This window comes from Bifidobacterium sp. LH_417 (assembly GCF_056357035.1).
Genome location: NZ_JBKEVI010000003.1, coordinates 56,667 through 112,603, shown reverse-complemented (window position 1 = coordinate 112,603; position 55,937 = coordinate 56,667). Strand labels below are relative to the sequence as shown.

Genomic DNA, 55,937 nt, shown 5'->3' with positions numbered 1-55,937 from the left:
AAAGCCTTGCTAACAGGGGAGTGAAGTTATGTCGCTGGCGGTTCGAGTCATCCCGTGCCTGGACGTCGATGACGGGCGAGTGGTCAAAGGCGTGCATTTCGAGAATCTGAAGGACGCCGGTGATCCGGTGGAACTGGCCGCCGAATACTACCGGCAAGGCGCCGATGAGCTTACCTTCCTCGACGTGACCGCCTCCAGTTCGCATCGCAACACGATGATCGACGTCGTGTCCCGCACCGCCGAGCAGGTGTTCATCCCCATGACCGTGGGCGGCGGCGTGCGCACCCCGGAGGACGTGGATTCGCTGCTGCGCTGCGGCGCCGACAAGGTCGGCGTCAACACGGCCGCCATCAACGATCCGACGCTCATCAGCCGTGTCGCCGAACGTTTCGGCAACCAGGTGCTGGTCCTGTCCGTCGACGCGCGGCGTGAGAAGGGCGAGCAGCATACGCAGTCCGGCTTCGAGGTCACCACGATGGGCGGCCGCAAGTCCACCGGCATCGACGCGATCTGGTGGGTGAAGCGCGCCGAGGAGCTGGGCGCCGGCGAGATCCTCCTCAACTCGATGGATGCCGACGGCACGAAGGAGGGCTTCGACCTGGAGATGATCCGCGCCGTGCGCAAGGAGGTCAAAATCCCGATCATCGCCTCCGGCGGTGCCGGCAAGGTCGAGGATTTCCCACCAGCCATCGAGGCTGGTGCGAACGCGGTGCTCGCCGCATCGGTCTTCCACTTCGGCCTCATGACCATCGCCGACGTGAAGGCCGAGCTCAAGCGCCACGGCTACACGGTGCGTTAGGCGCGTGACCCATATTCAACGGGATTTCGGTTCCTTGCTCCTTCCGTGCCCGGGAGTCCTTCGACACGGATCGGAGGAGGACGTTCATCAAAGGCGGACAACACAGATATGACGGACATCATCTACGACAACACGACCGGACTCGACCCCCGCATCGCCGCGCGTCTCAAGCGCGACGCGAAAGGTCTCGTGGCGGCGGTCGTCCAGCAGTACGACACGCGCGACGTGCTCATGGTCGGCTACATGAACGACGAAGCGCTCCGGCGCACCCTCACCACCGGCCGCGTGACCTTCTGGTCACGCTCCCGTCAGGAATACTGGCGCAAGGGCGACACGTCCGGCCACGTGCAGTACGTGAAGGGCGTGTCCCTCGACTGCGACGGCGACGCGCTGCTCGTCGAGGTCGACCAGGTGGGAGCCGCCTGCCACACCGGCAAACGCAGCTGCTTCCTCGAGGGCGGACCGCTGCCGGTGGTCGTCGGCCATCGCACCCCGGAACAGGGCGGCGCCGACGGCGAAGGGAACGCGGACGATACGGAAACGGAGGCACGGGCATGACCGAATGCAGCGTCGAACATCTCAACTGGGGCGGCACCTGGCCGAACCGCGAACAGTTCCTCGAACTGGCGGGCGAAGGCTACCGCGTGATCCCGATCGTACGCCGTCTGCTCGCCGACTCGCTCACCCCGGTCGGCTTCTACGAGCGTCTCGCCGGCGGGCGCACCGGCACATTCATCCTCGAATCCGCGGAATACGGCGGATCGTGGAGCCGATACAGCTTCATCGGCGTGAATTCGATGGCGCAGCTGCGCGCCGACAAGGACGGCAACGCCGACTGGCTGGGCACCGTGCCTGCCGGGGTGCCCACGCACGGCGACGTGGTCGAGGTCGCGCACGCCACGTTGAAGACGCTCAAGGCGCCGCGCGTCGAAGGCCTGCCGAACCTCACCTCCGGTCTGGTCGGCACCGTCGGTTGGGACGCCATCCGCCACTGGGAGCCGACGCTGCGCGCCCAGGCGCCGAACGAGACCGGACAGCCGGAGATGGTGCTGGCCCTCGCCACCGACATCGCCGTGGTCGACCACGTGTCCGGTTCGGTGTGGCTCATCGCCAACGCGGTGAACGTGGACGACAAGCCCACCCGTGCCGACATCGCCTACGATCAGGCCATCAAACGCCTCGACCGTATGCAGGAGAACGCGGCCACGCCTACGCCGGGGGAAGCCCGCGTCAGCGCCCTCGACACCACCGTCAAGCAGCCCGAACTGCGGTTCCGCACCCCCAAGGAGGTGTACGAGAAGGCGGTCGAGGCCACGCGGAAGCACATCATCGACGGCGACGTGTTCCAGACGGTCATCTCCCAGCGTCTCGACATCGATTCGCCCGCCGACCCGTTCGACGTGTACCGTGTGCTACGCACGCTCAACCCGAGCCCGTACATGTACTTCATGGCGCTGACCGACGCCGAGGGACGTGATTTCAACGTGATCGGCTCCAGCCCGGAGACGCTCATCAAGGTGGATGACGGCCATGCGATGACTTTCCCGATCGCCGGCTCCCGCCCGCGCGGCAAGACCCCGGAGGAGGATGCGAAACTCGCCAAGGAGCTGCTCGCCGATCCGAAGGAACGCAGCGAGCACATCATGCTCGTCGACCTGTCGCGCAACGACCTGAGCAAGGTGTGCCGTCCGGAGACCGTCGAAGTGGTGTCCCTCATGGACATCAAACGCTTCAGCCACATCATGCACATCTGCTCGACCGTCACCGGCGAGGTCAACCCGGACATGACCGCGTTCGACGTGTTCATGTCCGCGTTCCCCGCGGGCACGCTGTCCGGCGCCCCCAAGCCGCGCGCCATCGAGATCATCGACGAATTGGAGCCCGCCGACCGCGGCATCTACGGCGGCACCGTCGGCTACTTCGACTTCTCCGGCAACATGGATATGGCCATCGCCATCCGCACCGCGTTCCTGCGCGACCATGAGGCGAGCGTGCAGGCCGGCGCCGGCCTGGTGCTCGACTCCGTGCCGGCCAATGAATGGCAGGAGACCCGCAACAAGGCCGAAGCCAGCGTCGAGGCCATCCAGATCGCAGCCCAATTGCGCGAGCTGTGACGTTCCGGATGCTTCGATTCCCGTTCCGGGTTCCCCTGCCGATGAATCGGCGGGTGGTGCGGTGACGGTCACGCGAAAGTGACGGTCACCACGCCACCCGCCGTCTCAGTTCCCGTCCATGCGGTCGCCGCGCGCGTCCACGTCATGCCGTTCGCGGTGATGCCGGTGACGCCGTAATGCCGTGCGTTGACGACGACCCATGTCGCCGTCTGCCATACCGCGCGCCGTTGGTTCTCTTCGGACAGTCCATCCGGCAGGGTCAACACGACGGTCGTCATATTCGTCGAGTTCTTCGTATTCTTCGCATCGTCGGCGCGCGAACCCGTGACGGACGGGTAGGCTGCGGTGACGGCGGCGAGCAGGCCATCGGCATCTGACGAATCGGCGTCCGGCAGCTTGCAGCCGACGCCGGCGGCGACCTCGCCGGTCAGCGACTGCGCCCACGCGCGCGCCAGACCGTCCCACTGCGCGTAGGCGTCCGGATAGCCGGACAATTGCACCGCCTGCGCCGCGTCCTCCACGGGAATCGACTCCCAGTCGGACACCTTCACCAGCCCGTCGTAGAACGCGTTCGTCGCATAGGATTCGTCCATGAGTTGCTCGACCGTGCCCCACCCCTGACTGGGGCGTTGCTGGAAGAGTCCAAGCGAGTCGCGGTCGCCGTATTCCAGATTCGTGAGCTTCGACTCCTGCATGGCGGTGGCGAGCGCCACCGTGGCCGCATGATCGGGCAGTCCTCGCGTCACACCAATCGCCGTGATGAGCGCCGCGTTGCGCGCCTGTTCCGTGGACAGCGCGTAGCTCATTACGCCGTCCGTCTGCTTCGCCATACAGTAGGCGCTTGTGTCCTTCGCCGCGACGGCTGCATTCCCCAAGCCGGCGAGCCATTGCGCGGAGAACCTCACGACGCCCACAATCACGGCGGTGACGATGCAGATGGTGGCGACGACGACGATCAGGGCGTGGCACAGAGATGCGGACCCGCGTGTCGAGCCCGGTGCACCCGATGTCGTGCGCTTCGTCAATGGAATCGCCTCCTTCCGCGTCGCCTGTCTGATTCGTGATGCCGCGTCTCACGATACCAGCCGGATTGTGGTTGTTCGGCAAGAGAACCCTGGGAATGCCCCTGACGGTTTCCCTGAATACTATCGGGGAGGATAATGGGCGTATGGACGGCGGTCGGGGTGACGTGCGGCGTCTGAGGGAAAGGAATCGGTGATGACGGGAAACGTTGGGGAATCCGCACGGAGGAAGCGGTCGCGTCACATGGTCGTCTGGATTGTGGCGGTTCTGTTGGTGGTCGCTCTGTGCGTCGCCGGCACATTCGCCATACGTACGCTGACGGGGATGCTCCGGCGTCCCGGCGGCGCGGCGGGGGAGACGACATCGGGTGCGACGGCGCCGAACCCGAGCGTCGAGGCGACGTACCCGAAGGCCGTGAGTCCGGTCGACTACAACGGCAACGGCGTCGACGACTATGCGGACATCGTCGTCGGAGCCCGCAAGGACGCGGAGAACAGACCCGCTTATGACAACGGCTACTATGAGGGCGGCTATCCGCCGGACGACCGCGGCGCATGCACCGATCTGGTGTGGCGCGCGTTCAGAACGGCCGGATACGACCTCAAGGCCATGGTGGATGCGGACGTGGCCGCCGATCCGGCCAGCTACTCGACGGTCGCGCCGAACCCGGATCCGAACATCGACTTCCGCCGCACCGGCGTACTCGACGTGTTCTTCTCGAAATACGGCGAGACGCTCACGCTCGACCCGTCCGACCACGCGCAATGGCAGGGCGGCGACATCGTCGTGTTCCAGAACGTCAAGCATATCGGCATCGTCTCCGACAAGCGCGACTCGTCCGGAACCGCGTTCATTCTGCACAACATGGGACAGAGACAACGGGAGAACGACTATCTCGCGTTCAGGACGCACATGACCGTCACAGGCCACTACCGCTTCGACGCGTCGAAGGTCCCGCAGAGCGTGCTCCGCGCGTGGCGGTGACGGCATCGGACATGACGTTGTCCGCGATGACGGTCACGGCGCTCGCAGTATGTGACGCTGTTCCCGTCGCCGTTATTCGTCCGTGTGGGAGCTCTTCCCGGCGCGTAGCTCGGGAAGCAACACGACGAACAGGACGACCGCCATCAGCGCGGTGATGAGGTCGGCGAGCGCCTGTGCGGCGATGACGCCGTCGTAGCCGGCGACGCGCGAACCGATCGCCAGCGTGACCGCCAGGACGACACCCTGACGGCTGATGGACAGGACGAACGCGCCCAACGCCTTGCCTGTCGACTGGAACGTGCAGGTGGTGACCATCACGATGGCCACGCAGACGAGGCTGAGCAGCTGGACGCGCAGCATGCCGGCGCCGAGCGCGACGATCGTCTCGTCGGCGATGAAGAAGCGCATGAGTCGGCGGTCGAAGACGCTCAGTACAACGGTCATGACGAGGGCGAACGAGCAGAGGAACAGGTAGGCGAACCGCATGATGCCGTGCAGACGGCGCATGTTGCGCGCCCCGTAGTTGTAGCCGATGAGCGGTTGCGCGCCGAACGCGAATCCGACGAATACGAGCACGGCGATCATGACGACCTTCAAGGCGATGCCCAGGGCGGCGACCGCATCGGTGCCGTAGGGAAGCAGGGCCAGATTGACCATGACCATGCCCACGCTTTGCGTGAGGTTCGTGATGGCGGAGGGGATGCCGATGGCGAGGATGTTGCGCACTTCGAGCGCGGTGATGTCGAGCCGGCGTTTCGCCGTGACGGCCGCGGCGGTCGCGTTTCCGAACATGAGCCGCGGATCGATGGACAGGTTGCGGCTGCGCTTGAGCAGGAACCAGACGAAGTACGCATCGGTGCAGATGTTCGCGATGACGGTCGCGCCTGCCGATCCGGCCGCGCCCCAGCCGAATCCTTGGATGAACAGGGGGTTGAGGATCATGTTGGCCACGGTGCCGATCATCGAGCCGATCATGGAGGGCACGGCGTGGCCTTCGGTGCGCAGCAGGTTCATGGGCGTCATGGAGACGATGATGAACGGCGAGCCGATGATGATGAGCGTGTAGAACGCGGAGGCATGCACCCACGTGTCGTCGGTCGCGCCAAGCAGGGTGAGCATCGGCGTGCGGAACACGAGGCCGAGCACGACGATGACGAGACCCGTGAGGATGGCCCCGTAGAAGCAGAACACGCTCAGGCGGCGTCCGTCGTCGAACCGTTTCCGGCCGAACAGGCGGGAGACGACGGAGGCGCCGCCGAGCCCGAAGATGTCGCCGAGGGCGATCATCACCGTGAACATGGGCGCGGTCAGGGAGACGCCGGCCACCATGTTCGTGTCGCCGGTATGCGCCACGAAGTACGTATCCATCATGTTGTAGACCAGTGTGACGAGCATGCTCAGCACCACCGGCATCGTCAACGCGAAATACGCCTTCGGGATCGGTGCCTTCTCGAACAGTTCGCTATCCATCGGTTTCTTCCCTCTCCGGCATCATTTCGCCCGCCCGTATCGTCCGTCTATGGGATGACGGCGTTACGGGCGGGCGAATCTTGTTTCGTGGGCATTGTACCTGTCACAGTGCGGACAACAACACGCCGCACATGCCGACGGGGAAGGGGAGGGGATATCAGCGCGAGTCGCGCAGGGTGATTCCGGCGTCCGCCATCTCTTTGCGCGCGGCGACTCCCAACTCCTCGCTGACCGGCACGGTCAGGTCCTCGAACACGGTGACCGGGTAGCCGAGCTTGCGGGCGTCGAGCGCGGTCTCCTTCACGCAATGTGATTCGGCGATGCCGACCACATCCACCTGATCGACGCCCGCCGCTTCGAGCGCGTTGGTGAGCGTCAGTCCTTGGTTCTGCGCGGCCTGGACCTCCTCGCGCGACTGGATACGGTCCGTATCGTCCTCGACGCCCTCGAACCCCGAGTAGGCGGCCGCGTACTGGCCCTTCTTGAAATGGTGTCCGATGCCGAGCGCCTCGACCGCCGGGTGCAGCCGCGCGTTCGCGGTGCCCGCTTTGCCGTGCACCGGCCATGTGTCCACGAAATCGGGATGCTCGGACCAGTGGTCGCCGGGCTCGATGTGCCAGTCCTGCGTGGTCGCGATATACGCATAGTCGCTGCGGTGCGCCTCCACATATGCGGCGATGCGTTCCGCGACCGCGTTGCCTCCTTCGACGCCGAGCTCGCCTCCCTCGCAGAACGTCGGCTGCACATCGACCACGATCAACGCCTTCCTTGTCATGATTGCCTCCTTTATTGTCCGCCTCCACCGTCGACGCCGGTGCCATCCATCCTCACTGTACCGGCATGGGGCCGTTCACACGGAGCATTGGTCACGTGCGTGGATTGCGGTCCATATCGGCCAGCTGGTCGCGGATCTCGGCGAGCAACTCGATGGTGCGTTCCTCGGGCGTGATCTCGGGCTGCTTCGCCTTCTCGTCCTCCTCCTGCTTGAGCTTCGCCTTGACGAGCATCGCGTCGGTCATGTCGCGGAACTTGTTGATCGGCACGAGGATGAAGAAGTACACGGCCGTGGCGATGACGAGGAAGTTGAGCAGCGCGCCCAGGATCGCGCCGAGCGAGACGGTCGCCCCGTTGAACGTGAACGCGAGCAGGCCGCTCATGTCGGGCTTGCCGAACACCATCGCGATGAGCGGGTTGATAAGGCTGTCCACGATCGCGTTCACCACGGCGGTGACCGCGCTGCCCATGACCACGCCGACCGCCATATCGATCATGTTGCCTCGTGAGATGAATTTCTTGAAACCGTCGATCATGCCGTTCTCCTTCATACGAGTAGAACCGTTTCCCCGTGATTATCCCGGTTTCACCGGACTTCGGACGGTTCGGGCTGTCAATGTGGTCAACATGGTGATTATTGACGGATACCCAGTAATATCGACGACGTGTTGATTTATATCGTGCATGTCCGTCGCGAAGGGAACGAAAACATGACCTACCCTTCATTCCCTCCCTGACGCGCATGGCGTTCATGTCCGTCACCGTCCGTCGCCCCTATAGTGGAGACGATACGATGGATGATGACGGGAACGCTCCCACGGACGAAAGGAAGGCTCCATGGCGGAGACGAACGACGGCAAGCGCGACGAGGCGACCGGACGGACGGTGCAGGAGCAAACGACGACGGCAAAACTGCCGGACCCTTACGAGAAGACCACGCGCCACACCATCGACATCGACGGTCGTACGTTCCACTACGCGGCGACCGTGGGCACGCTGCTCATCGACACGCCCAAGGTGAAGCCGGCCGCGAGCGTCTTCTTCACCGCATTCGACCTTCTTGACGACGACGGCAAGGCGGACCACACCCGACCGGTCACCTACATCTTCAACGGCGGACCGGGGTCGTCCACCACGTTCCTGCTCATGGGCTCGGTCGCGCCGAAGCGCATCGACGTACCGGACGCAGCCCCGGTTCCCGCCGCGCCCTACCGGCTCGAAGACAACCCGCACACGCTGTTGCCGGTCTCCGATCTGGTGTTCATCGACGCACCGGGCGCCGGATTCTCCGAAATCCTCGACAAGGCGAAGCCGGAACTATGGTCGGTGGACGGCGATGTGGCCGGGTTCAGCGCGTTCATCCGCGCCTATTCAAGCAAATGCCACCGTTGGAACTCGCCGAAGTACGTGCTCGGCGAATCCTACGGCACCACGCGCGGCGCGGCCCTCGCATACCGTCTCCAGCAGGACGGGATTGCGTTGAACGGGCTCACGCTCATCTCCAACATCCTCGACTACGCGTACACGCTCGACACATCCGACCAGTTCTACGTCGGCTACTTCCCGACCTACGCATCCGTCGCCAGATATCATGGCCTCGCCGCGACGGACAGGGAGCCCGCCGACCACCTGCAGGCGGCCCGCGCATTCGCGAACGGCCCGCTGCGCCTCGCATTGGCCGCAGGCGCCTCGTTGGACGACGAGACCAAGCGCCGCGTCGCCGGACGCTACGCCGAACTGACCGGCCTGAGCGCGAAGTACGTCTACGATTCCGACCTGCGCGTCGTCGACATGCGGTTCCGCAAAGAGCTGCTGCGCGACGAGGAGAAGATCGTAGGCCGTTACGACGGCCGCGTGGCCGGCTACGATCTCGACCGGATGAGCGACGAGGAGACGTTCGTCGTGGACGACGCGTACCTCGACCCCGCGTATTCGAGTCTCGCTAACGCGTATCTCAGGGACGAACTCGGCTGGGACCGCACGCCCGAACGCGTCGGTTTCGCCGACTTCGACTGGAACGCCACCGAACCGGGCAAGGGCTGGACCTGGTGGCACAGGCAGCCGGACACGACCAAGTCCTCATGGGGACAGAACATCCCGTTCCCGAACGTCGTGCCCGATCTTGCGGCCGCCATCGCGCACCAGCCTACATTGAAGGTACTCATCGGCAACGGCGTCTACGACCTGTGCACGCCGTTCGGCCAGACCGAATACGACATCGACCATCTCGGCCTGCCCAAGCCGTTGCGCGGCAACGTGGCATTCACCTACTATCCGGCCGGCCACATGCTCTACTCGTCCAAGCCGAGCCTCGCGAAGTTCTCCGACGATCTGAAGCGCTTCTACGCCGCGGACGTCGCCGGACTGGGGGCGATCGACGAACGCCCCGCCGCGCCCGCGCCGGACATCCGGCTGTAGGAGTCCGCATGAAGGAAGCCGACGCATTACCGAAGGCGGAATTCGGTTTCCCCGGGCCGGAGCATTTCAAAGTCATGGAAAGACGAGGAGACACTTCATGGATGTGATCGAGACCGAACGTCTGGTACTGCGGCCCTGGAAGGTCGATGATGCGGCCGAAGCCGCCTCGTTGTTCAGGTACGCCTCCGACCCGGAAATCGGATTGCGTTGCGGATGGCCGCCGCACACCAGCGTCGAAGGCAGCATGAGCGACATCAGGACCATACTCGCCGTCGAGAACAACTGGGCCATCACCATCAAGGATGCGAATTGCGCAGACGGTGAAGACGCCACCGATGTGCCGGTGGGCAGCATCGCGCTCAAGCCGGTCAGCCATTACACCGCCGACGTCGTCAACGGGGATCAGGAACTCGAAACCCGCTACGGCAGGTATCTGGGCGACAACGCGCTGGAACTCGGCTATTGGATCGGCCGCCCGTTCTGGGGGAGAGGCTACATGCCCGAAGCACTACGGGCGGTGCTCGGCTACGCGTTCGGCGCACTGCGCAAGGACGCGGTGTGGGGCGGGCATTACGCGGAGAACCCGCAGTCGGGCCGTGTGATGGCCAAGTGCGGGCTCCACGTCGTCGGCAAGTCGAAGCAGGACTACTATCCGCTCATCGACCGCCGTTACGATGGCGTCTACCGCATCATCACCGTCGATGAATGGAACGGTTCGACGGGCGGCAGGTAGAATGAAACGCGGGAGAGGCCGATGCGACGACCGTCATTCCCGTTCCGAGGAATCAACGACAGGGGAGCATGATATGTCTTTGACCACTACACAACGTGAGGCGACCATCCGCGAATTCCGGGAGAACATGGCCCTGCTCGGCCTTACCGTCGACCGGATCGGCGCCGATTTCGGGGTCAGCGGAGAGACCATCCGCCGCATCGTCGATCTCGAATCCGGCGTTCTGGAATACCCATGGATCGTGCGCCGCTACCTGCTCGACAAGGCCGCGACCGCCAACATGCACTTGGTACCGTTCACCGCACTGCGCGGCGACCCGCACGACTACTGGTTCCTTGACGACCGCATCATCGACGCAAACCGGCTCGACTGACGAATCCGCACGATCGGGTTTGAAACGACCGACTGGAGGAACTCTGGTTCTTTGGGCGTGGGTGTGTCTTCCTTCTTTCGTGGATATTACTACAAGTACACGAATCAGAAAGAGTACCTGACGATTACCTTTTGGGAATATAATATGCACCATATTGGTATCGCAAAGGAGGTTGTCATGGGTAAACTGGTTGCGAATGTCGACGATGACGTGAAGGCTCGCGCCGCAGCCCTGTACGAATCCATGGGCATGAGCTTGAGCACGGCCGTGAATATGTTCCTGCGTCAATCGCTTGAAGAGGACGGCGTGCCGTTCAAACCGCGCCGGTATACGGGCGTCCGTCTGGCGCCTACCGAAGCGACGCGTCGGGCGATGGTTGCGGCCGAGGCCAAGGAACTCGGGCTGATTTCCGACGATGCCGTCGAATGCCGCACGGAGCGGGAAGTGCGTGAACATCTGCGCGAGTTGAGGAATCGCGCCGCGTGAGCTATTCCATCAAGTTCGACTCTCAGTTCAACGCCGATTACGAATGGCTATGTCGCACCCATCCCGACCTGCTTGACGATCTGGATGGCGCCATTCTGATGCTACGCGAAAACGGAGAACTGCCCGAAGGGTACCGTCCGCATGTATTAGGCAACTCCGGAGGAAACTACAACGGTCACTGGGAGTTTCACTTGGCCGGGGACATCGATGTACTGGTGTTGTATTGGAAGCGTGCCGGCCGTACCGTGATTCGCATGGTACGCATCGGGACGCACGCCGACCTGTTCCAAGGTGAGGTTCTGTAATCGTCGAGGGATCGTCGGCATGTTCTGGCGCTCGCAACGCGACAATCATCGCATTGCGGGCGCCAGAACAACCGTCGGACATCTTGGCTACAACGCGATCCTCTCCCACTGCGACGGCAACGGGATGTGTCTGGTCGGGGTGATGCAGGCGAGCAGGAGTCCGGTGCCGGCGCATCCGACGACGAGCAGCATGACCGCACGGAAACCGAAGCCCGGCGACTGCAGCAGCCATCCTACCAATGCCGGTGCCAACGCTCCCAGCACGCCGACCGTCGTCTCGAACACGGTAGACACCCTGCCCTGCATGTCGTCCGGCGTGCGGCTGAAGATGAATCCGAGTTCGCCCGCGTTCAACGCCGGGAACAGCAATGATGCTACGGCCATGCAGACGACGGCGAGCGCATATGAGTCGGAGAACACGAGTGGCAGCATCGCCGCCGTGAACACGGCGAACGTGAGGATGATGAGCCGACCGGTCGGGATATGGTCGACCAGCCATCCGGCTGTGAGCGAGCCGATCAGCGCGGCGATGCCGGTGGCGGTCCCGACCAGTCCGATGAACGCCGCGTCCGTGCCTCGTTCCGCCAGCATGATCTGGACGCCGATGATGCTGCCGTAGCAGGCGACGTTCATGACCGCGCCCTGTGCGATGGCCGCGAGTACGATACGGCGGGTCAAGGTCCAATGCCATCCTTCGATGAACTGGGAGAGGAACGACCGTCGTGCGTCGCGTGTGGCAGCGTCTGCCGCGAGGTTCTCCAGTGCTGCCGGCGCGGGGGTGTTGCCGCGTTTCGGCAATGCCAGCGATGCGAATACGGAGAACAGGTACAACATGGCGGAGGTGAGGAACGGTGTCCAGGCCGCGATGCGGTACAGCAGTCCGCTGATCGCCCCTCCCGACAGTTCCACGCATGACTCGCGCGCCTCGCGTATGGCCTGTGCTTTGGAGAACCGATCCATCGGCACCAGTGATTTGAGCATCGCGTCGTTCGCGGGGTCGAGCAGACCGTTCATCGTGGCGAACAGGGTCACCATCGCCGCGAACAGGGTCGTGTCCATCACGCCCGTGGCGAGCAGAACCGTGCCGGCGGCGGACAAGGCCAGTCCGGTCAGGCCGAGCAGGATCATCAGTTTTCGCCGGTCGTGACGGTCGGCGATCGCCCCGCCGATGGACATGATTGTCAGCCCGATTGCCGATTCGATGGTGACGAGCAGTCCGGCGATGAACGGGGAGCCGGATAGGGCGAGCCCGATTAATGGTATGACGAACGTGCGCAGGCTGACGGCGACCGTGTCGGCGGTGTCGGCGATGAACCAGGTACGGTATGGGGCGAGTCGCCAGAGGGAATGGGCGCGTTGAACTGTTGTGGATGAGTCGGGGGAGGGGAATACGTGGGGTTGTGTGGGATTCTGGGTCGGATGGTCGTCGGCGTTCATGATGGGGCTCGTTTCATGATGGCGCCATGATGAGTGCGTCGGCCGTTCCCTCGGAGATTGCCTCTCGAATATCGTTTCCGGAGGGGCGCTCTCGGGATTCATCTTGGAATCATGGAGAACGGATGTCGCGCAGGTCATGGGCGGCGTTCGGAATTTTCGCATGGAAGAACAGCGCGGCCGTATGGGTTTCAGGCCGCGACGTCGTGATGTGAGAGGGCGGATGGATCCGTCTCTCAGCTGTATGCGAAGGATTCCAGAACGACGTACATGCGAGGCTCCCTTGACTCTCTGTATCGGGTATTTCCAATCCCTAACCATGATATCCGACTACTTGTCGCGCCCCGCCGTCATATCCCGACGGGCATGGCCACGTAATGCTGATGCTAGTCGATTATCCTCGGATGGTCGTCTACATCGACGGCGTGCGAGTGTTGACGCTGAACGTCGGATAGCACGCCCGGCCCGGCCTCATACCGGGCCTCTCCCGTGGTTTCGCTCTTGGTAGAATCGATCCCACCTAACAATTTTGGGAGGTGGGATATGGGATTGAGAGAACTCAGGTTGAAACGAGGATTGACGCAACAGCAGTTAGCCGACAAACTCGGTGTGACGCAACCGCGCATCGCGGCTATCGAGACCGGGCAACGCCCCATAGGCGGTGTCAGTCTCGAAAACGCGGTAGCGATTTGCGACGCGTTGCGTGTGTCTAATCCTCGTAAGCTACTTGACGATCCCGATAAATCCTAGAGCAGTCCGTACGGTCCGGCTTTGGCCGGGGTAAGGCGAGTGGTTAGGCTAGGTCTCCATTGTTGACGTGGTGCGATGCCGGCACAATAGTCGGCGGTGTCAATCGCGTGGCCGTGCGCGTAATCCACGGCTGGCCTGTCTGACTGTCATAGGTCGGGTAGGCACGCAAACGATTCATAGCGTGTTTTCACTTTCGTGGGATACGCTGACTGCCATATATAAAAAGGAGGATAGGATGCCGAGTTTGGTCATGGAACAGCGTGCCAGGCGTAACGCGTACCGGCGTGAGAGGCGGCTTGAGCGCACCTTGACGCGGTCGTTGGATAACTGGCGTAAGGACGTGCAGGATATGGCACCGTTCGCGTTGCCGACTGACACGGTTTTGCGGTCGGATGCTGATTTTGACGCGTTCGAGCGTGAGATTCTAGGCGGTGACGAGTGATCGAGGTCGCCTATTCGGAGTCGGCCAAAGCCGAGTTGCGGCGTTTGGCGCGATGGCGTCGCTCATATGCCAAGGAGGTCATGCGCATTATCCGTGAGGAATTGCGCGTGGACGGTTTCGTGGCGGATGGGTACAGTCCGCATGTCTTGGACAACCCGGACGGTTTTTGTTCGGGCTTTATGGAATTTCACGCGTTCCCCGACGTGCTTGTTTTGTATTATCCGCCGCATCCGAAGTCCAATGGTTTCGTGCGCATTCATCATGTGTGCACGCACGAGGCTTTACGTACTGGATGCTTTGACAGCGCGTGGGCGTCTGACTAGTCGGCGTGTTCGTGACCTAATTGCGACACGCCGATTTGTGTACCCAAGAATGATAGGTTATTCTATCAACCAACGAGTTAATCGATATCCCGCGAACATCTCACACGTGTGTTTTGTACGTGGCGATGATAGATTAATCTGTCATAATGGTGTAGCCAAACAACCAAGCGAGGTGAACCATTGGGGCTCAAACAACTCCGACAAAAGGCCGGCCTGACGCAAGCCAAGCTGGCCAAGATGACAGGGATAGCGCGCACGACATTGAGCGGCTATGAGTGCGGCGTCTACGACGTCCATTCAATGACGCTTGACAACGCGTTGCGACTATCCCGCGCGCTCGGGTGTCATCCGTCCGATCTTACGGACGGGTACCCCGACTAAGAAGAAAATGCCGCCGTGAGATTAGGGCCTCACGGCGGCATTTCCGCGGACGTATCGGCGTGAGGACAAACGTAATCAGCGCGTGCCTCTTGATGGACGTGATAGGGCAGCTAAGCGAGGCGACTGGCTCACAGGTCCTGGATCTGCGCGCCGAACGGCCAGAGCGCGAGTTTCGCCATCTTGAACGATTGGATGCCGAACGGGATGCCGATGATGGTCACGCAGTTGACGAGTCCGGCGGCGACATAGCCGAGCGCCATCCACACGCCGGCGAGCACCAGCCAGATGATGTTCGCGAGCATGGAACCGAGTCCGCCGCCGTAGCGCACGGTCTTGCCGAACGGGGTGAGCGTGAGTCCGGCCATTTTGAACGCCTGTACTCCCAACGGGATGCCGATGATCGTGACGCACAGCACCACGCCGATGACCGCCCATCCGAACGCGATGGCGAGCCCGCCGAGCACCAGCCACAGGATATTGCCGATCAGTCTCATCTTCCTCATTTCTCGATACGCGTGGTCGTTGGTCTTGCTCCCATTCTCCCATCCCGTAGGGGGTAAGGCAATCGGGGGATTCCCTGATTCTTCCCCGAGAGTCCTCGATTCACCCGTCATGCAGGATTCATCCGGGTCTCAGAACAGCCGGATTGGTTCGACGTGTTCGACTGGTCGGATGAGATGCCCGCCGTCGCCGTCCGGCGGCAGCGGCGCGACCTCATGGAACCGCAGCCGGCGCGACAACTCCATTCCCCGGTCGCGCAACGGGCCGGTCAGTAGTGCGCCGTCGATCGCGCGGTCCAACCATGCCGCGGTCATGTCGCCCGGCACGAGCAGCGGCATGCGGTCGTGCACGCTCGCCGGTCCGTCCACGGCCGGGCAGGTGACGATCGTGGCGGTCAGCTGCCACGGCGAAAACTCGGAGGCGCGCCACCATGAGTACAGCCCGGCCATCGTCAATGGCGCGTCTTCATCCGCGTGGAAGTAGAACGGGCGCTTGCCTTTCCACTCGTAGTATCCGCTCGCGGGGATGAGGCAGCGCATGGAGCGCGTGGATTCGGCGAACGTGGGTTTGGCGTGGATGGATTCGATGCGCGCGTTGTACGTGGGGTAGGGGAGTGTTTTGCTCGGGCTCCAGCGTGGTACGAGCGTCCAGTACGCGCCGGTCAGGTGCCGGTGCCCTTCCCGTCCCTGCGCGACGACGCCGATGGTCCGCGTGGGCGCGATGTTGTACGAGGGACGCGGCAGCCGGTCGCGGCGAACGTCGCCTTCGTCGACCGCAAGCCATCGGGCAACGGCGTCCCAATCCAAATCCAGCGCGAATCTCCTGCACATGCGGTCAAGTGTACGCGCGCGGTCCTCTCGCGGGTACGATAGGTGGTGTTTGCCGCGGTGATGCGCAAGATGCGAGGGAGGATGCCATGTCCGTTGATGCGATGGAAGGCGACGGCGCGCTGTCGCGTCGGAATGCCGTCGCCCCGGCGGCGGACGAGCCGTCCCTGTTCGACGAGGAGGAGAGCCCGCGTCAGACGAGTCGTCGCGGTGTCTCGATGAAGGCGACGGTCGCGCGCGCCCGCTGGCAGCGGCGTAAGAAGATCGCCACGCGTACGACGATCCGCGAGACCGCGCTGCGCCTGTTCGACGAGCACGGCTACGACAAGGTCACCACACAGCGCATCGCCGACGAAGCCGGCATGTCCGCGATCACCCTGTTCCGGTACTTTCCAACCAAGGAAGATCTCGTCATCGGTTTTCCGACGGACGGCGAGCTGTTCGCCGACCTGCGCCGGGAGATCGGCGAGCGGAAGGACGGCGATCCGATCGGCTTCGTCCATCGCGTGGTCCCGCAGGTGATCGGCGGGCTCGAACCGTCCCAGTTGGATGGATTGGCGCGCCGGCTGCGCATCGTGCGTTCCGATGACGGGTTGCGCGTGGCGTTGTACGCCCGTATCCCGCGGTGGACGGATGCCGTCTCGCGATTGTGGGGGAGCGGTGGCTCCGATTCCGATGGCGACGACCGTGCCGGCTTCCCGGTGCGGCTGTCGGTCTCGCTCATCATCGACTGCATCATCGAATCCCTGCTGGAATGGTCGCGCCGTTGCGACGAGGGAGCAGACGGCGAGGATGCCGTCGACGTGCTCGTCGATGTCGTCTCCGAAGCGATGGAAACGCTTCCCCGCTGACACTGCCGATTTGACCGGAGTCGGCTATTGCATGCTCCACCACCGTAGGTGATAGGCGGTTCATACATGCCCAATATTCATATGATGGCGACTGTCGTATGAATAGAAACGTTGAAATTCCGCCATTTGAAAAGTATCGCATTCTATGCTGCCGCAGTGCTGGCTATTCTATATGTAATACACTGTCATTTGAAATAATCAAGCGTTGAATACACATATGAATGTGACTTTCATATGAAAGAATCCAAAGGTTCGGAACCTTCTGATTGTTCCGACTCGTCATTGAGTACGGATTCGATATGTTCTACTTCGTGAACGGCTCCGACGTCTTGTCGGGCAGTGTGATCTCGTCGGACGTCAAATCAAGTTCGACGGAATCGAGGAGTGCCGGCAACTGTTCGGGCGTGCATGCGGATCCGCTCAGATGATCACGCCGTCGCAGTGATCGATTTCATGCTGGATGATTTCAGCGGTGAACCCGTCGAACATGGTGGTCGCCTCGCGCCAGCGTCGCGTGCGGTACGAGACGGTGATGCACTCGTAACGCGTCGCCGGCCGCACGCCCTCCAGGGACAGACACCCCTCCTCGGTCTCGTAGCGGCCCGACCGTTCCACGATGACCGGGTTGAACATGAGCATGTTCCGTCCGGTCGCCTCGTCATGGAACACGATGATCCGCTTGGCGACGCCGATCATGTTCGCGGCCATGCCGACACACGAATCCGCATGCGCCGTCAACGTGTCCACAAGATCCGCACCCACCGGCAGATCGGCCTCCGTCGCCTCGACGGACGGCTGCCGCAGGAACGCCTCGGAGGTCATGATCGTCCGTTCCATGATGCTTCCTTTCGCCGGTCGTGGTGAACGCTCCGATTGTACCGATTCCCGCAAGCACCCCCATGAACCGCGCCATGCCGGCACGCGCTACAGTGAAGACATGCTCGACCATCTGACGCTCACAGTACGCGACATCGACCGCAGCGTCGCCTTCTACACGAAAGCCCTCGCACCCCTCGGCTACATCATCAAAGCCCACCATGAACCCACCCTCGGATTCGGTGTCGACGACGGCACCCCGCACTCCGACTTCTATCTGTCACCAGCCGACAACCCGGACGCGACCGGTACGCCGCGAACCCACGCCTGCCCGGTCACCCACATCGCGTTTCTCGCACGGGATAAAGCCGCCGTATGCGCCTTCTACACGCAGGCGCTCGCAGCCGGAGGCCGGGACAATGGCGCCCCCGGCCCGCGCCCCTACCATCCCGGATACTATTCGGCGTTCATACTCGACCCGGACGGCAACAACATCGAAGCCGTCACCGACTGGTCCGGCTGGTACGGACGGTTGGAACCGCCGGAACCGGAGCTGCGGGAACGCGAACATCCGGACGCGCCCGACGTGGATCCGGGGAGCACGGCCGACATCGACACATCGCGGAATCCGGAATCCGATAGCAATAGCGACGGGCCGATTACCGCTCACAGTGCGCCTGAGCGGAAAATCAAGTTGTTCCGCTCCCTGTTCCGTGGGCGTGACGACGTATACGCGCATGGTTTCGTATCCAAGAAAACCGGGAAAACCGGGTATGCGCCGGCGGCATGGAACGAATGGACCGTTCTGACGAACGGTAAGCGCATCCCCACGCCGTCGGAACAAAGACGATGCAAGCCCCTGACCGACCAAGTGCTGCTCGACCATTTCACCAAACGGGACGAACGGCTCACCAACGTCGTCGGACTCTACCCCTTGTCCAAGGAATCAACGGTCTGGTTCCTCGCCATCGATTTCGATGATGACGGATGGCAAGACGAGATCCTGACGGTTCGAGACGTATGCAAACGACATGGTCTGGAGCCGGCCATGGAACGATCACGTTCCGGAGACGGCGGACACCTGTGGCTGTTCCTCACCGAACCGATGGATGCGGCACAAGTCCGACGTATGGGCGAGACACTGCTTACCGAGGCCTCCGAACGGACACGAATGTCGTTCCACTCCTACGACCGCATGTTCCCCAACCAGGATTCTCTGCCCGCAGGCGGATTCGGCAATCTGATCGCACTCCCGTTGCAACGCATGGCACGCGACAACGGCAACAGCGTATTCATCGACGAGCATTTCACGCCCTACCCGGATCAATGGGCGTACCTCTCCTCAATCAGGCGGATCACTCCCGAACAGGTTCACGCCATCATCGCGACAGCCACAACGCGTGGAACCTTGGGAGAACTCGCCGTCGATGGCTCACAACAAGTCTCCAATAAGACGAAAGACAGCAGCCATCAGTCACACACCATGCCGCACGCACTCTCGACGGCGGACACGCCGCGAACCCTCACCATCATCGAACGCGGCATGCTCGCCATACCCAAGGACGGCATGACCGCAACCGCGCTCAACGCGATCCGCCGGCTCGCCGCGTTCGCCAACCCCGACTTCTATCGCGCGCAGGCGATGCGACAACCCATCTACGACAAGCCACGCATCATCTACCGGGGCGAGGAGACCGACGACACCATTCTCCTGCCGAGAGGCTGCAAAGAATCCCTGGCCACACTACTGGACAGCACCGGAACCACGGTGGTCTACTGCAACGAACGCAATCCGGGAGAACCCATCCAAGCGGAATTCACCGGCACGCTACGCGAACGGCAGAACACCGCCGCACAACACCTGCTGAGACACGATGACGGTATCCTCGTCGCCCCGACGGGATTCGGCAAGACCGTAATCGCCGCGAACCTCATCGCCGAAAGGAAAACCAATACGCTGATCATCCTGAGATCCTCCGCACTACTCGGACAATGGAAGGAACGACTCGAACAGTTCCTCGACATCACCGCGACACTGCCGCCGATACTGACCAAAACCGGACGCGTCAGCCGAAGAAAACGGCATGTCATCGGACAGATAGGAGCCGGACGCAACGAACCCAACGGCATCATCGACATCGCACTGGCACAATCACTATTCGACAAAGGCGACATTCCCGGAGAAAAACACGTCAAGAACCTGATCAGGCGCTACGGCATGATCATCTTCGACGAATGCCATCACGTGGCATCCGTCGACACCGAGGCGATCGCCCGCGCATCCGACGCGCGATACATCTACGGATTCACCGGAACCCTGAAACGCGACGACGGCATGCACCCCATCGTCGCCATGCGATGCGGTCCGGTCCGCGACACCGTCGACGTGAACGAACACATGGCGACGCAACGATTCTCCCGGCGATACACGCCACGTTTCATCCCAATCAACCTCGACCTCGCCGAACCATACACCTACCACGAATACCTCGAAGCCGCATGCGGCAATGGACGACGCAACGACATGATCATCGACGACGCCATGACCCTCATCGGCGAAAACAGGACACCCCTACTGCTCACCAAACGAATCGAACACGCACAAGCGCTCGCGGACATGCTTCGGGAAAGAGGATGCGATCATGTGATTCTCCTCTACGGCGCCGAAACGAAGAAAACACGAAACGATAAACTCGAACAACTCAAGCACATCCCCGCACAGGAGAGTCTCGCCGTCGTGGCGACCGGAAGCTACATCGGCGAAGGATTCGACTGCAGTCGACTGGACACGCTCATGCTCGTCGCACCCGTATCCGTCGAAGCATCGGTCACCCAGTACATCGGACGACTGCACCGGGACAATGACGGGAAACAAGAAGCACGCGTCTACGACTACATCGACGTGACCATTCCCATGGCCGTCAACATGTACAGCAAACGCCTGAAAACATACGCAACCCAAGGATACACACCGATGCAACCAGGCAACGAATCCGACATGATGCGACAAGCCAAGACGAAAGCCCTGACGGAACGCGATAACACGACGGCCAGAGAACCTGCAGCCGCCGGACGACATCAGCATGGACAAGACATACCGATCGTCACGGCAGACGAATTCCATACGATGTTCGGCAACGACATCAGACGCTGCCGACGACGGATGGACATCCATGCCGGATACCTTACGCGACACGCCATCGACCAGTTCGCCGATGTCATCCTCGAAGCGACCGGCAGGGGAGTGACGGTCTCCGTCAACATACGTACCCCAGCAACAGCGACGGCAACATCACGATCGCGGACACAACGCAACATGGACAGACTCCGCTCTTTGGGATGCACGGTACAAACCGCGGAGACATGTAGCGAATTCGCCGTATTCGACGACGAACTCATCTGGTTCGGCACCATCGACCTGATGGGAACGCCCAAACCCGACGACATCTCACTGCGATTCGCAGACGCCCGGACGGCACGACTACTCATCGAAAGCGCACACGAGAATGGAAAAACAACGAGCCGGACATGAAAACCGAACACTACAATCAACGAAACCCCAAGTTTCGAAAACCGCACAGGCCACACGGAAGGAAACCACGACCATGACACAACCACTCATCGGATCGCACCTGTCCACCGCGGGCGGATGGGACAAGCTCATCGAACGCTCGCACGAGGAGCACGGCACCACATTCGCGTTCTTCCCACGCTCCCCATACGGCAGACGGTCGAAAGCCCTCGATCCGGACGGCGCCGCCGCGTTCGGCGCGCACCTGAAAACCGAACACTACGGGCCACTCATCGTCCACGCGCCCTACGTGTACAACTTCGCCGGCAAAGACGAAGGCAAACGAGCATTCGCCATCAACGCGCTCGCCGAAGACATGCGGCTGCTCGCCCCCATCCGCGCAGCCGGACAGGAGACCTACCTCAACATCCACCCCGGCTCCCATGTGGGGCAGGGCGCCGAAACCGGATGCCGGCTCATCGCCGACGCCCTGAACCGCGTAACCGAACAGGCTGGCGACACGGGAATCCCGATCCTCCTGGAGACCATGGCCGGCAAAGGCACCGAATGCGGACGCAGCTTCGAGGAGATCGCCTCCATCATCGACCGGCTCGACGATTCCACGCACATAGGCGTCACATTCGACACCTGCCACGTGTTCGACGCCGGCTACGACATCGTCGACGACTACGACGGCGTAATCCGACAGTTGGACGACGTCATCGGACTCGGCAAAATCAAAGCCATCCACGCGAACGACTCCATGTACGGACTCGCCTCCCACAAAGACCGCCACGCCAACATCGGCGACGGCAAACTCGGCCTGCAATTCTTCACCCGTCTCGTCAACGACCCACGACTCGGCACGCTGCCGATGATCCTCGAAACCAAGGAAACCACACCCGACACGCACCGCAAGGAAATCACACTGCTGCGAAACCTCCGCGAACACTAAGCGCCACACCACAACCCGCCACACCACAACCAGTCCCCAACAGCGCGACAATGGAACCATGAACACCAACACCACACCCACAGCACTCATCATCACCGCCAACCCCGAACACCACAGCCTCACCAACGCCGCCGGCAAAGCCTTCGCCGAAGGATTCCGCGCACACGGCGGCAACACCGACACCCTCGACCTATACGACGCCGGATTCAACCCCGTCTACACCAGCGCCGACCGCGCCCACTACCTCGGCAAAGCCGACATGCCCGAAGACGTCGCCGCCATCCAAACCCGCCTCGCCCAAGCCGACGTGATCACACTCGTCTTCCCCATCTACTGGTACACCATGCCAGCCATGATCAAAGGACTTTTCGACCGCGTCATCTGCCGCGGCTTCGCCTACAACGCCGACGGCACACCCGGCGCGCTCGCCGGCAAGGCGGTGCGCGTCATCATGCTCACCGGCGGCCCGGAATCCTGGTACGAGTCCGACGGGATCGGCGAGGCGCTGGACAACCAGATCCGCCGTCAGACGTTCATGAAGTACTGCGGCGTCAAGGACGTCGAGATCGTCTACGTCGACAACCTGTCCATGGGCGACGACGCCCCGGCCAAGCGCGAGGCCGCCACCAGCCAGCTCGACCGCATCAGGAGGATGGGCGCCTCGCTCGCCTGAATCCGGACGGACAGACAGATACCGGCAACGGCAATGAGGGTGTTCGCCGGCCATCATCCCGCTTCTACGCGGGACGGCCGGTGAACACCCTCATCATGTTCCATATCGGGGTTTCCGTTCACGCCGTACGCAGTCCGACGATCGCCGCACGGAATCCGCAGTCATCGGTGCGCGACAACCGCAGCTCCGCACCCATGGCCCTGCACGCCGCGTCGGCGATGGACAGTCCCAATCCGGCTCCATCCGAAACACCGATGCGCGAATGCGTTCCGCGATGGAACGGCTGGATTAATTCGCCGAGATCATCCGGCAGAGTCTCGTCGGTCGTATTCTCGACGACGAGACGCAGCGTGCCGTCATCATCGCGTTCGGTCCCGATGGTGACGGAGCCTCCGTCCATGTTGTGCACGACCGCATTGCGCACCACGTTGTCGACCGCCAATGCCAGCAGCGCCGAATCCGCCGATACGTGGATCCCATCATCATCGCCGATTACGATCGTGATACCACGTTCGTCCGCGTCGCGGGACATCCTGTCGACGGCGTCCCTCAGACAGGAGCCGATGTCGGTCGTTTCGGTGCCGGACCGGGAGGGTTCACCCTCTCCAGCGTGTGAATACATGCCGCTTTGAATACGGGACAGAGTGAGCAACGCGTCGACGAGTCTTGCGCCGCGTCGGTTCGCGGCCAAGGCGCGACGCACCGACGGCTCCACGTCGGCGGGGAAGCGTCCCTGCGCGAGCGGCGCGTCCAGATTCGTTTCGACGGCGGCGATCGGCGTGCGTAACTCGTGCGAGGCGTTCGCCACGAACCGTCGTTCCGCTTCCGACGTGAGCTGCACCCGATCCAGCATCCCGTTGACCGACGAAACGAGGCGGTCGATGTCGTCGTGCCTTTCCTTCACGTGGATACGGGATGATGGATCGTCCGGCGGCAGCGCGGCGATCTGCCGTTCGACGGCGGTGACACGGTGCGACAGCATCGTGCCGATACCCCACGCGGCCGCGACGGCGAGCAGGCCGAACACGATTATCTCGGCAAGTGACACGATGCGCATCGTGGAGACGAAATCGTCGGCGACCGCGTCCGCCGTGCCCGTCACGATATCCGTATACGACCATGACGGTTTTGATCCGTTCGACTCTTTGCCGTCCTCGTATTGCACCCATGCGCGGGAGCCGGAATCCGAGCCGATCCGCAGCTGCGTGCCATCGCCGGCATAGCAGGACACCGCGGCGGATCCATCGGTGGCTTCGGCCGCGGTCCCCGTAGTCACTGTCGTAGTGCCGTCCTCGTTCATGCACATCACGATGTCCCCGCCATCACGTTGCGCCGCGTGGGAGACGATCAGGTTCTGCGTGACGATCAATGCGGCCATCATCGCGATGACGATGAACGCGACGGCGAGGGTAATCCGCGTGCGGAACGTGTGCGGTCGCAGCCGTGCCATCCACGAACGGAAGCGGGTCTCCTGCTGGGGATTGGTGCCCGGTGCCTCATCGGGCGTCCGGATGCTATCGGTGGCGTTCATTGCAGTCGGTATCCTTTCCCGCGCATCGAGACGACCATGTCACGGTCGCCCAGTTTGCGGCGCAGCGTATAGATGGTGGTTTTGACGAGATCGGCCGCCGTGGCGTCGGTCGCCGGATCGTCCCATACGGCGTCATGGAGGGTGTCGGCGCTCACATATCCGCCGTCGGCGAGCATGAGTTCGGCCAGGACGCCGTATTCCTTGGGCGTCAGGTCCACGGGGACATGACCGGAGCCAGCGAAGGCGAGCCGCCGTTCCATATCGAGCGTGACGTCACCGCGTGTGAGCACGGCGGTGTCGTCACGCGAGCCGGCGGCCGTCCGGCGTCGTAACGCACGGATGCGGGCGAGCAGCTCGCGGTAGGCGAACGGCTTGGTCAGATAGTCATCGGCCCCAAGATCAAGACCGCCGACCCGGTCATCGAGGGAAGCCGCGGCCGTGAGCATGAGCACGGCCACGGGGATACGATTCTCCGTGATTGTCTTCATCACCGCGTCACCGGACAGGACCGGAAGGTCCCGGTCAAGCAGTACGACGTCGGCATCCGTCGAGGAGAGGAGCCGTAACGCCTCGACGCCGTCGCCGGCGACCTCGGTCTCGTACCCTTCATGGCGCAACGCGTCATCCAGAGCCGCCGCCAGATCGCCGTCGTCTTCGACAATCAGAATCCGCATCATTCCCTCCTTGTCGTCGTCACCATTGTGCGATTCCCACGGTAAGGCGAAAGTGAGGCGTCCGTACCGGGGGTGAACACGCATGCCCGGAATGTAGGACGCGCATGCCGTTTGCGAACGCGGGTGGCCTATGGTGGCGCATGGTCACACTTCACGGAAGCAAAGGGAGGACCATGTCGGTACTGGACGAATTGGTGGCGGGCGCACTGGAGGACCAGCAGGCCCGTGAGCGCACCGTGTCATTGGAGGACGTGAGGAAGGCCGCGCTGGCGGCCCCCGCCCCGATCGACGCGAAACGATGGCTCAAGCGCGCCGACGGCATCCCCGTGATCGCCGAGATCAAGCGCGCCTCCCCGTCCAAAGGTCACCTGAGCGACATCCCCGACCCGGCCGCATTGGCGCGGGAATACGAGCAGGGCGGCGCGAGCGCCATCTCCGTGCTCACCGAAGGACGCCGTTTCCTCGGTTCCCTTGACGACCTCGACAAGGTCCGCGCCGCCGTGCATATCCCGGTGCTGCGCAAGGACTTCATCGTCACCGACTACCAGATCTTCGAAGCGCGCGCCCACGGTGCCGATCTGGTGCTGCTCATCGTCGCAGCATTGGATGACGCGAAGCTGAAGCACCTGCTCGATCTGGCCCACGAACTGAAGATGACCGTGCTCGTCGAGACGCACACGCGCGAGGAGATCGAGCGCGCCATCGCCGCCGGAGCCAAGGTCATCGGCATCAACGCGCGCAACCTGAAGAACCTGAAGGTCGACGTCAACAAGTACGCCGAACTGGCCGACGACCTGCCGGACGACGTGATTCGTGTCGCCGAATCCGGCGTATTCGGCGCGGTCGAGGTCGAGGACTACGGCCGGGCCGGGGCCGACGCGGTCCTGGTGGGCGAGGGCGTCGCCACGGCGGACGACCATGAACTTGCGGTTGAACGACTAGTGAAGGCAGGAGCAAGAGTGAAAGCATCAGAAACCACCCCGTTGAGCGAACACCACGGCCCGTATTGGGGCCAGTTCGGCGGCCGCTACGTGCCCGAGGCGCTCATCACCGCCCTTGACGAGCTGGAGCGCGTCTATGACGAAGCCAAGAAGGACCCCGAGTTCCACAAGGAGTTCATGACGCTGCAGCAGCGTTACGTGGGCCGTCCCTCGCCGCTGACCGAGGCGCCGCGCTTCGCTGGACTCATCCGAGAGAAGACCGGGCTCGATGCGCGCGTCTTCCTCAAGCGCGAGGATCTCAACCACACCGGTGCGCACAAGATCAACAACGCGCTCGGCCAGGCGCTGCTCGTCAAGCGCATGGGCAAGACCCGTGTGATCGCGGAGACCGGTGCCGGCCAGCATGGCGTCGCCACCGCCACCGTGTGCGCGATGCTCGGTCTCAAGTGCCGCATCTACATGGGCCAGATCGACGCCCGCCGTCAGGCCCTCAACGTGGCCCGCATGCGCATGCTCGGTGCTGAGGTCGTCGAGGTCACGCTCGGCGACAGGATCCTCAAGGACGCCATCAACGAGGCGCTGCGCGACTGGGTCACCAACGTCAAGGACACGCACTACCTGCTCGGCACGGTCGCAGGCCCGCACCCGTTCCCCGAAATGGTGCGAGACTTCCAGAAGATCATCGGCGAGGAGGCCAAGCAGCAACTCAAGGACTGGTACGGCATCGACCACCCGGACGCGATCTGCGCGTGCGTCGGCGGCGGCTCCAACGCCATCGGCGTGATGAACGCGTTCCTCGACGACGAACGCGTCAACCTGTACGGCTACGAGGCCGGCGGCAACGGCCCCGAGTCCGGCAGGCACGCCATCCGCTTCGCCCCCGGCACCGGACAGCTCGGCATGTTCCAAGGCGCGAAGAGCTATCTGCTGGAGACCGACGAGGGCCAGACCCTCGACACGTACTCCATCTCCGCCGGCCTCGACTACGCGTCCGTCGGCCCCGAGCACGCGTGGCTCAAGGACATCGGCCGCGTCAACTACTCGTGGGCCACCGACGAGGAGGCGATGAACGCGTTCCGCGATTTGAGCCAGACCGAGGGCATCATCCCCGCCATCGAAAGCTCGCACGCGGTCGCCGGCGCGTACAAGGCCGCCGCCGACCTCAAGGCCAAGGGCTACGACAAGGCCGTGATGATCATCAACATCTCCGGCCGCGGCGACAAGGACATGGCCACCGCCGGCAAGTGGTTCGGCTACCTGACCGACGACCAGGCCAAGGCGCTCGAAGTGACCGGCGCGCACGGGAACACCGTCGCCTGAGCGGATCGAATCGGAATCGGACACAGAGGAGATTTTCGATATGACAAACGTTGCAACCACGCCCTCCGGTCAGCCGCTGGGCATCAGCCACAGGCCCAGCCCCACCGAGGCCATGTTCGAGAAGTTCAAGGCCGAGGACAAGCCGGCCTTCATCGGCTACCTGCCGTACGGCTTCCCGAACCCCGAGGCCTCGCTCGACGCCTTCCGCACGATGGTCGAGCACGGCGTCGACGCGGTCGAGATCGGCCTGCCGTACTCCGACCCGGTGATGGACGGCCCGGTCATCCAGGCCGCGTCCTCCATCGCCCTGAACAACGGCGAGACCATCCGGCGCGTCTTCGAGGCCGTGGAGACCGTGGCCAACGCCGGCGGCGTGCCGCTCATCATGAGCTACTGGAACCTCATCTACCATTACGGCGTTGAGAAGTTCGCTCGCGACTTCGAGAACGCCGGCGGCGCCGGCCTCATCACCCCGGATCTCATCCCGGACGAGGCCGGGGAGTGGATCGAAGCCTCCGACCGCCATGGACTCGACCGCGTCTTCCTCGTGTCGCCCGACTCCGCTGACGAACGCCTCGAAGTGGTCTCCCGCAACGCGCGCGGCTTCGTCTACGCGGCGGCACGCATGGGCGTCACCGGCGAACGGTCCAGCATCGACGCGTCCCCCGAGACGCTCGTCGCGCGCACCCGCAAGGCGGGCGCGAAGAACGTGTGTGTCGGCATCGGCGTGTCCACCGCCGAGCAGGGTGCGAAGGTAGGCTCCTATGCCGATGGCGTGATCGTTGGCTCCGCGCTCGTGCATACGCTGCTCGCCGACGACAACCGTTCGCCGCGCGACACGGCCGAAGGGCTGAGGCTGCTCGCCGCCAAGAGCGAGGAGCTGGCCGCCGGCATCCACGGGGCACGCGCCTGAACGCGATTCGTCCCGGCCGGAAGCCGTCTCGGCGTTTCCGCCGTTCTTGTGGTTTCCGGCCGGGACATGCGTAGGATGAGAGCCATGAATCTCGCATACATTCCTTCGCCGACGTTCTCGAAGTTCCAGATCGGTCCGGTGACCATCCGCATGTACGCGGTGTGCATCCTCATCGGCGTGTGCTTCGCCGTGTGGATTCTCACACGCCGCTGGAAGCGCGTGGGCGGCACTTTCGACCAGGTGCTCGACACCACGCTCGTCGCCGTGCCCTGCGGGCTCGTCGGCGCGCGCCTATACCACTGCATCACCACGCCAGCCGCGTATTTCCCTCCCACCGGCGACCTCGTCAACATCCTCAAGGTGTGGGAAGGTGGCATGGCCATCTTCGGCGGCATCGGCGTGGGTGCGCTGGCCGCGTTCCTATGGTGCCGCCACAGGCGGTACCCGTTCGCGCTGCTGGCCGACTGCCTCGCCCCGGGGCTCCTCGTCGCGCAGGCCATCGGACGTCTCGGCAACTGGTTCAACCAGGAGCTGTTCGGCTGGCCCACCACCCTGCCATGGGGGTTGAAGCTCAACGATTCGGCGGACGCCATCGGCAGCACTGAAGTATGCTACCAAGGCAGCGCATGCCCGTCCGGCACGCTGTTCCACCCCACGTTCCTGTACGAGATGATCTGGAACCTCATCGGCGCCGCCCTCATCGTCTGGCTCGGTCGTCGGTTCGCCGACCGTCTCAAGGCCGGCCAGCAGTTCGCCATGTACATGATCTGGTATGGTCTGGGCCGCACGTGGATCGAGAACGTGCGCATCAACTACTCCACCGTGATTCTGGGACTCAGGACCAACGTGTGGACCGCCATCCTCGTATGCCTCGCCGGTTGCATCCTGTTCGTCGCGCTGCACCGCATCGGGCAGGAGACATCCACGCTCGCGGCCCGTCTCAGCGCAGTCACCGCCGACGAACTCGAACGGCAGAAGCAGTCAGAAGAACGGTCCGCCGGAGAACGTGCGCGGAACGACGACTGAACATCAGGCGTCCCCGTGCCGCAACGCACCCGGAAGCCTCCCATAGTCCCATCTGATAGTAAGGTAAGGAACCATGAAGAAGATTGAAATCGCCCCCAGCATCCTGTCCGCCGACTTCTGCAACCTTGAGCGCGATCTCAAGGCCATCGACCACGCGGATCTCGTCCACGTCGATGTGATGGACCATCACTTCGTCCCGAACTTGACGCTCGGCGAGCCGATCGTCAAGCGCATATGCGAGGTCACCGACCTGCCGGTCGACGTGCACCTCATGATCGAGGATCCCGATCGTTGGGCCCCGGAGTATGCGAAGCTCGGTGCTGCCTCCGTGTCCTTCCACATGGGCGCCACCCACGCCCCGGTCCGTCTCGCCCGCCAGCTGCGCGACATGGGCTGCAAGGCGTGCTTCGCCGTGCGTCCCGCCGAGCCGGTCGAGCCGATCTTCGACATCCTCGACGAGTTCGACATGATCCTCATCATGACCGTCGAGCCCGGCTTCGGCGGCCAGAAGTTCCTCGACAACCAGATGGGCAAGGTCCGTCGTCTGCGTGACGAGATCACCCGTCGCGGCCTCGCGACCAAGATTCAGGTCGACGGCGGCGTGAGCCCGAAGACCGCGCACATCGTGGCCGAGGCCGGTGCCGACGTGCTGGTGGCCGGTTCCGCCGTGTACGGCGCCGAGGACCGTGCCGCCGCCATCGATTCCATCCGTGAGAAGGCCGCCGCCGCGTACCGCGACTGAGCGGATCGTCAGGGCGGGGTTCCCGCGGAATCCATAACCCGATATCAAGAAGAAAGCATCACAGACACATGAAGACGTTTGAATCGCTGTTCGCCGAACTGAGCGAGAAGGCCAAGACCCGTCCGGAAGGATCCCTGACCGTCGACGAGCTCGACAAGGGTACCCACTTCATCGGCAAGAAGATCGTCGAGGAAGCCTCCGAGACGTGGATCGCCGCCGAATACGAAGGAGCGGACCGCACCGCCGAGGAGATGAGCCAGTTGCTCTACCATGTGCAGGTCATGATGATCAAGCACGGTCTGAGCCTCGAGGACGTCTACAAGCACCTGTGACCTGCTTTCGCGGCGTGGGCGACACCGTCCACGCCGCCTTGATGATAAGGGGAAAATCATGCTGAGAATCGCAGTGCCCAACAAGGGCATGCTGTCCGAACCCGCCTGGAACATGCTGGCGGAGGCGGGCTACCGTCTGCGCACCAACTCGCGCCAGCTCGTCGTCGAAGATCCGGACAACGGCATCGAACTGTTCTATCTGCGTCCGCTCGACATCGCCGTATACGTCGGCCGCGGCGACATCGACTGTGGCATCACCGGCCAAGATCTGCTCAAGAACTCCGGCACCGCCGCGCTCGAACACATGCCGCTCGGTTTCGGAGCCTCCACGTTCCGCTTCGCCGCACCGAACGAGTCCTCCTTCGCCACGCTGAAGGACATCGACGGCAAGCGTGTCGCCACATCCTTCGACAAGCTCGTGCACGACTATCTCGTCGAGCACGGGATCAGCGCCGAGACCATCCACCTCGATGGCGCCGTCGAATCATCCGTGCAGTTGGGCGTCGCCGACCTCATCGCAGACGTCGTCTCCACCGGCACCACGTTGCGCAACGCCGGTCTGCGCGTCTTCGCCGACCCGATCATGCACTCGGAGGCGTGCCTCATCCGCTCGCCGCGACTGGACGAGAAGGACGAACGTCTGACCATCCTCAGCCGTCGTCTCGAAGGCGTGATCACCGCGCAGCGCTACGTGCTCATGGACTACGACATCCCCGTGTCCAAGGTGGCCGCCGCCATCGACGTGACCCCCGGCTTCGAGAGCCCGACCATCTCGCCGCTGCACGACAAGCAGTGGAACGCGGTGCGCGTCATGGTGCCCAAGGCGAAGGTCAACCAGCTCATGGACAAACTGTATGATGTGGGTGCACGCGGCATCATCGTGACCGCGCTGACCGCATCCCGTATCTGACCGAGCGGCCGGCACCATCCCACTTCCCAAGGCGAACGAAAACGACAGCATGACCGAACGCAACACCAAGTCGACATACAGTCCGGAACCACGTGACATCTATCTCACGATTCCGAACCTGCTCAGCCTGTTCAGAATCATTTCGATTCCGTTCATCGCATGGCTGATGTCTGATCACGAGATGGTGACTGCGCTGATCGTCCTGGCGATCTCCTCACTGTCCGATGGGTTGGACGGCATTCTCGCCCGCAAACTCAACCAGGTAAGCAAGATCGGTCAGATTCTCGACCCTCTGGCCGATCGTCTGCTTATCTTTTGCTCGATTATCGCCCTGGGGGTTGCGGGCATCATCCCATGGTGGATGCTCATCGTCGTCGGTATACGCGATTTGTTCATGGCAGTTCAGGTGTTGTGGCTCGCCCAGTACGGCTATGGCCCCCTGCCGGTGCATTTCGTCGGGAAGACCGGCACCGCGCTGCTTATGATGGCGATCGTGGCACTTACCGTGGCCGATCTCGGCACTGCGCCGCTCTTTCATCTACTGCATCTTGCCGCGCTGGCGGCTGGCATTTGGGGGGTGGCCATGTACTGGCTTGCCGGATACATCTATTTCCGGCAGGGGATTACCGTGTTGCGGCAGGAATTGCCGCAACGGCATGAACAGCGTGAGCGCGAGCGCCGCGAGAAGGCACGCGCATGAGTATGGATGGGGCGGCTCCAGCATCGTACCCGGCGGGGGAGGAAGCGGCGGGAAACCTGTCTCGTCGTCGGCGTGCAGCGTTCTCCCGCGCCTACGGCGGGTTGCTGTCCCATCATGCGGTGCGTCCGTCCACGCCGTTGGCAGAGCGCGAGCGTCGGCGGCGAATCCGTCAGGATGATTCACTCAGGCTCATCGACGATCTGACCAACCGGCCGCTCGACCCCATCTATCTGGATTCCAATCTCGCCTTCCACCGGGAGTCGTCGGTGATGATGTGGGGGACTCGTGTGATCTGCTTCGCCGTGTGCATCGGCGTTGGATTCCTCGGCAGCCTGTTTGTCCAGCAGCTCCATTCCGATCCAAGGAAGGAAGTACGGGCATCGCTCGCCGCGGAGCTTGAATCCTCTCAGGACAATGTCGACAAGCTTACCGGTGAAGTGGATTCGTTGCGAGGCGACATCGAACGTCAGTCGAAGCGTCTTGACGTAGCCGGTTCCACACAGACCGTTCAGAAAGATGAGATGGCCAGCGGTCAGGTGAAGGTCGCCGGCGAAGGCGTCACGCTCACCGTGTCCAACCCGATAGCCGCGGCCAATGGCGCCTCGAACGGTTCCACGCCTAGGGAGACATCAGGCCGTCATCTGCGCGTCGTCACCGACGCGGATCTCCAACAACTCGTCTCCCTGCTCTGGCAGTCAGGTGCTGAAGCGATCGCGGTGAACGGCCATCGGCTCGGCATCCAGACTTCGATTCGTACCGCAGGTGGCGCGATTCTCATCGGCTTGGACGCCGTCGACAGCCCATATCGCATCGAAGCCATAGGGGACAGGAGCGCATTGTCGCGAGTCGCCGACCCGGACAGACTCGGCAGTCTCTACGATGCCTACCAGGATGCCGGCATCACCTTGCAGGTGAAACAGTCGAAGTCGATTACACTGGAAGCGGCCGTAGTCGGAGACATCAGCTACGCGAGGAAGGCGAAGTAATGGCAGCAGTGCTCGGACTGATCATCGGCGTGGTGATCGGCGTGTTCGTCCAGCCGGACATTCCCGTATGGATACAACCGTATCTGCCCATCATGGTGGTGGCGGCGCTCGATGCGCTGCTCGGTGCCGCGCGCGCCTACTTCGAACGCCGGTTCTCCGACCGGGTGTTCATCATCTCCTTCTTCGCCAACGTACTGACCGCCACGTTGCTCGTGCTGCTCGGCAACCAGCTCGGCGTCGGATCCCAGCTGCAGACCGCTGTCATCGTCGTGCTCGGCATCCGCATCTTCTCCAACGTGTCCGCCATCCGCCGGTTCATCTTCCGAGGCTGACATGGCGAGGCGAGGCAGGAAGACGACGGCGCGGGGTGGCGGAAACACGATCGGCGAGATGAAGGCCCGGGACGACGCCGAGAAACGCAACGATTCGCTGGAGACCGGGTCGTTCCCGCAGGTCGGGGGACGACGTGAAGGCAAACGGAGTCTCGATGGCTCCGGATTCAAGACGAAACTCGCCTCGACGCTACTCGTCGTGCTTATGTGCGCGTTGCTTGGTTTCGGCTATATGACGCAGATCAACAACACGCAATCCACCTATGAGACGATGAGCGAGGACGAGCTCGTGAGGCTCATCAACGAAACCAGCACGCAGGCCACCAACCTCGAACAACGCAAGAACGAGCTCACCAACCAGCTGACCAGTCTCAAGGCCGCCGCCGACCAGCGCGAGCAGGCCGAGAAGATCGCCAAGCAGAACGAGGAGGCCAGCGGCATCATCTCCGGGCGTCTGCCCGCGCAAGGGAAGGGGGTGGTCATCCGCATCACCAAAGGCACGAAGCAGAACATCGACGCAGCCACATTGTTCACCCTCATCGAGGAGCTGCGCAACGCCGGTGCCGAAGTCATCTCGATTGACGACGTGCGTGTCGTCACATCCACGTCGATCGTCAAAAGCGATGACGGCAAACTGCAATGCGACGGCACGACGCTCGACACGCCGTACGTGGTGCGTGCCATCGGCAATCCGGGAGACCTGCAGAACGCGGTGAACATCGCGGGCGGCATCGGCTCCAGATTGAAGGTCATGTATGGCTCGCGCGTCACCGTCGAACAATCCGACGATGTCGTCATCAACGCCGTGCGCGGCGAAAAGCAATATAAGTACGCAAGGACGGTAGAATAAGGAACCATGACAGAACCAATTCCCAGCGCAGGCGAGACGACCATCATCGGTCTGCCCGCAATCACCATTCCCGTAACCGCGACCGGAGACCGTCCGCTCACCACGGAGGATCTCGACACCATCGCCCGACTGTCGGAAGGAACGGCTCTTCTGATCTCCACGCGAGGTGCGGTATCCGGCTCCCGTTATCTGCTTGATGAGGATGAGGTGACGGTGGGGCGTGACCCGCGTGCCGACATCCTGCTCGACGATTCCACGGTTTCGCGTTCGCACGCCGTGTTTCGTCGCGTCGGGGGAGTGTTCACCGTCGTGGACGCCGGCTCGTTGAACGGCACGTACGTGAACCGTCAGCGTGTCGATCAGGCCACGTTGAAGAACGGTGACGAGATCATGATCGGCAAGTTCCGTCTCGTCTTCTTCACGAAGTCGGCCGTCATCTCCTGAGTGTTGGAGCTCAGGGCGTAGACGGGGCGGAATACGACGAGGGGAGTGACGATGGACGAGGACGATCGTCGGCTTCATCTGCATGTGCGTCTTGAGGATCGCATGGATCTCAATGGGAACGCGGTGCAGGGGGAGTTGTTCCCCTCTTCCGACGACGAGGACATCATGCGCGGTTATCGGGGATCCATTGCCTCGAAAATCGCCGGAATCACCTATCGCCAGCTTGACTATTGGGCACGCAAACAGATTCTGGAGCCGTCGATCACTCCATCGCACGGCTCCGGTTCCCGTCGTCTCTACTCGTTCAAGGACGTCGTCATCCTCGCTGTATCGAAGCGTCTGCTCGACGCGGGCGTGAACCTTCAGAATGTGACTACGGCGATTAGTTTTCTTACGCAACGTTCCATAGGCCAGCTCGAGCACATCACCATCATGTGTGATGGGCAGCATGTGCATGAGTGCACCACCAGCGAGCAGATGCTCGACCTGCTGCAAAGCGGGAAGGCCGTGTTCGCGGTGTCGGTCGGCTCGCTATGGCACCAAATCAGAGTCGCATTGGAGGGGGAGGACTACGTCGATCTGACGAAATCCCCGGCGAAACGTTCCGTAGGTCGTCCCATCGATGACCTGACCGCCGCGCGCATGCGTAGGAAGATTCAGGAACGCCGGCGCCGGCGTGAACAAGAAACGGCGCAACGCTGAAAGCTTGGCAAGGAGGATCAATGCAATCGATGGTGGACATCCTTCCGGCTGCGTTGTGGTGCATCGATGTGGTGCTCTCGTTCAATATCATCGTGATCTGTCTGCGCCGCGGCAGGCTGCTCACACGGTATGCGGGCGGTGTGTCCCGTGTGAGCTGGCCGGTGACGATTGCTCATGTGGCATCGGCATTGCTGGGGTTGACGCCGTATCTGGCGTTCACCTGGTTCGCCGACGGTGGATTTGATCCGGACGTGCTCGATTTCTACGTCCAGTACGGATGGCCTTCCGCCGCTGTGGTGATTGTACTCATTCTCGTGCAGCTGGCATGCCTGTACATGCAGGCGAAGCGCGCGATGATGAGCGAGATGGATGCGCGTCTGAGTAGCGTGAGGCGGAAGTGATTGGATGTGAAGCGAAGCGCGCAAAGGAATGCAGGAGGATGAGTGCGGCGGCGTGAGGGAGTACGTGCGTGGATGATACGTTATTGCCAATCTGACATAACGTACATTATCGGATGTACAACTACGATGGCGACTACACCCAGGCTCATGCATATGTACATCGCTAAGTAACGACATCGTTGTCGTCGGACCGCAATATTCCGAGTGATATGCAAACGACGTGCGTACAAATCCGTATTCGGATTGCTGCGCACGTCGTCAGGAAACGAATTCACTTCGCGAAGTACTCGTTCACCGCGTCGCGCAGCTCGGACACGTAATCGATGATGCGATAGCATCCGTGGTCGGCGAGTTCGCCGGGCTCGGCATAGCCCCATCCACAACCCAGGCAGTCGAGCCCGCACGCCTTGGCGCCGTCGGCATCGGTCCAACGATCGCCGACCATCAACGCGCGGTCGCCTGCGGCGGCATCAAAGTCGATGTTCCCGAAGCAGTATCGAATGACCTGGTCCTTGTCAAGACGGGAATTGTCCCTGCTGGCACCGTAGATGCCGGACACCAGCGGCGTGACGCCGAACCGTTCGCAGATCGGCTTCGCCTGGTATTCGGGCTTGCATGTGGCGACGGCGAGATAATAACCGTCATCGAGCAGCCCGTTGAGCTGCTCGGCGATGCCATCGAACAGCATATTGACATAACGTCCGGCGACCTTGGGGCCACCGGGGTTGTTCGGATCGTCGAAGATGTTCTGATTGGCGTAGTAATCACGGTAGATTTCGACCGCCTCGTCCAGTCGATCCTCCGGAACGTGGTTCCGGCGCAAGGATTCGATGATGGCCGGACCGACGAAGCGATGCAGTTCCGCATCATCGGGCACAGGCATGCCGATGCTGCGGAATGTCTCGGTGACGGAGGCGATGATGCCCGGTGCGGAGTCGGTAAGCGTGCCGTCCAGATCGAGCAGGACCACGTTTCTGGGATGTTCGGCCATAGGTGCCACTCCCCCTCTGTTTTCTTCTCATGTATTCATGCCGTGGGGATGTCACGACATGCGGATATTCCACAACGTATTATGCCCGGTCGAGTTGACCGGGCATGGAGTTCAGGTGTCGTTCACCAAAGAGATCGTGCGACGTCACTCGTAGTCGGGAATCCAACCTTCACGGTGCATTTGGAGACGCTTTTCCAGCAGCTCCTTGAGCTCATCCTCGCTGCGACGTTCGAGCAGCATGTCCCAGTGCGTACGCGTGGGCTTCGCGATTTCATTGGCGGAGGCGTCTTCGCCTTCACGATGCGCGGTGGAACCGCAACGGCACTCCCACTCGTCGGGAATCTCGGCACCCTCCGCGAACGGCAGAATCGTGCGATGCCCGTTCGGGCAGACGTAGGCGACTTCCTCACGGGCGGCGAAATCGACGTTGCTGTCCGATTCCAGCGACTTCGCGCCGATGCTCATACCACGCAAACTGCGTTCGGCCATGGTTGTGGTTCCTCCTTGTTTTTCGACATATCCACATTACGCAACAGTTCGGACGGGACGGTTATTCCCATCCGAACCGTTGCGTTTCGGCGCCGTCAGTCGACACCGGAGTAGGCGACGACCCCGCGATTGACTTGATCGGCGGCGAGACGCGCACGATGGGCAAGATCCGCATGGCCGTCTCCGATGTAGGGTTCGGCGGACGCGATCTGATGCAGGATGTCGACCAGACGCTTCGCGTTGCGTACGAAATCCCCGCCGGTCAGGTCGCTACCGCGCAGCACGTCGGCGAGATCGCGACCGTCCGCCCACTCGTACATGATGTCGAGGATTCCCGGATCCACGTCGGGAAGCGGATCCAGTCCATGATCCTCGCACATGACGTTCACTTGATCGCGGATGGCTTTGAGCTCGCCAGCCGCGACGGCGATCGGCCCGTGAACGGAGCCGGGATAATAACGCGGTTCTCCCCCGCCGCCTCGTCTCGCCTCGTAGACCATCGAGGAGAGCACCGCGGCGAGTCCTGCGGGCGGCAGCAGATCCAACGCCCCGGTTTCTATGGCCTGCGCGAGCACCACGTCCAATTCGCTGTACAGGTGACGCAGCAGCTGGCCGCTCTCCGTGAGCGTCAGATCACGTGTACGCGTATCCGAAGCCGATACGTCCATGGAGCCAGTCACGCTCCGAACGTTTTCGACGGTGTCGTTCCGTCCATCGGATCGTGTGAGGTATCCGAGGTTCATGAGGATGTCGCAGATACGATCGAACTGGCGGGCGACCGAACCGGTACGTGAATCGTAACGTTCCTTCACCCGTTTCAGTTCCCGCATCTCGCGCACCCACCGGTGCCCCCATTTGAGATGCTGCTGAAGATCCGGGCACTGACGGCACGGATGATGCTGGTCGGCTTTGCGCAGCTCACTGATTCTCCGGTCGAGATCGCGGAAAGCCTCCGTTCTCGCCTTGTCGGAACGGAACGCCGTATGCTTCAACCTGTTGCGCTCCGTCTTCTCCAAATCGCTCAGTCTCATGCGCAGTTCCATGAACTCGCGGAAATCGCCGTGATCGCAGGAGAACGCCTTCTCGTAGCCTTCGAGAGCCTGTCTGAGCGTGTCCATCTGCGATTCCAGTTGCCAAGCGGACTCGTTCGCCTCCCATTGCGCGAACGAATGGTCGAGCGTCATTCGCGAGGTCTCATAATCACTGGAGTTGAGCAGGTTCACCGCCATGTTGAACGTGGCTTTGAAACTGGAGTGCAGCGGGTACACGCGTTTGCTGGACAGCGCGGCCGCGGTGGCAGGCACGAAACCATGATGGTCGACGACGATGGCGTGGCCGATCGTGTCGATGCCGCGGCGTCCCGCACGCCCGGTCAACTGGGTGAACTCCCCTGGGGTCAATCCGACGTGCCCGGTCCCGTTGAACTTCTCCAGTTTCTCCACGACGACGCATCGCGCCGGCATATTGATGCCCAAGGCCAGCGTCTCCGTGGCGAACACCATCTTGACGAGCCCCTCCTCGAAGAGCCGTTCGACGATCTGTCGGAACAACGCGATTATGCCCGCATGATGGGAGGCGAATCCCTCTTCGAGTGCGAACCGGAACCGGGAGAATCCCAACGCCTTGAGGTCGGCCTGCGACAGCTGCCCTTCCACCATCTCATCCACGATGCGACGGATACGATGCATCTCTTCCTCGGTGGTGAGTTCAAGGCCCGCGTTGATGCACTGCTCGACCGCCTGGTCGCAGCCGTTGCGTGAGAAAATGAAATAGATGCCGGGCAGCATGTCGAGGTAGTTGAGTTCGTCGACGACGGCCCACCGACGTGGCGTGTGGCGTTCCGGCTTGCGCGCCGGAACGCCACTTCGGCCACGTCCGCCGCGTGGGTCTCCCCTGCGGCCGTGCCTATGCGGACGCTCCTCGCCTTGACGTCGGGCTGCGATGCGATCCAGCTGGTCGAGCCGATCGGAGAGCCGCGGGTTGAGCTTCGGTGTTTGAACACCATCGCCGTCATGACGGTACAGGTCGATGATTTCAGGTTCGGTGCGATCGTCCTTCTGCACGATCACATGCTGCTCCAACGGAACAGGGCGTTTTTCAGAGACGACGAGTTCCGTCTCGCCGCGCACGGAGGAGATCCAACGGCTGAAATCCTCGACGTTGGACACCGTCGCGGACAGTGCGACGATACGGACGCGCTCCGGCAAATGGATGATGACCTCTTCCCAGACCGGTCCACGGAACCGGTCTGCGAGATAGTGGACCTCGTCGAGGATGACGTAGCGGAGCGCGTCAAGCGTAGTGGAATGCTCGTACAGCATGTTACGCAGGACTTCGGTGGTCATCACCACGATGTCCGCCTCGGAATTGATGGAGGTGTCGCCGGTGAGCAGACCGACCCGGTCGGCGCCATAGACATCGACCAGATCATGGTATTTCTGGTTGCTCAGCGCTTTGATCGGCGTGGTGTAGAACGCCTTGACGTTGTGTTCCTGCGCGAGGAACACGGCGAAGTCCGCGACAACGGTCTTGCCGGCACCGGTGGGTGCGGCCACGAGCACATTGCGGTCGGCTTCGAGGGCTTCGTTCGCCTGTGTCTGGAAATCATCCAGTTCGAACGGCAACGTGCCGGCGAAGCGCGCGGCGATGCTCGCCCGTCGTTGCTGCCGTTTACGGAAGGCCGCGTATCGGGCGGCTGGTGACGATGTCCCCACGTCGCCGTTGCCATTGACTCGGTTCGTGTGGTTCTTCGATGCCATGAGATGTTATAGAGTGTCCTTCCAGCGCTTCCACGCCTGCACGTGACGGTTCCGCGTCGCCTGACGACGCTTGATGACTTCGGCGTGGGCGTGTTCGTATCGGTCCGCCGCGGTCTGCAACGGTTGGGTAAAGATGGGGGTATCGGCTATGTCGGAATCACCGGACGGTGCACCCATGGCCGTCAGACGATCGGACACCTGCTCGCCGGTATGCGAGATGACTCGTAATGCCGCGATGCCGCGCTTGAACACGTATACGCCACCGATGACGATCATCGTGAGCATGAACAACACCAGCAACAGCCAAATCCACCAAGGCATCGTGCCTCCCCTCCCTGTCGGGATGTAGTGCCGCCGTCCCGTCAGACGGCAGCGTCATCACGGGCTGCAACGCTCAGCTCTCGCTGTGCTCGCGCCGTGATCATCGAACGCAGAGTCTCCGGGGCGACCGCCACGATATGACGCGCATGCGCGATGCAGAACGCCACGAACCACGAATCCGAGGATACGATGAGATCGACCTTCTCGCCGTCGCCATACGGTTCCACGGTGGCGCCGGGAAGGTTCTTGACGAATCCCGAATCCCTGACATCGGTGATGAACGTCGCGGCGGTGCCGTTGTCGAAGCTCCATTTGCGCAATTCTCTCAACGGCATGTCCGGAATATCGAGCGTCGTGGTCGGCTCGACCAGCTTGGCCTGTTCGATGCGTGCGATGCGAAGCACCTGCCAGGTGCGGGGTTTACCGTTCGCCCTGTTCACCGCGGGATTCCGGAGCACCAGGTTGAGCTTGTCCTCCGGAGCGGCCTTGGCCACATCCGTCCAGACGGCCACATAATACACGCCTTCATCCACGTAGATCTTGACCGGGGCGACCAGACGCCTGCGCGAATTGCCGGCACCGTCCGTGAACGTCATATCCAGCAACGATTCCGCATCGATGGCCCGTTTGACGGTGCCGAAGTTATGCGGTTCGAGTTCATAGCCGGTCAGACTCAGCCACGGCGTCTGACCGGGCCTGACGTGCTGGTGCAGACGATGATACAGGTTCTCGGCCTGAACCCGCTGCTCGTCGGGCAGCAACGGGGAATGGGCGAGATAGCTGACCGACGCGGTGAGCATGCTCAGATACTGAGGCGAGATTCCGGCGAGACGCTCCAACCCGAGCGAGTTCGTAGCCGAGACGATGCCTTCGGCATCCAACAGGGACCAGTCGATGTCGAAGAACTGGCTGCCCGCCATCTCGCCATCATCCGAAACGGTGGTGAGCGTGTTGATGTCCTTGTGGATCACGTTCACCGACTTCTTGAGCTCCTCGGGGGTCTTCGCCTTGCCGATGAACCGGACCGCGAGCTCCTCGAGTGAGAACTCCTCGCCGAGATGCGCGGAGAGGAACAGCATGAGACGCAGGCGACGATCCACTTCACTGCCCGTCTGGAACGAGGACTTCTTGCCGTGTCCCTTGCCGTTTTCGGCTTCGTCGGGATCGGTGCCGTCCGCGTTCTTGCCGGAGGACGTCGGGGCCGTGCCGTCACGCAGCATCTCCTCGACGGCACGCAGGTTCTCCGCCGCCACGAGTCTGCGATGGAACGCGTCCGCCGCCTCCTGCGGGCTCACGATGGACGCGCCGGGATGCTCCAGAACGTACATGGCCAGATCGTCCGAATCGGTGTAGGCGACATTGACGTGTTCGCCATCCACATCGATGGTGGCGGCGAAACGGCGAGAGTCGATGACCTTGACCAACGCATCGGGAATGGTCTGCGTGCCGAGTCCCGGAGCGATCGAATCGAGTCCGAGGCCGGGAATCGGGGTCTGCGGCACTCGCGGCGCCGTGCGCGAGGCGTGGGAGCTGGAAGCCGCCTGCTGCTCATGGTCGCTGGACATGGACATGGAGCGCGCGAGATAATTCGCCGCCGCAAGCACCGACATGTCCTCAGGTTCGAAACGCAGGCGAATACGCGGTTCGTCACCGAGCTGGAGACGGTACGAGGCGAAATCCTGTCCCTCCGATTTTGAGGAGTACTCAGGCTGACGCGACTCGATGGCGATGCCCATGGCGGCCAGCTTCGCGCGGTCGCGCTGGAACTGCTTGGCGAACGCCGCCTTCGCGGCCTGATCAGCCAGCTCGCCATACGAATCCGCGTACGCCTTCACGCGTTGCGCGATCTGACGCGAGGTGAGCCATTGTGGGAACGCGGATGACAACACGGCCAACACGTCAAGCTCATGCTTGCCCCACTTGTCGGAAAAACGCCGCCTTCCGGTGCTACCCTCTGCCATTAGTCCTCACGTATCGTTAAGGTTAAATTCCAACTGCGCCTTGTGGGCGCAACCTCCATCTATATTACGGTGTTTTTTCCGGGTACGTCGGCTTTTCGCCAAAAATGTCCCTTGTTTTTCGTGTTTAGATCCAATCGTCGGGTTCGACGCCCTGCGGACCCACGTATTCACCGTTGGGAACGTAACGCGGTTTTCCGGTGTCTTCGAGCTTCGCATCGGCGAACATGATGACGTCGCGGCCGAACGTCCAGTCTCCTTCGATGGTCACCGAGTTCGCCGCTGCCAAGGACGGCACGTTGTACGGGAACCGTTCATCGAAGTCATGGATGTTCTTGTAGTACCGCGGGTCAAGCGTGACATTCGGGAAGATGTAGTTGCCGTCCTCCATCTCATAGGAATCCGTGAGATGGAAACGGTCGGATCGCATGATGAACAGATCGTCGGTGGTCTTCACCGGCAGGAAGCGCATGCGATCGACCTGCACGCAGATGGCACCCTCGAACAGGCCGATCGCTGCGCCCATCGCGGTCTCCAGCTGTAGAACGGGCGTCGTGGATGCGTCGGTCGGATCGACGGTCTTGTGATTAAGGATCACCGGCAGCGGCAGTACGCCGTCATGCTCGGCGAGCATTGACTTCAGGGCGTCGATGCGCACCCAAATCGAATTCGTGTTGAAATACGGGTGCTTGTCGATGTTCTGCGCGTCCTCTTTGTCATCGGGGGCGACCTGGCTCATTTCGCGCAGCATGAGACGTCCGGTCTTGCGGTCGCGCACGATATGGCCTCCCTTACGGTCGGCCTCCGTGCGTCGGGCGACCTCGACCATGAACGGGGCTCCGGAATTCTCGAAATACTGTGCCAGTGTGCGCGACGGACGAGCGCCGAGATTATCGGAGTTCGAGATGAACAGATACGTGAACCCGTGCTCCTGCAGCTTGTCGAGGAGACCGGACTCCCAGATGGTGGAATACAGGTCGCCATGACCTGGCGGGCACCATTCGAGGTCGGGGTTCTGCGGGAACGACACCGGCTCACCGGTCGCCAAGTCGATCTTCGGTTCCACATGCTGCACGATTTCCATCGGAATGTTCTCCTGGTGGAATTTGCGGTTATGATGCAGCACCTTCATCGTGTCTTTGGAGGTACGGAAGGAGTTCATCAGAGTAAGCGGCAGTTCGACACCCAGACGGGCGCGTGCGGTAAGCACCTGTCCGAGGATGATGTCGATGAAGCGCATCTGCTTCGCCTTGTGGCGACGCACCGGAAGCAGCGACTTCGCGCAATCAAGTCCCATCGACGTGCCGAGGCCTCCGTTGAGCTTGAGGAACGCCGTCTTGGCGAACGCGCCGACGGCCTCGTCGTGGTCGATGGTCTCATAGATGTCGTGGAAACTCGGCACATCGGCAAGCGGCTCGACATCGCCCTCATGAATCCACGTGGATCCCTCGTCGTTGCGCCACACGTCGTACAGATGCCTGAACTGACTGACGGCCATCTCGCTCATGCCGTGTTCGCGCATCTTCGCGGCGGACTTATCGAATACGTCTGACAACTGATTCTCCTTCACGACTTGTTCGATAGACGACAAGTCTACCGGATTCCGGAGCGTTGTTCTTCATACGTCGGCAAACCGGGCGTGTGGAACGGGTGAATACACGGGGGTAAGGCACGCGGATCCGGCCTTCGTGGACGATGTCCTGACGGTATTCTGGTGGGCTGATCGGGGTGTCTCTCGACTGAGACACGCCGACAGTTCATTGTCGATTTGCATTTCGATGATCCTCTGGTAGATTATTCGACTGTTGCAAACGCAACATCGGACCATAGCGCAGTTTGGTAGCGCACTTGACTGGGGGTCAAGGGGTCGCGGGTTCAAATCCCGCTGGTCCGACTAGAAAGCCCGGAATTCAACGATTCCGGGCTGTTTTCGTATTCCGCCGTAATGCTGATTATCCGATTTTATCCGATGACCCCAGGACCTCCCCGTCATCAGACAGATGCTTCGTCCTCGCACGGCTGACCGCATCCGCGATCTCATCCAATCGTTCCGGCCAGAGTCCTGCATACGTGTCCAGCGTGATCGTCGCCGATGTATGACCCAGCTGCGCCTGCAACGTCTTCACGTCGCACCCAGCTGCGATTGCGATCGACGCATATGTATGCCTCAGGTCATGGATGCGGACTCCCCTATCCTTCATGCCGGCGTGTCGCAACGTCGGCACCCACGAACGGGATCTCCAATTGTTCGCCGACAACGCTCCCCCACGTGGCGCACGGAATACGAAGCGCTCGCCTTCCATACCATGACAGAGATCATTTATGTCAGCGAGCAGGAATTCCGGGAACACTATCGTGCGCGCCTTGCCGTTTTTGGGTGTGCCAAGCGTCACGCCCCTCCCCGCTGCATCGGTCCATGTGCGTCGGACACGCGCTCTCCTGCGGCGCAGATCCATGTCACGAACCTGCAATGCGAACGTCTCGCCGATACGCATGCCGGTGTACGCCTGCCAACGAATGATGAGCCCGTCCTGCGGATTATGCCGATCGGCCTCGGCAGCCAGTTGTTCTACCTCGGGGATGGTGAGATACAACATGTCGTCCTCGTCCACGACCCTTGGAGTGACGACTTTATCGATGGGATTGGCGGTGATGCATCCCTCGTCCACCGCGTGAGCGAGCACGCCGCCCATGACGATGCGCACGATGTTACGGATGCTGCGCGGTTGCAGCGGACGGGATGTTCGCCCTCCGGGCAGAGCGGCCGGATACCCGCCTTTCGACAACGACACCGCCCATTCCTGTGCATCGCGTGTCGTGATGTCACCGACCGATATGCCGCCCCACCTCGGCAACACATATACACGCAGTTCACGCCGGTACCGTTTCAAGGTGCTGGCCTTCACGTCCGCCTTCGACACGATCCATTCGTCCGCGAGTTCCATGAACGTTCGTCGTCCGAGCCGCGGATCATGGTAGCGGCCGCGTCGGATGTCGTCCTCCATGGCCGCTTGGAAGCTCTCCGCCTCCGACAGCTTGGCGAACGTACGCGTCCTTTCCACACGTCGGCCCGACGCGTCCGTCGCATACCAGCGACACCTCCACCGGTCGTACCGCCCGTACACGGTCGTACGATGCGCTTTGGGCACGTTCGCCTTCATCGGATCTCGCGCGTTCGCGAGACTACGTTTCATGGCCGCGGTCGGCGGGTTTCCGTCGGCATCTTTCTTTAGCCACCGGTCGGTGATGAACACTCGTGCCATGTCTCTCCTGTTCCTTGTATGACGTCTTACGGGTGGACCTCGGAACTGACTGTCCGGAACCTGGTCCGTGGTCCGGATAGGTCGAATCCAAGACCGCATATCCCTTCTTGCTCAGCGCTCCAAAGATTATCCGATTCTTATCCGATGACCTCCGCGCACAATACGCCGTATGACATCGTCATGGGCGGCCCCGTGCTCCTCGACGGCGCGCATGTTCCTCGACGAATGTCTCCCCTGTCGTATGACGGCGTGTACTGATGGTGCCCAGGTCCTCAAGGTTCTTCAGATTCGCTGAAGACGGATCGGGACCGTCTCGTGCACTACACTATGAGGGGATGAAACGGCGGTGACGTGACGATCGTCATCGCCGCCGATACGGACACCGCGAAAAGGAGCGCCTCGCATGCTGCCGAATTTCACCGAGGATGACCGTCTGGACGATATCAAGATCATCGCCAGCGATATGGACTGCACCTTGCTTGACGATCATGGCACGATGCCGCCGGATATGCCCGAGCGCATCCGTGCGCTCGACACCGCGGGCATCACGTTCTGCGCGGCCAGCGGTCGTCCCAACTACACGCTCGCCGAGATGTTCCCCGGACTGGGTGACAGGATGGCGTTGATGTCCGACAACGGCGCGGCGATCTACTGCCGCGGTGAACTCGTGTATGAGAGCCTCATCCCCGTGGAGGAATACCAGCGTATGATCCGCTTCACGCTCGACGACGGGCGCGGGTGCCCCACCGTCTGCGGCATCGAAGCCTGCTTCATCCGTTCGTGTGACCGGAAATACGACGAGTATTTCCGCACGTTCTACAAGAAGATCGTCTACATGGACGATCTCACCGAGCTCGACCGCGACGTGAACAAGTACACCGTCTTCTTCCCCGGCAACGATTCCGAGGAGGTGTACCGTGAGACCTACCGCGACGCGTGGTCCGACCGGTACATGGTGACGAACGCCGGCAAGATGTGGATCGACATGATGAACCCCGGCGTGAACAAGGGGTCGGGACTCGCCCGTCTGTGCGCTCATCTCGGCGTGGACGTCGCGGACGCCTGCGCACTGGGCGACACCTACAACGACATCGAGATGCTCGAGACGGCCGGCCACGGCTATGTGGTGGCCAACGCCGAAGAGCACATGCAAGCGCACGCCGGCTGGATCGCCCCAAGCAACAACGACCATGGCGTCGCCGCGGTGATTGACGCGGTGCTGCGGACCCGATGACCGACAGCGCCGCGTCGTCCGGCTTCAGGCGGGTGCTTATTCGCCGAGGCGCTCCCCTCCCTTGGATTCGTCCTCCACGTCGGCGAACCACCCCCGAACGTTCCGGCATCACGGTCATCATGTTCCCGTTCTCCATGGACGCCTTGCCCTGCAACTCATGAACCAGCGACGCGTAGTAGCGGAACGCGCCGCTGGCGGCATACACATCGTCATAGCGGGTCTCCCGGTACCATGCTGTTGGTCTCCGCGACCGCCAGCTCCTCGGCGCGCGCCTCGATGAGATCGGCGGCCTTGTTCATAAGCTCGGCCCGCTCATCGGCGGAAAGACTCCGCCACGGGGAGCCCAGTTCGAACGCCTTCTTCGCGGCGGCGACCCCGGAAGAGTACGTGACCTAGTCTGGACAAAGCGATGCGGGCCCGCACGGTTCGATGCCGTGCGGGCCCGCATACGGTCCGGCGAATCCACATCGGTCTTCTGCCGATGCCGCCTGGTCGCCGTGCTACTTGCGCTTCTTCTTCTCGCGGATATTCACCGAAATCTGAATCGGAGAACCTTCGAAGCCGAACTCCTCGCGCAGCGAACGCTCGATGTAACGGCGGTAGCCGTGCTCGAGGAAGCCGGTCGCGAAGATCACGAAACGCGGCGGACGCGTCGACGCCTGCGTGGCGAACAGGATACGCGGCTGCTTGCCACCGCGCAGCGGATGCGGGTGAGCGGACTGCAATTGGCCGAGGAACGCGTTGAGCTTGCCGGTGGGCACGCGCTTGTCCCAGGACTCCAACGCCTCGCGCATCGCCTTGGACAGACGGTTCGTATGCCAGCCGGTCTTCGCCGACAGGTTCACACGCTGCGCCCAGGTGACACGGTCGAACTCGGTGACCCACAGTCGTTCGAGACGCTGCTTGTCGAAGTCGTCCATCGCATCCCACTTGTTGAACACGAGCACGATGGCGCGGCCTGCGTCCACGGCGGAACTCATCACCTTGAGATCCTGGTCGGAGATCGGCACGGACGCGTCGAACAGCACGAGCGCCAGCTCGGAGCGTTCGATCGCCGCCTGCGTGCGCAGCGACGAATAGTATTCCGCTCCCTTGAGCTTGTGCTGGCGGCGCTTGATGCCGGCCGTGTCGATGAACAGCCAATCCTCGCCGTCGATGTCGATGACCTCATCGACCGGGTCGCGCGTGGTACCGGCCAAATCGTTGACGACCGTGCGCTCCTCGCGCGCCAACTGGTTGAGCAGCGACGACTTGCCGACGTTCGGGCGCCCCACGAGCGCCACGCGACGCAGACCGGACGGCGTGAGATAACCGGATGTCTTCTCCGCCTTGCGCAGCGAGTCGAGCGCCGCGTCGAGCAGATCGCCCACTCCCCTGCCGTGCATCGCGGAGATCGCGTACGGCTCGCCCAATCCCAGCTTCCAGAATTCGGCGGCGAGGTATTCGCTTTCGCGATCGTCGACCTTGTTCACGGCGAGCGTGACCGGCTTGCCGGAGGAACGGAGCATCTTGACGATGCGTTCGTCCGTGTCGGTCATGCCGACCTGTCCGTCGACGACAAGCACGACCGCATCGGCAAGATTCACGGCGACCTCGGCCTGCGAGGCGATGGCGGAGTCGATGCCCTCGACGTCCACCTCCCAGCCGCCCGTATCGACGAGCTTGAAATCGGTGCCCGCCCATTCCGCGTCATAGCTCACACGGTCGCGCGTCACACCGGGAGTGTCCTCCACGACGGCGACGCGGCGGCCGAGAATACGGTTCACCAGCGATGACTTGCCGACGTTCGGACGTCCCACGATGGCGAGCACGCCCACCTGCTTCGGACCAGGCTTGCCGGATGTCTCGTTGGCGCCGCGTCCCTCGATCAGCGCTTCGTCACCCTCGTCCAGCTCGTAGCCTTCAAGGTTCGCGGCATAACGCGCATACTCCTGCTCCTCGATGGCTTCATCGACGAGTCCGATCAGCGTGTCGAGCGTATGCGCGAAATCCATATCGGAATTATCGACGGTGACGACGCCGTCCGCGGCGGTCGTGAAGTTCGTGACCTTCGCGTCCAGACGGTCGCGCGCTGCCACGTCCTCCGCGCCCACGCCCTTGGCCGTCTGGCCGGTGCGGCGTGCCTGACGCACCTCCTCGCGGGCGGTGAGCAGTACACGCACTTCCGCATCCGGCGCGACGACGGTCGTGATGTCGCGTCCTTCCGCGACGATGCCGAGACCGCCGGAGAACGACTCCTTGTCCGCCTCGCGTGCGATGTACGCGCGCTGGGCGGCGATGAGCACGTTGCGCACCGGGATGATGTTCGACACCTTGGACACGTGCGAGGAGACCTCGGAGGAACGAATGGCCTCGGAGATGTCCACGCCGTCGGCGGTCACGACGGGCGCATCCGGATCCACGGCGATGTCGAAATGATCCTCGGTGAAGAACTCGCCCACCGTTTCGGTGACGAGACGCTCATCCACCTGCTCGGCATCCAGATCGATGCCCTGCTTGAGGCACCACCACGCGCAGGCGCGATACATGGCGCCCGTGTCGAGGTAGGCGAATCCGTAGTACTTGGCCAACGCCTTCGACGTCGAGGATTTGCCGACGCCGGCTGGCCCGTCGATGGCGACGCGAATCACAGTCCCACCGCCTTGGACAGGGAGTGGACCTCCGTCTGGCTGAGCACGCGGTAGGAGCCGGACTTCAACTCACCCAGCTTGATCGGGCCGATCTGCGTGCGCACGAGGCGCTTGACCGGGAAGCCGATCGAGCCGAAGATACGGCGCACGATACGGTTCTTGCCGGAATGCAGCACGACCTTCACGATCGTCGCGTCGCGGCTCTGATCGATGATCGCGCAACGGTCGAGCTTGATCCAGCCGTCGTCGAGCTGCACGCCGGTCTTGACGAGTCGGCGGCACACGGTGCCGGACAGCTTGCCTTCGACCGTGGCGATGTAGGTCTTCTCGACCTCGTACTTGGGGTGCATGACGTGCTGGCTCAGTTCGCCGTCGTTCGTCATGAGGATGAGACCCTCGGAATCGTAGTCGAGACGTCCCATGTGGAAGATGCGGTCGTACTTGTCGCCCACGATGTCCGCCAGCGTATAGCGGCCCTTCGGATCATCCATGGCGGACAGCACGCGGCGCGGCTTGTTGAGCGCCAACGTGACGTGGTTCGGGTTGATGCGCACGCGCGATCCGTCGACGCGGACCTGCTGGCGTGACATGTCGACGCGGGTGCCGAGTTCGGTGACGAGTTCGCCGTCCACCTCGACACGGCCTTCGGTGATCATCTCCTCGCACTTGCGGCGGGAACCGAATCCGGCCTGGGCGAGGATCTTCTGCAGTCGGATTCCTTCATTGTTGCTGTCATGCGCTTTCATGGCGCGGGAATATGCGTTTGGCATCGTTCTCCCAACGTGGCCTAGGGGTATTTCCAACCTAAATATGATACCGTACCCCCCGGATACGGTCCGGTGTGCTACTGCTAGACTGTCAGCGCTCCGGCGGGTCGCATCCCGGAACGACTCCGAATAAGAATCGAAGGAAATAGGTATATGACATCTGAACAGAACATCACGAGGGAACAGCCGTGGCCGCTTCGCGTAGGGGCCGAATTGGTCGGCACCTTCCTGATCTGCTTCGCCATCTACGTGTTCAGCACGTTCGGCTCCATCGTCTTCCAGCTGAATCTCGCCTACATCGCGCTCGGCACCGGCCTCGTCTATGCGGCCGCCGCCGTCGCGCTCGGCGGCGTCTCCGGCGGACAGTTCAACCCGGCCGTGACCGTGGCCGCCATGGTCACCGGGCGTACGAAGCTCGTGGACGGCATCCTGTACATCGTCTTCCAGGTGGTCGGCGCCACGCTCGCCGGCATGCTCATCAAGTTCCTGCTGCCCACCTCCGAGAACGTCACGTTGCAGCAGTGGCTGACGACCGTCGTCAACGGCTTCGACAAGGGGTCGGTCGCCTACAGCACGCTCACCCAGTACGGTCTCAACTTCTCCATCACCCAGGCGATCGCCGTCGAGCTCGTCGCCGGCCTGCTCATCGTGGGCGCCGCCATGGCGACCTACGGCACGAAACACTATGCCATGGCCATCGGCGTGTCCTACACGGTGGGCGCCGCCGTCACCTTCCCGGTCACCGGTGCCGCACTGAACCCGGCACGAGCCACCGGCATCGCTCTGTTCGCGCAGAACCAGAAGCTTCAGGTCGAGCCGCTCAGCCAGCTGTGGGTGTTCTGGATCTGCCCGCTGCTCGCCGCCGCGCTCGTGGCTCTGGTGATGGTGCTGCAGCAGATGGTCGCCGCGCCGAAGGCGAAGGGCGACGATCCGGCGCAGCTCACCGAATACAACGAAGCCGCCGCCCCCGCGCAGGAGACGACGGCCGATGACGCCGATGCGGACCTCCCGTCACAGGGGAAGGCCGTAGACGCTGAAGTACACGGCGAGCAGTCCGACTCCCAGGCAGATGCCGATGAAGGAGTCGAACGCCACTGACCGCACCTTCCAAGGGCTGCGCTCGCGAAGAACGAGACGTACCAGCCCGGTCACGATGGCCGTCACGGAGATCAGCACCGTGGCGGCCATCGTGTATCCGAAAGCCGCGAGCCCGCCGGACACGACCACCAGCACGGCGACGATCCACTCGAACCAGGGCTTGCCCTCATGCGCTTCGGAAACGAAGGGATGATTCTTCATGAGCCGACTTTCCGGACCAGTTTGCCGATCAGTGGAAGAAGTGGCGGGTGCCGGTCAGGTACATCGTCACGCCGGCCTTCTTCGCGGCCTCGATGACCTCCTCGTCGCGGATGGAGCCGCCGGGCTGCACGATGGCCTTCATGCCAGCGTTCATCAGCGTCTCCGCACCGTCAGCGAACGGGAAGAACGCGTCAGACGCGGCCACGGAGCCGGTGGCGCGGTCGGCGCCGTCGGCAAGCGTGTTGGCGCGTTCGACGGCGAGATGGCAGGAATCGACGCGGTTGACCTGGCCCATGCCGATGCCGACCGTGGCCTGATCGTGCGCGAGCAGAATCGCGTTGGACTTGACGCAGCGGATGGCGCGCCACGCGAACACGAGGTCCTTGAGCGTGTCGGCGTCGGCCGGCTCGCCGGAGACGAGCTTCCACGCGTCCGGGTCGTCGCCCGTGGCGTTGATGAGATCCATGTCCTGCACGAGCAGGCCGCCGTCGATCTGGCGGAACTGCGTATGGCCCTTCGGCGGCTCGGCCACCTTGAGGATGCGCAGGTTCTTCTTCTTGGTCTTCAGCAGTTCGAGCGCCGCGTCCTCGTAGGCGGGGGCGACGATCACCTCGGTGAAGATCGGGCGGACGCTCTCCGCCATCTCCAGAGTGACGGTGGTGTTGCAGGCGATGACGCCGCCGTACGCGCTCACCGGGTCGCAGGCGTGGGCCTTGCGGTGCGCTTCGGCCGCGGTGGCACCGATGGCGAGGCCGCACGGGTTGTTGTGCTTGACGACGGCCACGGCGATGGACGGGGCAAGATCCCACACGGCGCGCCAGGCGGCGTCCGCGTCCACATAGTTGTTGTAGCTCATCGGCTTGCCGCCGAGCTGCTCGGCGTGGGCGAAGCCGGTCTGGTCAAGTGGGTCGAGGTAGAGGGCGGCCTGCTGATGCGAGTTCTCGCCGTAGCGCAGCGTGTGCGAACGATCCCAGGTGCGGGTGAACGCGGCCGGGAACTTCGCGGCGTTCACCGGCTGGCCCTCATCATCATGGGCGGTCTCGGCGATGGTGGCGGGCTTCGGCCAATGCTTGGCGGTCCACTCGTTGATCGTCGCATCATAGGCGGCGGTGTGCGCGAACGCCTTGCCGGCCAGCCAACGACGCTCCTCCAGGGAGAAGCCCTCGCCGTTCTCCACACGTTCGGCGACCAGCGCATAGTCGGCCGGGTCGGTGACGATGGCGACGGTGGCGCTGTTCTTCGCCGCGCCGCGCACCATGGACGGGCCGCCGATGTCGATCTTCTCGATCGTGGCCGCCTCGTCGGCGCCGGAGCGCACGGTGTCGGCGAACGGGTACAGGTTCACGACGACCAGATCGAACGGCTTGATGCCGAACTTCTCCAGCTGCGCGGCATGATCAGGGTTGGTCATGTCGGCGAGGATGCCGGCGTGGATGTGCGGGTCGAGGGTCTTGACGCGGCCATCGAGGCACTCGGGGAATCCGGTGACCTCGCTCACTTCGGTGACGGGCACGCCGAGTTCGGCGAGACGCTTCGCGGTCGAGCCGGTCGACACCACTTCGGTGCCCGCCTTGACGAAGGCCTCGGCGAGCACCTCGATGCCCTCCTTGTGGAAGACGGAGACCAGCGCCCGCTTAATCGGACGATTCGTTGTTGTCATCGGATTCCTCCTTGGTTGATTGATCAAGCTTGTCGTTTCGAGCCGCTCCCGCGCGCTTCGTCACGTCCCCGTCGGAACGTACGGTGCGCGGGGCGCGACGGACGCCGGAACGTTCGAACGTCTCCGATCGGACGGAACGTTCGGAACGCACGGAACGTGCCTTGGCACGTCGTTCCCGTTCTTGCCCGGTGCCGTTTTCCGCGGTGTTTCCCGCATCGCTTCCGGTGGCATGCCGATCGGCATCCGTGTCGTGCTCGGAGCCGTCGTTCCTGTCCGTGGACGGGGAGTTCGTCGGCGTGGCCGGGGCGGATGCGACACGTGCCGCATGACGTCCGACAATCCAGTGTATCCCGTAGACGGCGGACAACACCACCGCCACGGCAAGCCACGCCGTACCGAGCCCGAACGCGATGCCCCGGGCAATCAGCATAGCTGACTGGATGATGTCGACCCCCACGTGAGCGAGCCTGTGCGATCCAAGCGCGCCATTCGACAAGGCGAAGCACGCGCAGAAGACACCGACGATCACGATGGTCGAGAGCACCATGACCACAATATGCCGAATCATGGTGAAAACGAGGTCCTTCACAGCGTCACCGCCGTCGGAAGGTCGCACGAGGCGAATCCTCATCGTGCCCGGTACCAGCATGGCGGCCATACCGATGATGAACGCGATGAACGGAACCATGCACTGCAAGACGATGCGGACGCGATCGTCCACGATCGCTTCGGGCATGAGACCGAACACCGGCAGCGGCGGCAGTCCCGCCGACTGGCCCACCCACATGGTGAACATACCGAGTTCGCCGATATGGAAACCAGCGCCGACGACCCATGACAACGCCCACAGAACGAGGTTCGGCAACCATGCGAGCGAGGCGATGGTGGTGAGCGCGCGCGATCCGTTCTCCATGCCGTCGTAGTCGAACAGCGCCGTCATAGCGCTCCACCCACGCACGATCCATACGATGGTGACGATGAAGGCCGCGACGAGCAGAACCGCCGTCACCACTGCACAGATCATGCCGACAAGCATCACCATGCGGCGAGACTTGGATGAAAGACGCTCGTTCAGTCCGACGCGGATGTTCGAGACGACCGTCGAACCTGGAACCGCGGCGATGACGTATCCCACCGTCCATACGCAGGCCGTCTTCAACACCATAACGAGATGGGTGTCGTGAAGCTCCAAGGTCGTGCCGCCGGCGAACACCAGATTGAGTGCGATCCACACGGCGAGACCGCTGAACCAGCCCGGCAGACCGGCGTCGGCACGTGACGCGCACTGTGCGATCAGAGCGACGAGCAGCATGGTGAGCAGCAGCGGCAGAATGCCCACGACGACGGGACCTATCGTGAACCCGGTTCCTTGACTGAGCAGCACGATCGCCTCAGTCAGAGGTAACGCCGAGGAGGGCAGGCTTTCGCCTCCCTCCTCCATGGATACGACCAGCAGCATCAACGCGATGAAGCATCCGAGAGAGATGGCGTACAACGCCATGGCCCCCAGTGCGGTGAGAGCCCCTCTGACCAACGCGGAGATGCGTGCCGACGTCACTACGGTACGGTTCACCGTTCGAGACCCGCAAGCACCTCACGCATGATGTCGGCGGCCTGGCCGGGCGTGCGCCCGACGCGGATGCCGACCGCCTCCAGTGCTTCCTTCTTGTCCTTCGCGGTGCCCTTGCCGCCCGAGACGATGGCGCCGGCATGTCCCATCTGCTTGCCTTCGGGAGCGGTGAAGCCGGCGATGTAGGCGACGACCGGCTTGGTCATATGTTCGGAAGCCCACTTCGCCGCGTCCTGCTCGGCGTTGCCGCCGATCTCGCCGATCATCATGACGGCCTTCGTGTTCGGATCCGCTTCAAAGGCCTGTAGCGCCTCAAGCAGCGTGGTGCCGACGATAGGATCGCCACCGGCTCCAAGGCATGCGGTGAAGCCGATGTCGCTCAACTCGCCCATGAGCTGGTAGGTGAGTGTGCCGGACTTGGAGACAAGCCCCAGTGGTCCTCGCCCGACGATGCCGTCCGGGATGATGCCGAGGTTCACGCCATGAGTCTCATCGGAGGATGCGAGGGTCATGAGTCCCGGGCAGTTCGGTCCGACGATACGCACGCCGTGGCGCAGTGCAAGCTCGACGAAATACGCGGAATCGGCAACCGGAATGCCTTCGGTGATCACGACGATGAGCTCGATGCCCGCCTCGATGGCTTCGACGACCGCATCCTTGGCGAAGCGCGGGGGCACGAACACGACCGACGCCTTGGCACCGGTCGCGGCCTTGGCCTCGGCGCAGGAACCATAGACGCGGATGGTGGCGTCCTCGCCGTTGCGCGCGGCCGGGAAGGTGACGTCGAGACCCGCCTTGCGGGCGTTGACGCCGCCGACGATGTTGGTGCCGGCCTTGAGCATGCGCGCGGTGTGCGTCATGCCCTGATGGCCGGTCATGCCCTGCACGATGACCGGAGCGTCGTCTTCGATGAAGAGCGTCATATCAGTTGGCCTCCTTGGCTGCGATGGCGTCGGCTGCGATGCGGGCAGCCTGATGGGCCGCCTCCTCCATCGTCTTGGCGACGTGCACATTCGGGTTGTTGGATTCGGCGAGGATGGCGAGGCCTTCGGCCGCCGCGTTGCCGTCGAAGCGCACGACGATCGGCTTGGTGCCGCCGAGCGTATCGATCGCCTCGAGGATGCCCTTGGCGACCTGCTCGCAGGAGGTGATGCCGCCGTAGACGTTGATGAACACGGATTCGACCTGCGGATCGGAGACGACGATCTCAAGGCTGGCGGCCATGACCTCGGCGGAAGCGCCGCCGCCG

At 62.6% G+C, this 55,937-nt stretch carries 55 protein-coding genes, 1 tRNA gene and 4 pseudogenes (1 of these 60 only partly in view); 34 read left to right on the top strand and 26 right to left on the bottom strand.

The features are described 5' to 3' along the window. Positions 1 to 28 precede the first annotated feature (28 nt). The 3 genes from hisF to trpE all read left to right on the top strand — a co-directional run bounded on the left by hisF (position 29) and on the right by trpE (position 2,913). Positions 29 to 799, top strand: coding sequence for an imidazole glycerol phosphate synthase subunit HisF (gene hisF / locus AC1AYR_RS03545; RefSeq protein ID WP_476511388.1), 771 nt, complete (start codon positions 29 to 31; stop codon positions 797 to 799). A 108-nt stretch (positions 800 to 907) separates the two neighbouring features. Beyond that, positions 908 to 1,357, top strand: a complete 450-nt coding sequence (hisI, locus tag AC1AYR_RS03540) for a phosphoribosyl-AMP cyclohydrolase (protein WP_476511389.1) — start codon at positions 908 to 910, stop codon at positions 1,355 to 1,357. Continuing rightward, entirely contained in the window at positions 1,354 to 2,913 is a 1,560-nt protein-coding gene (trpE, locus tag AC1AYR_RS03535) for an anthranilate synthase component I (RefSeq protein WP_476511390.1), read from the top strand. Before hisI ends, trpE begins: the two co-directional genes overlap by 4 nt. A 68-nt stretch (positions 2,914 to 2,981) precedes the next feature. On the opposite strand, the gene AC1AYR_RS03530 is transcribed toward trpE, so the two are convergent. Then, the gene (locus AC1AYR_RS03530) at positions 2,982 to 3,938 is read right to left on the bottom strand and encodes a cobalt transporter (protein WP_476511391.1); all 957 of its coding nucleotides are present in this window, start codon (positions 3,936 to 3,938) and stop codon (positions 2,982 to 2,984) included. A gap of 193 nt (positions 3,939 to 4,131) precedes the next feature. On the opposite strand from AC1AYR_RS03530, the gene AC1AYR_RS03525 reads away from it, so the two are divergent. Further along, complete coding sequence (locus AC1AYR_RS03525) at positions 4,132 to 4,920, top strand: DUF1287 domain-containing protein (protein ID WP_476511392.1); 789 nt, start codon at positions 4,132 to 4,134, stop codon at positions 4,918 to 4,920. A gap of 72 nt (positions 4,921 to 4,992) precedes the next feature. On the opposite strand, the gene AC1AYR_RS03520 is transcribed toward AC1AYR_RS03525, so the two are convergent. The 3 genes from AC1AYR_RS03520 to mscL form a co-directional block, all read right to left on the bottom strand. Then, a complete protein-coding gene (locus tag AC1AYR_RS03520) occupies positions 4,993 to 6,390 on the bottom strand; it encodes an MATE family efflux transporter (protein WP_476511393.1) in 1,398 nt (465 codons plus the stop codon). Positions 6,391 to 6,547: 157 nt separating this feature from the next. Beyond that, entirely contained in the window at positions 6,548 to 7,165 is a 618-nt protein-coding gene (locus AC1AYR_RS03515; protein WP_476511394.1) for an isochorismatase family protein, read from the bottom strand. A 91-nt stretch (positions 7,166 to 7,256) separates the two neighbouring features. After that, a complete protein-coding gene (gene mscL, locus AC1AYR_RS03510; protein ID WP_476511395.1) occupies positions 7,257 to 7,700 on the bottom strand; it encodes a large conductance mechanosensitive channel protein MscL in 444 nt (147 codons plus the stop codon). 301 nt (positions 7,701 to 8,001) lie between these two features. Between mscL and AC1AYR_RS03505 the strand changes: the two genes are divergently transcribed. From AC1AYR_RS03505 to AC1AYR_RS03485, 5 genes are all read left to right on the top strand, one after another. Further along, positions 8,002 to 9,582 (top strand): S10 family peptidase, encoded by a 1,581-nt coding sequence (locus tag AC1AYR_RS03505; RefSeq protein ID WP_476511396.1) that lies wholly within the window; start codon positions 8,002 to 8,004, stop codon positions 9,580 to 9,582. Between the two features lie 97 nt (positions 9,583 to 9,679). Continuing rightward, positions 9,680 to 10,315, top strand: a complete 636-nt coding sequence (locus AC1AYR_RS03500; RefSeq protein WP_476511397.1) for a GNAT family N-acetyltransferase — start codon at positions 9,680 to 9,682, stop codon at positions 10,313 to 10,315. A gap of 73 nt (positions 10,316 to 10,388) precedes the next feature. Beyond that, positions 10,389 to 10,688, top strand: coding sequence for a DUF2316 family protein (locus AC1AYR_RS03495; protein ID WP_476511398.1), 300 nt, complete (start codon positions 10,389 to 10,391; stop codon positions 10,686 to 10,688). Between the two features lie 177 nt (positions 10,689 to 10,865). Then, on the top strand, positions 10,866 to 11,174 hold the full coding sequence (locus AC1AYR_RS03490) for a type II toxin-antitoxin system RelB/DinJ family antitoxin (RefSeq protein ID WP_476511399.1): 309 nt from the start codon (positions 10,866 to 10,868) through the stop codon (positions 11,172 to 11,174). Beyond that, positions 11,171 to 11,479: a type II toxin-antitoxin system YafQ family toxin gene (locus AC1AYR_RS03485; RefSeq protein WP_476511400.1), complete on the top strand. Its 309-nt coding sequence runs from the start codon at positions 11,171 to 11,173 to the stop codon at positions 11,477 to 11,479. The genes AC1AYR_RS03490 and AC1AYR_RS03485 overlap by 4 nt, the downstream gene beginning before the upstream one ends. A gap of 87 nt (positions 11,480 to 11,566) precedes the next feature. Here the strand turns inward: AC1AYR_RS03485 and AC1AYR_RS03480 are convergent, their stop codons facing one another. Beyond that, positions 11,567 to 12,916, bottom strand: a complete 1,350-nt coding sequence (locus AC1AYR_RS03480) for an MFS transporter (RefSeq protein ID WP_476511401.1) — start codon at positions 12,914 to 12,916, stop codon at positions 11,567 to 11,569. A 540-nt stretch (positions 12,917 to 13,456) separates the two neighbouring features. Here AC1AYR_RS03480 and AC1AYR_RS03475 point away from each other — a divergent pair. The 4 genes from AC1AYR_RS03475 to AC1AYR_RS03460 all read left to right on the top strand — a co-directional run bounded on the left by AC1AYR_RS03475 (position 13,457) and on the right by AC1AYR_RS03460 (position 14,809). Then, the gene (locus AC1AYR_RS03475; RefSeq protein ID WP_476511402.1) at positions 13,457 to 13,663 is read left to right on the top strand and encodes a helix-turn-helix domain-containing protein; all 207 of its coding nucleotides are present in this window, start codon (positions 13,457 to 13,459) and stop codon (positions 13,661 to 13,663) included. A gap of 235 nt (positions 13,664 to 13,898) precedes the next feature. Then, positions 13,899 to 14,105 carry a hypothetical protein gene (locus AC1AYR_RS03470; protein ID WP_476511403.1) on the top strand — a complete coding sequence of 69 codons (207 nt, stop codon included), beginning with the start codon at positions 13,899 to 13,901 and terminating at the stop codon, positions 14,103 to 14,105. Further along, positions 14,102 to 14,428 carry a type II toxin-antitoxin system RelE/ParE family toxin gene (locus AC1AYR_RS03465; RefSeq protein WP_476511404.1) on the top strand — a complete coding sequence of 109 codons (327 nt, stop codon included), beginning with the start codon at positions 14,102 to 14,104 and terminating at the stop codon, positions 14,426 to 14,428. The genes AC1AYR_RS03470 and AC1AYR_RS03465 overlap by 4 nt, the downstream gene beginning before the upstream one ends. Before the next feature lie 180 nt (positions 14,429 to 14,608). Next, a complete protein-coding gene (locus tag AC1AYR_RS03460; protein WP_476511405.1) occupies positions 14,609 to 14,809 on the top strand; it encodes a helix-turn-helix domain-containing protein in 201 nt (66 codons plus the stop codon). A 128-nt stretch (positions 14,810 to 14,937) separates the two neighbouring features. Here the strand turns inward: AC1AYR_RS03460 and AC1AYR_RS03455 are convergent, their stop codons facing one another. Together AC1AYR_RS03455 and AC1AYR_RS03450 are read right to left on the bottom strand one after the other, a co-directional pair. Continuing rightward, a complete protein-coding gene (locus AC1AYR_RS03455) occupies positions 14,938 to 15,303 on the bottom strand; it encodes a YccF domain-containing protein (RefSeq protein ID WP_476511489.1) in 366 nt (121 codons plus the stop codon). Between the two features lie 138 nt (positions 15,304 to 15,441). Beyond that, positions 15,442 to 16,140, bottom strand: a complete 699-nt coding sequence (locus AC1AYR_RS03450) for an SOS response-associated peptidase (RefSeq protein ID WP_476511406.1) — start codon at positions 16,138 to 16,140, stop codon at positions 15,442 to 15,444. 86 nt (positions 16,141 to 16,226) lie between these two features. Here AC1AYR_RS03450 and AC1AYR_RS03445 point away from each other — a divergent pair, with 86 nt between their 5' ends. After that, complete coding sequence (locus tag AC1AYR_RS03445) at positions 16,227 to 16,988, top strand: TetR/AcrR family transcriptional regulator (protein ID WP_476511407.1); 762 nt, start codon at positions 16,227 to 16,229, stop codon at positions 16,986 to 16,988. 420 nt (positions 16,989 to 17,408) lie between these two features. Here AC1AYR_RS03445 and AC1AYR_RS03440 read toward each other — a convergent pair whose 3' ends face one another. Beyond that, positions 17,409 to 17,825 carry a peptide deformylase gene (locus AC1AYR_RS03440; RefSeq protein ID WP_476511408.1) on the bottom strand — a complete coding sequence of 139 codons (417 nt, stop codon included), beginning with the start codon at positions 17,823 to 17,825 and terminating at the stop codon, positions 17,409 to 17,411. Between the two features lie 100 nt (positions 17,826 to 17,925). Between AC1AYR_RS03440 and AC1AYR_RS03435 the strand changes: the two are divergent. The 4 genes and pseudogenes from AC1AYR_RS03435 to AC1AYR_RS03420 all read left to right on the top strand — a co-directional run. Continuing rightward, positions 17,926 to 18,321, top strand: a pseudogene (locus AC1AYR_RS03435) (VOC family protein); the annotation flags it as partial. Between the two features lie 69 nt (positions 18,322 to 18,390). Then, a complete protein-coding gene (locus AC1AYR_RS03430) occupies positions 18,391 to 21,336 on the top strand; it encodes a TOTE conflict system archaeo-eukaryotic primase domain-containing protein (RefSeq protein ID WP_476555136.1) in 2,946 nt (981 codons plus the stop codon). Positions 21,337 to 21,409: 73 nt separating this feature from the next. Next, the gene (locus tag AC1AYR_RS03425; protein WP_476511409.1) at positions 21,410 to 22,270 is read left to right on the top strand and encodes a deoxyribonuclease IV; all 861 of its coding nucleotides are present in this window, start codon (positions 21,410 to 21,412) and stop codon (positions 22,268 to 22,270) included. A gap of 58 nt (positions 22,271 to 22,328) precedes the next feature. After that, positions 22,329 to 22,943, top strand: coding sequence for an NAD(P)H-dependent oxidoreductase (locus tag AC1AYR_RS03420; protein WP_476511410.1), 615 nt, complete (start codon positions 22,329 to 22,331; stop codon positions 22,941 to 22,943). Between the two features lie 118 nt (positions 22,944 to 23,061). Here AC1AYR_RS03420 and AC1AYR_RS03415 read toward each other — a convergent pair whose 3' ends face one another. Together AC1AYR_RS03415 and AC1AYR_RS03410 are read right to left on the bottom strand one after the other, a co-directional pair. After that, positions 23,062 to 24,474 (bottom strand): sensor histidine kinase, encoded by a 1,413-nt coding sequence (locus AC1AYR_RS03415; RefSeq protein WP_476511411.1) that lies wholly within the window; start codon positions 24,472 to 24,474, stop codon positions 23,062 to 23,064. Next, positions 24,471 to 25,148, bottom strand: a complete 678-nt coding sequence (locus AC1AYR_RS03410; RefSeq protein ID WP_476511412.1) for a response regulator transcription factor — start codon at positions 25,146 to 25,148, stop codon at positions 24,471 to 24,473. Before AC1AYR_RS03410 ends, AC1AYR_RS03415 begins: the two co-directional genes overlap by 4 nt. Before the next feature lie 173 nt (positions 25,149 to 25,321). Between AC1AYR_RS03410 and AC1AYR_RS03405 the strand changes: the two genes are divergently transcribed. The 13 genes from AC1AYR_RS03405 (at position 25,322) to AC1AYR_RS03345 (ending at position 35,747) form a co-directional block, all read left to right on the top strand. Beyond that, positions 25,322 to 27,409, top strand: coding sequence for a bifunctional indole-3-glycerol phosphate synthase/tryptophan synthase subunit beta (locus tag AC1AYR_RS03405; RefSeq protein WP_476511413.1), 2,088 nt, complete (start codon positions 25,322 to 25,324; stop codon positions 27,407 to 27,409). A gap of 40 nt (positions 27,410 to 27,449) precedes the next feature. After that, a complete protein-coding gene (gene trpA, locus AC1AYR_RS03400; RefSeq protein ID WP_476511414.1) occupies positions 27,450 to 28,322 on the top strand; it encodes a tryptophan synthase subunit alpha in 873 nt (290 codons plus the stop codon). Between the two features lie 84 nt (positions 28,323 to 28,406). Further along, a complete protein-coding gene (gene lgt / locus AC1AYR_RS03395) occupies positions 28,407 to 29,348 on the top strand; it encodes a prolipoprotein diacylglyceryl transferase (RefSeq protein ID WP_476511415.1) in 942 nt (313 codons plus the stop codon). A gap of 73 nt (positions 29,349 to 29,421) precedes the next feature. Then, entirely contained in the window at positions 29,422 to 30,090 is a 669-nt protein-coding gene (gene rpe, locus AC1AYR_RS03390) for a ribulose-phosphate 3-epimerase (protein ID WP_476511416.1), read from the top strand. A gap of 68 nt (positions 30,091 to 30,158) precedes the next feature. Then, entirely contained in the window at positions 30,159 to 30,422 is a 264-nt protein-coding gene (locus AC1AYR_RS03385; RefSeq protein WP_034528235.1) for a phosphoribosyl-ATP diphosphatase, read from the top strand. A gap of 58 nt (positions 30,423 to 30,480) precedes the next feature. Next, complete coding sequence (hisG, locus tag AC1AYR_RS03380) at positions 30,481 to 31,332, top strand: ATP phosphoribosyltransferase (RefSeq protein WP_476511417.1); 852 nt, start codon at positions 30,481 to 30,483, stop codon at positions 31,330 to 31,332. A 49-nt stretch (positions 31,333 to 31,381) separates the two neighbouring features. Further along, complete coding sequence (locus AC1AYR_RS03375; RefSeq protein WP_476511418.1) at positions 31,382 to 32,032, top strand: CDP-alcohol phosphatidyltransferase family protein; 651 nt, start codon at positions 31,382 to 31,384, stop codon at positions 32,030 to 32,032. Continuing rightward, on the top strand, positions 32,029 to 33,018 hold the full coding sequence (locus tag AC1AYR_RS03370) for a DUF881 domain-containing protein (protein WP_476511419.1): 990 nt from the start codon (positions 32,029 to 32,031) through the stop codon (positions 33,016 to 33,018). Before AC1AYR_RS03375 ends, AC1AYR_RS03370 begins: the two co-directional genes overlap by 4 nt. Then, positions 33,018 to 33,350 (top strand): DUF1290 domain-containing protein, encoded by a 333-nt coding sequence (locus tag AC1AYR_RS03365; protein WP_476511420.1) that lies wholly within the window; start codon positions 33,018 to 33,020, stop codon positions 33,348 to 33,350. The genes AC1AYR_RS03370 and AC1AYR_RS03365 overlap by 1 nt, the downstream gene beginning before the upstream one ends. A gap of 58 nt (positions 33,351 to 33,408) precedes the next feature. Then, complete coding sequence (locus AC1AYR_RS03360) at positions 33,409 to 34,200, top strand: DUF881 domain-containing protein (protein WP_476511421.1); 792 nt, start codon at positions 33,409 to 33,411, stop codon at positions 34,198 to 34,200. A gap of 6 nt (positions 34,201 to 34,206) precedes the next feature. Beyond that, entirely contained in the window at positions 34,207 to 34,644 is a 438-nt protein-coding gene (locus AC1AYR_RS03355) for an FHA domain-containing protein (protein ID WP_055427277.1), read from the top strand. 51 nt (positions 34,645 to 34,695) lie between these two features. Continuing rightward, positions 34,696 to 35,346: a MerR family transcriptional regulator gene (locus tag AC1AYR_RS03350; protein WP_476511422.1), complete on the top strand. Its 651-nt coding sequence runs from the start codon at positions 34,696 to 34,698 to the stop codon at positions 35,344 to 35,346. 20 nt (positions 35,347 to 35,366) lie between these two features. Further along, positions 35,367 to 35,747 (top strand): hypothetical protein, encoded by a 381-nt coding sequence (locus tag AC1AYR_RS03345; RefSeq protein ID WP_476511423.1) that lies wholly within the window; start codon positions 35,367 to 35,369, stop codon positions 35,745 to 35,747. A gap of 271 nt (positions 35,748 to 36,018) precedes the next feature. Here the strand turns inward: AC1AYR_RS03345 and AC1AYR_RS03340 are convergent, their stop codons facing one another. From AC1AYR_RS03340 to AC1AYR_RS03310, 7 genes and pseudogenes are all read right to left on the bottom strand, one after another. Continuing rightward, entirely contained in the window at positions 36,019 to 36,738 is a 720-nt protein-coding gene (locus tag AC1AYR_RS03340) for an HAD hydrolase-like protein (protein WP_476511424.1), read from the bottom strand. 144 nt (positions 36,739 to 36,882) lie between these two features. Then, positions 36,883 to 37,227 (bottom strand): RNA polymerase-binding protein RbpA, encoded by a 345-nt coding sequence (locus tag AC1AYR_RS03335; RefSeq protein WP_476511425.1) that lies wholly within the window; start codon positions 37,225 to 37,227, stop codon positions 36,883 to 36,885. A 95-nt stretch (positions 37,228 to 37,322) separates the two neighbouring features. Further along, positions 37,323 to 39,986 (bottom strand): DEAD/DEAH box helicase, encoded by a 2,664-nt coding sequence (locus AC1AYR_RS03330; protein ID WP_476511426.1) that lies wholly within the window; start codon positions 39,984 to 39,986, stop codon positions 37,323 to 37,325. Between the two features lie 6 nt (positions 39,987 to 39,992). Then, complete coding sequence (locus AC1AYR_RS03325; RefSeq protein WP_476511427.1) at positions 39,993 to 40,307, bottom strand: hypothetical protein; 315 nt, start codon at positions 40,305 to 40,307, stop codon at positions 39,993 to 39,995. Positions 40,308 to 40,348: 41 nt separating this feature from the next. After that, positions 40,349 to 41,443 (bottom strand): annotated as a pseudogene (locus tag AC1AYR_RS03320) (helix-turn-helix transcriptional regulator); the annotation flags it as partial. Positions 41,444 to 41,550: 107 nt separating this feature from the next. Beyond that, positions 41,551 to 42,268, bottom strand: a pseudogene (locus tag AC1AYR_RS03315) (helix-turn-helix transcriptional regulator); the annotation flags it as partial. 124 nt (positions 42,269 to 42,392) lie between these two features. Then, positions 42,393 to 43,787: a UTP--glucose-1-phosphate uridylyltransferase gene (locus AC1AYR_RS03310; RefSeq protein WP_476511491.1), complete on the bottom strand. Its 1,395-nt coding sequence runs from the start codon at positions 43,785 to 43,787 to the stop codon at positions 42,393 to 42,395. 298 nt (positions 43,788 to 44,085) lie between these two features. Here AC1AYR_RS03310 and AC1AYR_RS03305 point away from each other — a divergent pair. Then, a tRNA-Pro gene (locus AC1AYR_RS03305) sits at positions 44,086 to 44,159 on the top strand. Positions 44,160 to 44,217: 58 nt separating this feature from the next. On the opposite strand, the gene AC1AYR_RS03300 is transcribed toward AC1AYR_RS03305, so the two are convergent. Further along, positions 44,218 to 45,210: a tyrosine-type recombinase/integrase gene (locus AC1AYR_RS03300; RefSeq protein ID WP_476511428.1), complete on the bottom strand. Its 993-nt coding sequence runs from the start codon at positions 45,208 to 45,210 to the stop codon at positions 44,218 to 44,220. Between the two features lie 721 nt (positions 45,211 to 45,931). Between AC1AYR_RS03300 and AC1AYR_RS03295 the strand changes: the two genes are divergently transcribed. Further along, positions 45,932 to 46,762 carry an HAD family hydrolase gene (locus tag AC1AYR_RS03295; protein ID WP_476511429.1) on the top strand — a complete coding sequence of 277 codons (831 nt, stop codon included), beginning with the start codon at positions 45,932 to 45,934 and terminating at the stop codon, positions 46,760 to 46,762. A gap of 209 nt (positions 46,763 to 46,971) precedes the next feature. On the opposite strand, the pseudogene AC1AYR_RS03290 reads toward AC1AYR_RS03295, so the two are convergent. From AC1AYR_RS03290 to AC1AYR_RS03280, 3 genes and pseudogenes are all read right to left on the bottom strand, one after another. Beyond that, a pseudogene (locus AC1AYR_RS03290) lies at positions 46,972 to 47,124 on the bottom strand (aldehyde dehydrogenase family protein); the annotation flags it as partial. Positions 47,125 to 47,262: 138 nt separating this feature from the next. Continuing rightward, positions 47,263 to 49,392 (bottom strand): bifunctional cytidylate kinase/GTPase Der, encoded by a 2,130-nt coding sequence (gene der, locus AC1AYR_RS03285; RefSeq protein WP_476511430.1) that lies wholly within the window; start codon positions 49,390 to 49,392, stop codon positions 47,263 to 47,265. After that, positions 49,389 to 50,162 (bottom strand): pseudouridine synthase, encoded by a 774-nt coding sequence (locus AC1AYR_RS03280; RefSeq protein ID WP_476511431.1) that lies wholly within the window; start codon positions 50,160 to 50,162, stop codon positions 49,389 to 49,391. Before AC1AYR_RS03280 ends, der begins: the two co-directional genes overlap by 4 nt. Before the next feature lie 150 nt (positions 50,163 to 50,312). Between AC1AYR_RS03280 and AC1AYR_RS03275 the strand changes: the two genes are divergently transcribed. Beyond that, positions 50,313 to 51,257, top strand: coding sequence for an MIP/aquaporin family protein (locus AC1AYR_RS03275; protein WP_476511432.1), 945 nt, complete (start codon positions 50,313 to 50,315; stop codon positions 51,255 to 51,257). On the opposite strand, the gene AC1AYR_RS03270 is transcribed toward AC1AYR_RS03275, so the two are convergent. From AC1AYR_RS03270 to sucC, 5 genes are all read right to left on the bottom strand, one after another. After that, complete coding sequence (locus AC1AYR_RS03270) at positions 51,171 to 51,458, bottom strand: DUF3017 domain-containing protein (protein WP_476511433.1); 288 nt, start codon at positions 51,456 to 51,458, stop codon at positions 51,171 to 51,173. The two genes, AC1AYR_RS03275 and AC1AYR_RS03270, sit on opposite strands and share 87 nt — an antisense overlap. A 28-nt stretch (positions 51,459 to 51,486) precedes the next feature. Next, positions 51,487 to 53,118, bottom strand: a complete 1,632-nt coding sequence (gene purH, locus AC1AYR_RS03265; RefSeq protein WP_476511434.1) for a bifunctional phosphoribosylaminoimidazolecarboxamide formyltransferase/IMP cyclohydrolase — start codon at positions 53,116 to 53,118, stop codon at positions 51,487 to 51,489. Next, positions 53,093 to 54,619 carry a cell division protein PerM gene (locus AC1AYR_RS03260; protein WP_476511435.1) on the bottom strand — a complete coding sequence of 509 codons (1,527 nt, stop codon included), beginning with the start codon at positions 54,617 to 54,619 and terminating at the stop codon, positions 53,093 to 53,095. The genes purH and AC1AYR_RS03260 overlap by 26 nt, the downstream gene beginning before the upstream one ends. A 68-nt stretch (positions 54,620 to 54,687) precedes the next feature. Continuing rightward, positions 54,688 to 55,611, bottom strand: coding sequence for a succinate--CoA ligase subunit alpha (sucD, locus tag AC1AYR_RS03255; protein ID WP_476511436.1), 924 nt, complete (start codon positions 55,609 to 55,611; stop codon positions 54,688 to 54,690). A 1-nt stretch (position 55,612) separates the two neighbouring features. After that, on the bottom strand, positions 55,613 to 55,937 hold the 3' end of the coding sequence (gene sucC / locus AC1AYR_RS03250; protein ID WP_476511437.1) for an ADP-forming succinate--CoA ligase subunit beta. It continues 878 nt past the right edge of the window; 325 of the gene's 1,203 nt are visible here — the last part of the coding sequence; its start codon lies off the right edge, out of view; the stop codon is at positions 55,613 to 55,615.

What these genes read in the sequence shown, in the direction of transcription:
- AC1AYR_RS03405 (WP_476511413.1), top strand. Translation starts at nt 25,322, where the DNA reads ATGTCGGTACTGGACGAATTGGTGGCGGGCGCACTGGAGGACCAGCAG.
- AC1AYR_RS03475 (WP_476511402.1), top strand. Translation starts at nt 13,457, where the DNA reads ATGGGATTGAGAGAACTCAGGTTGAAACGAGGATTGACGCAACAGCAG.
- AC1AYR_RS03525 (WP_476511392.1), top strand. Translation starts at nt 4,132, where the DNA reads ATGACGGGAAACGTTGGGGAATCCGCACGGAGGAAGCGGTCGCGTCAC.
- AC1AYR_RS03360 (WP_476511421.1), top strand. Translation starts at nt 33,409, where the DNA reads ATGAAGGCCCGGGACGACGCCGAGAAACGCAACGATTCGCTGGAGACC.
- AC1AYR_RS03295 (WP_476511429.1), top strand. Translation starts at nt 45,932, where the DNA reads ATGCTGCCGAATTTCACCGAGGATGACCGTCTGGACGATATCAAGATC.
- hisI (WP_476511389.1), top strand. Translation starts at nt 908, where the DNA reads ATGACGGACATCATCTACGACAACACGACCGGACTCGACCCCCGCATC.
- AC1AYR_RS03345 (WP_476511423.1), top strand. Translation starts at nt 35,367, where the DNA reads ATGCAATCGATGGTGGACATCCTTCCGGCTGCGTTGTGGTGCATCGAT.
- sucD (WP_476511436.1), bottom strand. Translation starts at nt 55,611, where the DNA reads ATGACGCTCTTCATCGAAGACGACGCTCCGGTCATCGTGCAGGGCATG.
- AC1AYR_RS03310 (WP_476511491.1), bottom strand. Translation starts at nt 43,787, where the DNA reads ATGCGCGAACACGGCATGAGCGAGATGGCCGTCAGTCAGTTCAGGCAT.
- AC1AYR_RS03410 (WP_476511412.1), bottom strand. Translation starts at nt 25,148, where the DNA reads ATGCGGATTCTGATTGTCGAAGACGACGGCGATCTGGCGGCGGCTCTG.
- AC1AYR_RS03270 (WP_476511433.1), bottom strand. Translation starts at nt 51,458, where the DNA reads ATGAAGAATCATCCCTTCGTTTCCGAAGCGCATGAGGGCAAGCCCTGG.
- AC1AYR_RS03280 (WP_476511431.1), bottom strand. Translation starts at nt 50,162, where the DNA reads ATGCCAAACGCATATTCCCGCGCCATGAAAGCGCATGACAGCAACAAT.
- AC1AYR_RS03495 (WP_476511398.1), top strand. Translation starts at nt 10,389, where the DNA reads ATGTCTTTGACCACTACACAACGTGAGGCGACCATCCGCGAATTCCGG.
- AC1AYR_RS03385 (WP_034528235.1), top strand. Translation starts at nt 30,159, where the DNA reads ATGAAGACGTTTGAATCGCTGTTCGCCGAACTGAGCGAGAAGGCCAAG.
- AC1AYR_RS03500 (WP_476511397.1), top strand. Translation starts at nt 9,680, where the DNA reads ATGGATGTGATCGAGACCGAACGTCTGGTACTGCGGCCCTGGAAGGTC.
- AC1AYR_RS03275 (WP_476511432.1), top strand. Translation starts at nt 50,313, where the DNA reads ATGACATCTGAACAGAACATCACGAGGGAACAGCCGTGGCCGCTTCGC.
- hisG (WP_476511417.1), top strand. Translation starts at nt 30,481, where the DNA reads ATGCTGAGAATCGCAGTGCCCAACAAGGGCATGCTGTCCGAACCCGCC.
- rpe (WP_476511416.1), top strand. Translation starts at nt 29,422, where the DNA reads ATGAAGAAGATTGAAATCGCCCCCAGCATCCTGTCCGCCGACTTCTGC.
- mscL (WP_476511395.1), bottom strand. Translation starts at nt 7,700, where the DNA reads ATGATCGACGGTTTCAAGAAATTCATCTCACGAGGCAACATGATCGAT.
- AC1AYR_RS03350 (WP_476511422.1), top strand. Translation starts at nt 34,696, where the DNA reads ATGGACGAGGACGATCGTCGGCTTCATCTGCATGTGCGTCTTGAGGAT.
- AC1AYR_RS03455 (WP_476511489.1), bottom strand. Translation starts at nt 15,303, where the DNA reads ATGAGACTGATCGGCAATATCCTGTGGCTGGTGCTCGGCGGGCTCGCC.
- AC1AYR_RS03365 (WP_476511420.1), top strand. Translation starts at nt 33,018, where the DNA reads ATGGCAGCAGTGCTCGGACTGATCATCGGCGTGGTGATCGGCGTGTTC.
- trpE (WP_476511390.1), top strand. Translation starts at nt 1,354, where the DNA reads ATGACCGAATGCAGCGTCGAACATCTCAACTGGGGCGGCACCTGGCCG.
- AC1AYR_RS03325 (WP_476511427.1), bottom strand. Translation starts at nt 40,307, where the DNA reads ATGCCTTGGTGGATTTGGCTGTTGCTGGTGTTGTTCATGCTCACGATG.
- AC1AYR_RS03425 (WP_476511409.1), top strand. Translation starts at nt 21,410, where the DNA reads ATGACACAACCACTCATCGGATCGCACCTGTCCACCGCGGGCGGATGG.
- AC1AYR_RS03505 (WP_476511396.1), top strand. Translation starts at nt 8,002, where the DNA reads ATGGCGGAGACGAACGACGGCAAGCGCGACGAGGCGACCGGACGGACG.
- purH (WP_476511434.1), bottom strand. Translation starts at nt 53,118, where the DNA reads ATGACAACAACGAATCGTCCGATTAAGCGGGCGCTGGTCTCCGTCTTC.
- lgt (WP_476511415.1), top strand. Translation starts at nt 28,407, where the DNA reads ATGAATCTCGCATACATTCCTTCGCCGACGTTCTCGAAGTTCCAGATC.
- AC1AYR_RS03330 (WP_476511426.1), bottom strand. Translation starts at nt 39,986, where the DNA reads ATGGCATCGAAGAACCACACGAACCGAGTCAATGGCAACGGCGACGTG.
- AC1AYR_RS03415 (WP_476511411.1), bottom strand. Translation starts at nt 24,474, where the DNA reads ATGAACGCCACCGATAGCATCCGGACGCCCGATGAGGCACCGGGCACC.
- AC1AYR_RS03300 (WP_476511428.1), bottom strand. Translation starts at nt 45,210, where the DNA reads ATGGAACTCGCGGACGAATGGATCGTGTCGAAGGCGGACGTGAAGGCC.
- AC1AYR_RS03260 (WP_476511435.1), bottom strand. Translation starts at nt 54,619, where the DNA reads ATGGCGTTGTACGCCATCTCTCTCGGATGCTTCATCGCGTTGATGCTG.
- AC1AYR_RS03335 (WP_476511425.1), bottom strand. Translation starts at nt 37,227, where the DNA reads ATGGCCGAACGCAGTTTGCGTGGTATGAGCATCGGCGCGAAGTCGCTG.
- hisF (WP_476511388.1), top strand. Translation starts at nt 29, where the DNA reads ATGTCGCTGGCGGTTCGAGTCATCCCGTGCCTGGACGTCGATGACGGG.
- AC1AYR_RS03375 (WP_476511418.1), top strand. Translation starts at nt 31,382, where the DNA reads ATGACCGAACGCAACACCAAGTCGACATACAGTCCGGAACCACGTGAC.
- AC1AYR_RS03440 (WP_476511408.1), bottom strand. Translation starts at nt 17,825, where the DNA reads ATGGAACGGACGATCATGACCTCCGAGGCGTTCCTGCGGCAGCCGTCC.
- AC1AYR_RS03450 (WP_476511406.1), bottom strand. Translation starts at nt 16,140, where the DNA reads ATGTGCAGGAGATTCGCGCTGGATTTGGATTGGGACGCCGTTGCCCGA.
- AC1AYR_RS03445 (WP_476511407.1), top strand. Translation starts at nt 16,227, where the DNA reads ATGTCCGTTGATGCGATGGAAGGCGACGGCGCGCTGTCGCGTCGGAAT.
- AC1AYR_RS03480 (WP_476511401.1), bottom strand. Translation starts at nt 12,916, where the DNA reads ATGAACGCCGACGACCATCCGACCCAGAATCCCACACAACCCCACGTA.
- AC1AYR_RS03355 (WP_055427277.1), top strand. Translation starts at nt 34,207, where the DNA reads ATGACAGAACCAATTCCCAGCGCAGGCGAGACGACCATCATCGGTCTG.
- AC1AYR_RS03340 (WP_476511424.1), bottom strand. Translation starts at nt 36,738, where the DNA reads ATGGCCGAACATCCCAGAAACGTGGTCCTGCTCGATCTGGACGGCACG.
- trpA (WP_476511414.1), top strand. Translation starts at nt 27,450, where the DNA reads ATGACAAACGTTGCAACCACGCCCTCCGGTCAGCCGCTGGGCATCAGC.
- AC1AYR_RS03370 (WP_476511419.1), top strand. Translation starts at nt 32,029, where the DNA reads ATGAGTATGGATGGGGCGGCTCCAGCATCGTACCCGGCGGGGGAGGAA.
- AC1AYR_RS03470 (WP_476511403.1), top strand. Translation starts at nt 13,899, where the DNA reads ATGCCGAGTTTGGTCATGGAACAGCGTGCCAGGCGTAACGCGTACCGG.
- AC1AYR_RS03515 (WP_476511394.1), bottom strand. Translation starts at nt 7,165, where the DNA reads ATGACAAGGAAGGCGTTGATCGTGGTCGATGTGCAGCCGACGTTCTGC.
- AC1AYR_RS03520 (WP_476511393.1), bottom strand. Translation starts at nt 6,390, where the DNA reads ATGGATAGCGAACTGTTCGAGAAGGCACCGATCCCGAAGGCGTATTTC.
- AC1AYR_RS03490 (WP_476511399.1), top strand. Translation starts at nt 10,866, where the DNA reads ATGGGTAAACTGGTTGCGAATGTCGACGATGACGTGAAGGCTCGCGCC.
- AC1AYR_RS03420 (WP_476511410.1), top strand. Translation starts at nt 22,329, where the DNA reads ATGAACACCAACACCACACCCACAGCACTCATCATCACCGCCAACCCC.